The sequence below is a fragment of the Acetobacter pasteurianus genome, from assembly GCF_009914215.2.
Lineage (GTDB): Bacteria > Pseudomonadota > Alphaproteobacteria > Acetobacterales > Acetobacteraceae > Acetobacter > Acetobacter pasteurianus.
Genome location: NZ_CP039846.2, coordinates 1337501 through 1395171 on the forward strand (window position 1 = coordinate 1337501; position 57671 = coordinate 1395171).

Here is a 57671-nt window from a genome sequence, read left to right on the forward strand (position 1 = left end):
GGGTTGGTCTGACCCGTATTGAGCAAAGAGATTTGCTCATGCGTTAAGCATTTCTGGTGTAAGCGTTCAGAAGCGTTTTGAAGAAGTAGACGTACTCGGATGCGTCATGCTTTGGAGCTGTTTGTATCTGCATGAGTAGGTATGGATGGTTTCTGTGCATGGGGTGAGTGAGTATGAGAAGGGCATTCGGTGGATGCCTTGGCACTAGGAGGCGACGAAGGACGTAGCACGCTGCGATAAGCTGTGGGGAGCCGCGAGCAGGCATTGATCCGCAGATTTCCGAATGGGGCAACCCACCCAGCGATGGGTATCGTGATCTGAATACATAGGGTTACGAGGCGAACCCGGGGAACTGAAACATCTCAGTACCTGGAGGAAAAGACATCAATTGAGATTCTGCTAGTAGTGGCGAGCGAACGCGGAACAGGCCAGTCATTTTTGAAGAAGAAGCAGAACAGTCTGGAAAGGCTGACCATAGTGGGTGACAGTCCCGTATGTGTAGTGTCTTTGGAAATGCTTGAGTAGGGCGGGGCACGTGAAACCCTGTCTGAACATGGGGGGACCACCCTCCAAGCCTAAATACTCCCTAGTGACCGATAGCGAACAAGTACCGTGAGGGAAAGGTGAAAAGCACCCCGACGAGGGGAGTGAAAGAGACCTGAAACCGGATGCCTACAAGCAGTCGGAGCCTCTTATGGGGTGACGGCGTACCTTTTGTATAATGGGTCAGCGAGTTTCTGTTTGCAGCGAGCTTAAGCCGTTAGGTGTAGGCGTAGCGAAAGCGAGTCTGAATAGGGCGCATAGTTGCTGGCAGAAGACCCGAAACCGAGTGATCTAGCCATGGCCAGGCTGAAGGTGCGGTAACACGCACTGGAGGGCCGAACCCACGCCTGTTGAAAAAGTCGGGGATGAGCTGTGGCTAGGGGTGAAAGGCCAATCAAACTCGGAGATAGCTGGTTCTCCGCGAAATCTATTGAGGTAGACCGTCAGGTGGTTACCCCGGGGGGTAGAGCACTGGATGGGCTAGGGGGGCCCAAAGCCTTACCAAACCCAACCAAACTCCGAATACCCGGAAGTATAGCCTGGCAGACAGACAGTGGGTGCTAAGGTCCATTGTCGAGAGGGAAACAGCCCAGACCACCAGCTAAGGCCCCCAAATCGTGGCTAAGTGGGAAAGGATGTGGGGATTCCATAACAACCAGGAGGTTGGCTTAGAAGCAGCCATCCTTTAAAGAAAGCGTAATAGCTCACTGGTCTAATAGAAACCCTGCGCCGAAAATGTAACGGGGCTCAAGCCACGTGCCGAAGCTGTGGGTGCATATCTATGATATGCGCGGTAGCGGAGCGTTCCGTAAGTCAGTGAAGGAGACGGGGTGACCCTCTCTGGAGATATCGGAAGTGCGAATGCTGACATGAGTAGCGACAAACAGTGCGAGAAACACTGTCGCCGAAAGTCCAAGGGTTCCTGCGCAAGGTTAATCCACGCAGGGTTAGTCGGCCCCTAAGGCGAGGGCGAGAGCCGTAGTCGATGGGAAACAGGTGAATATTCCTGTACCTGCCAGAAGTGACGAATGCGATATGTTGTCAGGTCTTAACGGATTGATCTGGCTTTTGGAGCATTCCAGGAAATAGCTCTGGCGTATAGACCGTACCCGAAACCGACACAGGTGGACTGGTAGAGAATACCAAGGCGCTTGAGAGAACGATGCTGAAGGAACTAGGCAAATTGCTCGTGTAACTTCGGGATAAGCGAGACCCGTTGGTGGGCAACCATTGGCGGGTGGCACAGACCAGGGGGTAGCGACTGTTTATTAAAAACACAGGACTCTGCGAAGTCGAAAGACGACGTATAGGGTCTGACGCCTGCCCGGTGCCGGAAGGTTAAGAGGAGGTGTGAGAGCACTGAATTGAAGCCCCGGTAAACGGCGGCCGTAACTATAACGGTCCTAAGGTAGCGAAATTCCTTGTCGGGTAAGTTCCGACCTGCACGAATGGCGTAACGACTTCCCCGCTGTCTCCAGCATCGGCTCAGCGAAATTGAATTCCCCGTGAAGATGCGGGGTATCCGCGGTCAGACGGAAAGACCCTATGAACCTTTACTGCAGCTTTACAGTGGCATCAGAGACATTCTGTGTAGGATAGGTGGGAGGCTTTGAAGCAGGGGCGCCAGTTCCTGTGGAGCCATCCTTGAAATACCACCCTGAATTTTTCTGATGTCTAACCGTGGTCAGTTAGCCTGATCCGGGACCCTGTATGGTGGGCAGTTTGACTGGGGCGGTCGCCTCCCAAAGTGTAACGGAGGCGCGCGATGGTGGGCTCAGGCCGGTCGGAAACCGGCTGTTGAGTGCAATGGCATAAGCCCGCCTGACTGCGAGAGTGACAGCTCGAGCAGAGACGAAAGTCGGCCATAGTGATCCGGTGGTCCCGCGTGGAAGGGCCATCGCTCAACGGATAAAAGGTACTCTAGGGATAACAGGCTGATCTCCCCCAAGAGTCCACATCGACGGGGAGGTTTGGCACCTCGATGTCGGCTCATCACATCCTGGGGCTGGAGCAGGTCCCAAGGGTTCGGCTGTTCGCCGATTAAAGTGGTACGTGAGCTGGGTTTAGAACGTCGTGAGACAGTTCGGTCCCTATCTGCCGTGGATGTTGGAGACTTGAGAGGATTTGTCCCTAGTACGAGAGGACCGGGATGAACATACCTCTGGTGCACCGGTTGTCGCGCCAGCGGCACCGCCGGGTAGCTAAGTATGGAAGGGATAACCGCTGAAAGCATCTAAGCGGGAAACCCACCTCAAAACTAGGTCTCCCTGAGGGTCGTGGTAGACCACCACGTTAATAGGCCAGGTGTGAAAGCGCGGTAACGCGTGCAGCTAACTGGTCCTAATCACCCAATAGGCTCACTCTCTTACTGTCCCCTTAAAAGGACAGCCCGTGCACAGAAATCATCCATATATCGCCTACTTCTTCATAACCAACCGTCCTCCACACACCCCTTACAGGGTGGACTGGATGACCTGGTGGCCATGGCGGGGAGAGATCCACCCGATCCCATCCCGAACTCGGCCGTGAAAACCCCCAGCGCCTATGATACTGTGGCTTAAGCCACGGGAAAGTCGGTCGCCGCCAGGTCTTCCAATCCACCCTACCCAAATCTTACCCATACAAATTTCAACACACTTACAACCGCGGGGTGGAGCAGCCCGGTAGCTCGTCAGGCTCATAACCTGAAGGCCGCAGGTTCAAATCCTGCCCCCGCAACCAAGATTTACCAAATAAAATCAAAGATTTAAAAGGTCGGCAAGCGGCCTTTTGGCGTTCTACGACGCAATCGTCAGAATGCGTATATATGCAGTGCAGAACTTATAAGAGCGGAAAATGTGTGTTGGTGTCCGCGGCGGGATTCGAACCCACGGCCCCAGGATTCATACCACTTCAGCTTTCACTGCCGTTGCATTTACATACTACGCAACGTTCGTGGTCTGGACTGTCCCTTTACCGTAAACCTGAGAAACCAGGTTATTAGGTACTGCCCGTCCAGTCTCTACACCTTCCTTACTCTATAAAAGCATAAGGCTTGGCTCGGGATTGGCACAATCTGTTACCCAGATTAAGCGTTCCCCGACTTTGAGCAGATTCACTATAATGTTTCCAATTATAGTGCCCAATTAAATAGGAATCCTGTGCTCTATCCTGCTGAGCTACGCGGACACACGCTTTTCGTATACTGAAAGAGATTGGTAGGAACAAGAGATAAAACGAACAGGCCTATCGTCTCGCCTGCATGGCTGCCCGAGCAGTTAAAGTGGAAACGTACCGCCGGCACAGCAAAGCGTCGGGGCTGCCTGTTTGTTTGCAGGCATATTCCAGTGCCTGTGTTTCTTCCACGGCTTTGGTAAGAGCTGGGAGAGACCATAACTCCAATGCCCTGTTAAAACTTGCTGTGCGTTTAAAAAAAACTGGGGGCCGAAGTGCCTTAACAGCCTCACTTCGGCTAACTCCAGCAGCCATGGCAGCTCTTACACGGCGAAGCCTATGCAGATGCCCTAGAAAAGATCTGGCAATGGCAATAGGGCTTGTATCTTCCGCTAATGCTCTTTCTAGGGCTGTGTCTGCGGCAATGCGGTTGCCTTCTGTTGCAGCAAAAGCCGCATCTTCCAAAGAGACACTCCCAGCATCCCCTATGCTTGCACGCACATCATCTAATGTCAGGTTGCCAGTATCACCGGCATACAAACATAGTTTTTCTATTTCGCTACGCGCTGCAGCACGGTCTGCACCCAGCCGGCTGGTCAACCAATGCAAGGCATCAGAATCAATACGCACATTATGCTCTGCCAGCATGCGCGTAATGGAGGATTCCAGATTACGGCCTTCTTCTGGGTAACAGCCGATACTGGCGCAGTTGGGATGTTTTTCCAGAAAACCACGAAGCTTGGAGCGCGATGAAAGACCCGGTGCTTCCAGTATAACAAGAGTATCACTGTTTTGGGCCAGAAAGGCCTCTAACGGCTTGAGCAGGGCATCGGAAGCATCACGCACACGCACCACACGACGGCCCCCCATAAGGGAAAGCGCCGTGGCTTCTTCCATCAGTTTCTCATGCGTTTCACGGTCAAGAACAGCAACCCGGAAAGGATCATCTGCTGATCCGCCTATTTTAATAACAGCGTCCTGAGCGCGTTCTTTAATAAGCCCTGTATCTTCACCATGCAGAAGCAGGATGCGCCATGCGCCAGGATCAGCCAGAACGCGGGATAGGTTGCGGGCGTCTATCTTCATAAAATAAAAGCCGGCTTAATACTGGCTTGGTCCACCACGCCCAGTTGCCATATCTGGAATCGCATCAGCACCTTCCTGTTCCATAGGCACTTCTTTGTCAGATTCTGGCATGGCTGTTGGAATAGGATAAAAAGCTTTTGGCCCTTGATCACGAGAGACAGCAGGGGCTGCCTGAGTGCGGAACCATGTAGAAACCTGCTGGGTAATTTGTTCACCAAGGGTTTGGGCCACACGCCCCATAGCTGTTTCGTTGTTCAATGTCTGGGCAAAATACTGTTCGTATGTGTTGGTGTAGCCATCCATTGTGGTGGTATCACCCTGCGCCAGCAATTTTGGGTTTTGCTCTACAGTTAGCAATTGCCAGTGGGCATGGCCGGTAATACGCGTGCGCCCGGATGTGTTATCTGAGTGAATGTCGATCGCTTCTGCATTGAAGGATGGCATCACAATCAGTGTGTATTTATGTGGGTCTTCTGGTCCATCTGCAGCCATTTGCTGCTGCAAGGCCAATCGCAACTGTTGGCCTGTACGTTCTGGTATATTGGCAACGTAGATTTCTTTAAGTTCTGAGTTAACATCTACGTTGTTCTTCCCGTTTTCTCCATACAGAGGCTGAAAGCCGCAACCGCTCAGCACAACTGGCAAAGCAACCAGTGGCGCAATTGCCAGTGCAAGACGTGCGGAGCGAAGGAGAAAACGGGAATGAGCCATTAGCCTGCCGTTACAAAGTTAACAATACGATTAGGAACATGCACGCGTTTTACAATGCGTTTGCCTTCCAGAAGCCGCGCCACATTAGGCTCTGCTTCTGCGCGGGCAACAACGGCTGCGGCATCTTCATCTGGTTGCGCTTCAATAGTGCCGCGTAGTTTGCCCATAATCTGCACAGCAATTGTAATATGCGTTGCTGTAAGCAGCTCAGGGTTGGCTTCTGGCCATGCTTGCTGGGCTGCTAAACCAGCAGAAGGCAGAACCAGCGCAAACATTTCTTCAGCAAGGTGCGGCATCATGGGTGCGCAAAGGAGGCACAGTGTCTGCGCAGCTTCGCGGCGTGCAAAGGCCATACCAGGAACCGTTGCAGATTTTTCAGCTTCTGCCAGAGCAGATGTTAGCTCATGAATACGGGCAACGGCCACGTTAATGGCAAAACCTTCCAGAGCTTCCGTTACAGCAGCAATGGTGCGGTGCGTGGTGCGGCGTAGCGTATCAGCCTGACGGTCGATATCAGTAGGGCATTCTGTTCTGGCGGGAACATCCTGCGCAACTGTGCGGATGGTACGGAACAAGCGCTGGCTAAAGCGGGCTGCCCCAGCCACACCAGCTTCTGTCCATTCCATGTCGCGTTCAGGCGGGCTGTCAGAAAGCACAAACCAACGGGCGGTATCGGCACCAAAGCGCTCAATGATGGCAACAGGTGCAACCGTATTCCGCTTGGATTTGGACATTTTTTCCACACGGCCAACGGTTACGGGCTCGGTGGTGCCGCGTTTCACACAGCCATTCGCTGTGCGTTCCACTTCTTCTGGATACAGCCAGTTACCTGCAGAATCCTTATAGCTTTCATGGCTTACCATGCCTTGGGTGAACAGCCCGGCAAAGGGTTCGTCCACATCCAGATGCCCAGTGCGGTGCATGGCGCGGGTGAAGAAACGCGCATACAGCAGATGTAGAATGGCGTGTTCAATACCACCGATATACTGATCGACAGGCAGCCAGCCATCAGCAGCAGCCCTCACCGTGGGCGTAGGTGCATGCGGTGCTGTAAAGCGGGCAAAATACCAGGAGCTATCTACAAACGTGTCAAACGTGTCTGTCTCACGCGTGGCGGGCTTGCCGCATTTTGGGCAAGTCGTGTGCTTCCATGTGGGGTGATGGTCCAGCGGGTTACCGGGTTTATCGAAAGACACGTCATCTGGCAGCTCAACAGGAAGTTGCTCATCCGGCACGGCAACCGGGCCGCAATCTGCGCAATGAATGATGGGGATAGGGCAGCCCCAATAACGCTGGCGGGAAATACCCCAGTCACGCAGGCGCCAGTTAACCACACCTTGCCCGATGCCCAGACCTTCCAGCCGGGAAATGGCTTCTTTCCGCGCTTCTTCGGTAGAAAGACCATCAAGGAAGCCGGAATTGATCATGGTGCCATCACCGGTATAGGCGGTGGTGGTGATAGCAAAATCAGCCTGATCCTTGCCGGCAGGCAACACAACAGGTGTGACTGGCAGGTTGTATTTATGTGCAAAGTCCAGATCACGCTGGTCACCGGCAGGGCAGCCAAACAGCGCGCCTGTGCCGTAATCCATCAGTACAAAATTGGCGATCCAGACCGGAAAGCTTTTATCCATAAACGGATGGTTGACCCGCAGGCCTGTATCAAAACCGCGCTTTTCAGCCGTTTCTACAGCTTCTACGGATGTGCCAAGCCGGCGACATTCCGCCACAAATTCTGCCGCTTGTGGGTTCTGCTGAGCAGCCCATGCAGCCAGCGGGTGATCTGGAGCAATAGCCAGAAAGGACATGCCAAACAGCGTGTCCGGTCGGGTGGTGAACACTTCTACGGCGTTCAGGTTTTCATCAAGCCCGGCGGGCGGCTGATGGAGAGAGAAGCGCAGCTTTGCCCCTTCAGAACGGCCAATCCAGCGTTCCTGCATGGTGCGCACACGTTCTGGCCAGCGGTCTAGCGTTTTAAGCCCGTTCAGCAGGTCTTCAGCAAAGTCAGTGATCTTCAGGAACCACTGTGAAAGCTGCTTTTTCTCAATAGGGGCGCCAGAACGCCACCCCTTACCATCGACCACCTGTTCATTTGCCAGAACAGTCTGATCAATCGGGTCCCAGTTGACCCAGCTTTCACGCCGTTCAACCAGGCCACCTTTTAGAAAATCCAAAAAGAGCTTCTGCTGCTTGCCGTAGTAGTCTGGCAGGCAGGTTGCTATTTCTCTATCCCAGTTCAAAGAAAAGCCCAGACGCTGCAATGTGCCGCGCATGGTGGCAATGTTGTTCAGCGTCCATTCCTTGGGGTGCACGCCACGTTCACGCGCTGCGTTTTCTGCTGGCAGGCCAAACGCATCCCACCCCATGGGGTGCAGCACAGAAAAACCACGAGCGCGCTTATAGCGGGCAATCACATCTCCCAGTGCATAGTTGCGCACATGCCCCATGTGCAACTGCCCAGATGGGTAGGGGAACATTTCCAATACATAGTATTTGGGCTTGTTCGCTGGGGGAACGTCAGGAACGGTGAAAATATCGGCATCTGCCCAGGCTTTCTGCCATTTGGGTTCAACCGTATTAAAATCATAGGACGTGGGCGTGCTGGAAGACTGGGACATGAATATTCTGTGTCTGAGACCTGAATGAAGGGGAATGTGAAAAAGGCGCCGGGATAAAATTAGCTATCCCGGTTGCCATTATCGGCCCGCAGCTTACGTGCGCGGGAGAGAATACGTGCAGCAATATCAGATGCGGTATTGGGGGCAGGTGGGGTATCTACCCATTCTTCCCCTTGCTTGATCTGGCGGAACACGCTCAGGCGCAGGGCATCAGACCGCAGACGCTTGTCCAGAATAAAGGCGGTTACCTTAAAGCGTTCATCATGGGCAGCAGGTGGGGTGTACCAGTCTGTCAGGATAATACCGCCTTCTGCATCTGCGGTAGAAACCGGCAGGAAGGAAAGGGTATCAAGGGTTGCGCGCCACAAATAGGCGTTTACGCCCCCTTTAAGTTCTGCATCACCACCAGATGCTCCGCGGTCTTCGGCCAGCAGATGGTTGCGCGGTGCTGTCAGACCATTGTCTGATCTATCACCAGAAGAGCACGCAGCTAACAGGCCAAGACCTGCACATGCGGTAAGCAAGGTGCTGGCGTGGCGGAACCCGGCAGGCGCATGGCTGGCGGCGGGACGGCAGGGCATGAGACGACGAAGCATGGTGTCGGTACGGCTCCTTCAGCGCTGGGTATCCGTGTTTCCCGGTCGCCTTTGCAAATGTTCAGGTCTGGCTTCGGGGTCAAGTGAGTGTTCTGCTTATCTCATATCCTTTCAGTTCTGTCCCGCCAAGCATTTGCTGGGGAGAGATGTTCAACCGCGCATTGAAAACGGGGGTAAGGCAGGAGAAATCATGCCTCGGACACGTATGCGCGGTTGATGCCGAAGGGATGCAATATAATTCAGCGCGTTACGGCAACGCAGTTCAAACCTTGCTGCTTCAAGGACATACAGATTGTATCTGTCTGGGCAGATGGTAGGCCCGCTAAGCGTGAGCGCCACACGGATTGTCCGCTGCTTTTAAGGGCAATCCGGTCTATGCGATCTTCCGCACCAGCGAGAGCGGGCGTGGCTTGATGTGCGATTTGGATGGCATGCTGCGCTCTCTCCTGCGAGGAAAAAGCACCAATTTGGATAATGGCGCCACCAGAGGGGGTGTTCTGCTGCCATACCATTGCAGGCCCAGAAACGGGTGCGGTGTTGGCGGCCTGATAAGTTGGTGGCGTGTCTGTTACTGGTTGGGTATCAGCGGAAGATGATACCGGAATAGCACTGCCATCGGTGGCGGAAGGCGCTGGTGGTTGTATGTCATCTGTAATAGGCGGTGCAATGCCCGGTGAGGCAATGCTGGCAACCTGTTGAGCCGGCGCAACCGTAGCAGCAGGTGTAACTGTTGGGGCTTGTGTGTCTGCAATGGCAATTGCGCTTGCTGGCGTAATGCTACTAGGCACTGGGTCATTCAGATGCGGGGAAACGGACGCCAGATAAGCTTTGGCATAAGAAGGCAGGGCCGTATGGCGAGAACGGTGGTTTTCCATACACTGCGGCCCGCAGCTATATGCGGCCAGAAAATCGGGAGAACCAAACCTGTCATACAATTGGCGGATATAACCACTGCCTGCCATAATGTTGTCGTGCGGATTATAGGGGTCCGAGCCAAGCTGATAGCGCTTGGCGAGTTCACGGTAAGTATCTGGCTTAATCTGCATAAGCCCCACGGCCCCATGTACAGAGCGTGTGAGATGGCCATGCATGTATTGGTGGCCCCCAGATTCCTGCTGCATCACAGCCCTGATCCATGCCTGAGGGATGGAAAAGCGGGTGGAGGCTTCCTGAATATAAGGCCCCCATTTATCTACGGCAGGGCCCGGTGGATTGTAGCTGGAACGTGGCTGGTTCGCGCAGCCTGCCAGCATGGCAAGGCTGGCAAAAGCCATTAAAAACCGCTTTTTCTGACGCAAAGAGACAGCCAAAGAACAACCCATAAGCAAAGACATACTTAACTTATGGTGCGCTGTGCGCCTTTGTGATGCAATCCTGATTTTATGCGAATGCTGGAGAACTGGTATTTTACGGTGTTTTATGTGTTTTGGCCGCGACTTGGCGTACCAGATCTGGGTTGGTCCGGCGGATCTGCCCTGCCCGTAAAACGCTGGCAGTGGAATAGGCAGGAGAAGCTACCCATTCTTGCAGAAACTGCAGGTCGGAAAGGCTATCTCGTGTTTTATGCCCTGTGGAAATATTTGTGTTCTGGCGTGTCATGTTCAGTGTCGTGTTAGGTTTACGCAACATGGCGCAGATCCTGTGATTATCCTGTATTTGTTGTTTGATTGTCAGACAAAGGCCCGAAAGAATTGGCTTTGCCCAGCTTTTGAAAAACTGGGCTTTGTAAGGCAATAAGATTATGTCAATTTCAAGAACAGAGGTTCAAAATAACTTTTTTATTACAATATAGCTGGGTAATCTTTCTTCGCATTACGAACGTTTTTTATTCTGACTTTTTAAAATATCAGTCCCCAAAGTTTCTAAAGCCTGCCGTAAAGGGCCTTCTTCCATTTCGGGGAGTGTGCAGATCACGCCGGGGTTCTGGGGTTTTCTGCGTTGTGGTCGGGGGCGAACGCCTGCGGCTGGGTCCTGCACAAAGCGCAGGCGGCTCACCAAAGGCTCCCCACACCATGTGTTGATACGTGCAATAAGCATATCCCCCAGATGCTGAAGCTCCATGGCAACAGGACCAGCACATGCAATGGTTAATGTGCCAGCAGAAAGACGGCGCGGGCTTGTAACAGCCGCATGTGCCGGACCTACCACATCTGGCCACTGGCTCATTAACATAGCGCCTGTGGGGGAACGCCGCCGAAAAGCCGGTGCCGTAACGGCTGGCAGCAGTGCAGCAAGGCTGCGTAGGTTTCTGGCGCGTGGCGGAGGGGCCGCTTCCGTTTTTTGAGGGCTGCGGCGTGCGGTGCGGCTTTTAGGTGTTACAGCCTTGCCGCCGTTGGCTTCCTTCTTCATAACTGCCTCCGTGACACATCCATCAGCCCACGCATTGCTTCATTGGTATGACCGACACCGCCGCACTTTGCCGTGGCGTGTTGTTGGCCAGTCTCATCCAGACCCGTATCGGGTATGGCTAAGCGAGATCATGCTACAGCAGACCACTGTTAAAGCGGTTGCCCCATATTATCTACGCTTTACAGAAAAGTTTCCGACAGTGCAGGCCTTGGCAAGTGCTGATCGGGAAGACGTTCTGGCTGCATGGGCTGGGCTGGGCTATTATTCCCGTGCCCGTAATTTGCACGCCTGTGCGCAGGCTGTGGTGGCGCTTGGCGGGTTTCCGCAAGATGTTCAGGGTTTGCGTGCCCTGCCAGGTATAGGCCCTTACACGGCTGCTGCTGTGGCAGCCATTGCCTTTGGGGTGCCTGTGGTGCCTGTGGATGGCAATGTAGAGCGTGTCACGGCACGCTTGTTCGCCATTACAGAACCATTGCCACCAGCCCGTAAAAAATTGGCGCAACTGGCCATAACGTTAAATGCGGACCGTGAAGCGCAGGAACGGCCATCTGACTTTGCACAGGCTTTGTTTGATTTAGGTTCTTCTCTGTGCTCACCGCGTGCACCGGCCTGTGGCCTGTGTCCGTGGCAAGGGGAATGTGCGGGGCATAAACAGGGTATTGCAGCCGAATTACCGCGTAAGCTGCCTAAGGCAGAACGCCCTGTGCGCTACGGCGCAGCCTTTCTTGCCCAAGATGCAGCCGGGCAAATTCTGCTGCGTAAAAGGGCAGAAAAAGGACTTCTGGCCGCCATGACGGAACTGCCCGGCACTGAATGGCGATTAGAAAACTGGAGCGAAGCAGAAATTCTACAAGTGGCGCCTTTTGCAGCAGGCTGGAAGTTGGCGGGGCGTGTTAAGCATGTGTTTACACATTTTACCTTATATCTGGATGTATATGTGGCCCAGATAAAGCATTTTTCCAATCAGGCTGTGAGTGATGGTTTTTTGGTGCCTGTGGAATGTGTGAAAGATACAGCATTACCTTCTGTGATGCAGAAATGCTTTGAAAAAGGTTTAAGCTGTTTGAAAGAAAAGAAGTCATAAACATGGTTTTTCATCATATTCCGCCTCAGCCACAACACGCACAGGCTGCCCCACGAGTTGGTATCCTGTTGGTTAATCTGGGCACCCCGGATGATACAGGCTACCGGGCCGTGCGCCGTTATCTTTCCGAATTTCTGTCTGACCGTCGGGTGATAGAAGGGCCACCAGCACTTTGGCAGCCAATCTTGCAAGGGGTTGTGCTGACAACTCGCCCGCGTAGAAGCGGGAAAGCCTACGCGCGTATCTGGAATACTCATAAAGATGAAAGCCCCTTGCGCACCTATACGCGCCATCAGGCTGATGCACTGAGCGCGCGTTTTGCGGCACAAAATGTGCCTGTTGCGTGGGGTATGCGTTATGGCACGCCGACTATTGCGCAAGCGCTGCACGAATTGCTTGAAAAAGGGTGTGATCGCGTTTTGTGCATGCCGCTTTATCCGCAGTACAGCGCCACAACAACAGCCACTGCAAATGACCAGTTGTTTCGTGCGCTGATGCGTTTGCGTAATCAGCCTGCCATACGCACACTTCCATCATTTCCGGATAACCCGGCTTTTATTAAAGCTATTGCAGATTCTATCCGTCTGGCAGAGGCAGAAGCTGATATTCCTTTCCAGATGATTGTCGCCTCCTTTCACGGTTTGCCAGAAGAATATGTTCGTAAGGGTGATTCCTATCGGGCGGAATGTGAAAGAACTGTTGTGGCCTTACGCAAGGAGTTGGGGCGGGATGAAACAACCCTGCCCATGACATTCCAGTCCCGGTTTGGGCCAACCAAATGGTTGGAACCTTACACGGCACCATTTATTGCCGGTTTGCCGGAAAAAGGTATTACCAGCATTGCCGTTGTAACGCCCTGCTTTATGGCGGATTGTCTGGAAACACTGGATGAAATCGGCAACGAAGTGCGCGAAGAATTCATACAGGCAGGTGGGCAGGAATTTACGCTGGTGCCATGCCTGAATGATACGCCCGCCAGCATTGATTTGCTGGAGGCTTTAGCACATCAGGAACTTGCAGGCTGGCTATAAGGGTTTTGCCATCTAGCTAGGTAGAGCCTGTGTGGGATTCTACCCGGCTAAGGTTTTCGGTGCCTTTACACGTGGCGCGGGTGTTTTGTCTGGAAACAGGCAGGGATTTTGAGCATTGCAGCGCCAGCACTCAGGTTTTCTGGCTTTACAGACATATCTTCCCTGAAGAATCATCCAATGATGGGAAGGCTGTATCATTTCCAGAGGAATACGGGCTTCCAGAGATTTTTCAACAGCTTCTACGGTTTTGCCCCGTCCTAGCCCAGACCTATTAGCCAAACGGAAAACATGCGTATCTACCGGTACGGTAGGTTTGTGGAACGCAACATTCAGCACAACGTTTGCTGTTTTGCGGCCTACACCAGCCAGTTTTTCCAATTCCTCCCGCGTGCCGGGCACTTTACCATGATGGTCTTCTACAAGTTGGCGGGAAAGTTCGACCACATTTTTGGCTTTGTTGCGCCACAGCCCAATGGTGCGAATAAGTTTGCCCACTTCTTCTTCTCCCAGTTCCACCATGGCGGCAGGAGTGGGGGCGGCCTCAAACAAAGCAGGTGTTACGCGGTTGACGGAGGCATCTGTTGCCTGAGCTGAAAGTACTACGGCCACCAGTAGCGTAAAGGGTGTGGTGTAAAGTAGTTCAGTTTGAGCATCTGGCCATGCTTGGGAAAGGTCTGTCAGAAAACTGTATATTTCCTGCGGCGTCATATCTCGTGGCGCAATAGCAGCCGGTCCACTGCTAGGTGTGGCTGGGGCCGTTTTTTTGGCTGCCGTGCGTTTTTTTGCCCGCGACTTATCCATCGGTTTGTCTGAGTTCACGGGGGCTGCTGTGGTGGGTTTTTTGGCCATAGGTGCAGTGTAACGCGTCTGGCTGTATGGCGTCCATGCTCATGCGCATTCCGGATTTGCAGGGCTTTATGTCTCAGGATACACAGCGCATCGGTTTTGTTTTTTCAGGTTTTTATCATGCCACAAGCTTCAGAAAGTCATGTCGAATCCGGGCGTAAGGCATCGCTTTTTGTGGATGTGCTGAAGTTTGTGGTGCGGCGCTGGCTGGCGTTCCCTCTGCCCTTAACCATAACAGCCGGGAGCATTTTGGCTGCTACGGTGGCTGATGTGCTGATGCCTTTGGCTGCGGGGCGTTTGGTAACAGATGTTTCCGCTCCGGCAGCGCAGGCAGGCAAAGTGCATGATGCCCTATGGATGCTTGCCGCCATGGCAGCATGTGGGTTTGGGAATGTGCTGTTAAAGCGGTACGCTTATTTGGGCATTACGCACCTGACCACTCAGGTCATGCAGAAAATAGGTTCCGAAGCTTTTGCGCATGTACAAAAGCTTTCTGCAGAATGGCATACCAATACGTTTGCAGGTTCCACGGTGCGGCGCTTAACGCGCGGTATGTGGGCTGTAGACATGCTGGATGATACGCTGCTTTTAATGCTGATACCCGAAGCGTGCCTGCTAGTGCTGACAACTCTGGTGCTGGGGTGGCATTGGCCGTTTATGGGGGCCATTCTGGGCGTGCTTTCTATTTTATTTATTGTGCTTTCCTGCACATTAACGCTGCGTTATGTGGCGCCTTCTGCGCGTGCTGCCAATGCGTGGGATAGCCGTATGGGTGCTGCTCTGGCAGACGCCATAACCTGCAATACGGTTGTAAAAGCTTTTGGTGCAGAACAGCGTGAAGAAAGCCGACTACAGGCACTTATTTCCCAATGGCGCAAGGCCACCATTTATACATGGACCAAAGGTACAGACAGCGCAAACATTCAGGCAACTGTTGTTATGTGTATGCGCCTTATTCTGGCTGGTGCTGCTGTTTGGTTGTGGTGGAAGGGGCGTGCTGGCCCTGGTGATGTAGCCTATGTGCTGACCATGACCTTTTTGGTGCAGGGATACCTGCGCGATATTGGGCAGCAGGTTTCCGTCGTGCAGAGATCTGTCAATGAAATGGAAGAATTACTGGCGTTGTGGAGAACGCCTGCGGCGGTAGCAGATCCTAGCAATCCAGTGCCTTTGCAAGTGAGTGCAGGGGAAATCCGTTTTGAACATGTCTTGTTTAAATATCCGGGGCAGGAGCGGGCGCTTTTTACAGATCTTTCCGTTACAATTGCCGCCGGTAGTCGGGTGGGGTTGGTAGGGCCTTCTGGTTCAGGGAAATCAAGTTTCATTAAACTGCTACAGCGCTTTTATGTGCCGCAGTCAGGTAGAATTTTGATTGATGGCACAGATATTGCACGCGTGCGTCAGTCTGATTTGCGGGCAAAAATTGCCTTAGTGCCGCAGGAAGCTGTGCTGTTTCATCGGAGTCTGGCAGAAAATATTGCTTATGGCAGGCCAGATGCCACGCCAGAGCAAATTGCGCAGGCGGCCCAATTAGCCAATGCCGCTGGTTTTATTGATAGGCTCCCCGAAGGATACCAAACGCTAGTGGGTGAGCGAGGGGTCAAACTTTCGGGAGGGGAGCGTCAGCGCATTGCCATTGCGCGCGCCTTTTTGGCTGATGCCCCCATACTGGTGTTGGATGAAGCTACTGCCAGTCTGGATTCCGAATCCGAAGCATTGGTGCAGGAAGCAATGGAGCGCCTGATGACAGGTCGTACCGTTCTGGTGGTTGCACACCGCCTTGCCACTGTTGTCGGGCTGGATCGGATTCTGGTTTTTGAACACGGCCAGATTGTAGAAGATGGCGCACATACAACGCTGATTCAGCAACAAAACGGGCTGTACCGCCGGTTGTATGATTTGCAGACCCTTTAACGCGGCCTTGGCGCGGAAGAAGGCTGGGAAATACGTAAATTATGGAATTGGGGGAGATTTCTATCTCTGGCGGAGGGGAAGGGATTCGAACCCTCGATACGACTTGACATCGTATAACGGTTTAGCAAACCGCCGCCTTCAGCCACTCGGCCACCCCTCCGCCGAAGAGTGCGAACATACACGACGTTTGCACCGCTGCTTTTAGGGGGTTCAACGCGTTCCGTCAAACCCCCTAAAAACTTATTTTTTCAAATTGTGGATTTTAGCCGTCTAGCTGAGCCTTGAGGGCCGAATTTACCAGAGCAGGGTTTGCCTTGCCTTTGGTTTCCTTCATGACCTGTCCCACAAAGAATCCGAACAGCTTGTCTTTGCCGCCACGGTATTCTGCCACCTTATCCGCATGTTTTTCCAAAATGGCGGCAATGGCGGCATCAATCACACCTGTGTCGGTGACCTGCCGCAGGCCTTTGCGTTCCACAATGGCATCCGGGCTATCACCGGTTTCCACCATGTCTTCAAACACTTCCTTGGCAATCTTACCGTTGATGGTGCCATCAGCAATCAGATCAAGCATTTTACCCAAGGAGACCGCGCTGACAGGGCTGGTTTCAATGGTGTTGCTGGTGCGGTTCAGGGCTGCAAACAGATCACCAATTACCCAGCTTGCCGCCAGCTTGCCATCGCGCCCTTTGGCTACGGTTTCATAAAAATCAGCCACAGCCTGTTCTGCAACCAGCACACCAGCATCGTAAGATGGAATGCCGTAGTCTTTCTGGAAGCGTGCACGCTTTGCGTCCGGCAGTTCTGGCAGCTTGGATTTCAGTTCATCCACCCATGCTTGTTCTACCACCAGCGGCAGCAGGTCAGGATCTGGGAAGTAGCGGTAATCATGCGCATCTTCCTTGGAACGCATGGTACGGGTTTCGCCGCGGCCTGGATCAAACAGGCGTGTTTCCTGATCAACTTCCCCACCGTTTTCCCAGATTTCAATCTGGCGTGTGGCTTCCACTTCAATGGCCTGCATAACAAAGCGGATGGAGTTGACGTTCTTGATCTCGCAACGGGTGCGGAAGGGTTCGCCCGCTTTGCGCACAGAAACGTTTACGTCTGCACGCATGGAGCCTTCTTCCATGTTGCCATCACACGTGCCCAGATAGCGCAGAATCTGGCGCAGCTTACGCAGGTAGGCCCCGGCTTCTTCTGGTTCGCGAATATCGGGTTCGCTCACAATTTCCATCAGGGCCACACCGGCGCGGTTCAGGTCCACAAAGGATTTTGTGGGGTCCTGATCATGCAGCAGCTTACCGGCGTCCTGTTCCAGATGCAGGCGGGTAATGCCAATCTGGCGTGTTTCGCCGTTCTGAAGCTCAATTTCGATAGAACCCTTGCCGATGATCGGGTGCTCGAACTGGCTGATCTGGTAACCCTGCGGCAGGTCGGCGTAAAAGTAGTTTTTACGGTCAAACCGGCTGAACAGGTTGATCTGGGCATTCAGCCCCAACCCGGTGCGGATGGCCTGCGCCACGCATTCCTTGTTGATAACAGGCAGCATACCGGGGAAGGCCGCATCAACAAGGCTGACCTGTGTGTTCGGGTCACCCCCAAATTTTGTGGAAGCACCGGAAAACAGCTTGGACTGACTGATAACCTGTGCATGCACTTCCAGCCCCACCACAATTTCCCACGGGCCGGTTTTACCTTCAATTACGTAGCTCATGCGCCTGCTCCCGCATGTACGGACGGAAGGTGCGTAAAGCCTGCCGCCGCTTCTAACGCGCCGCCAATGGACAGCACGGTTTCTTCATCAAAATGCTTGCCAATGACCTGCAGCCCCAGCGGCAGGCCATTACCGTTCAGCCCAACCGGAACGGAAAGGGCAGGCACGCCGGCCATGCTGGCGGGCACGGTAAAGATATCGTTCAGATACATCTGCACCGGGTCATCCATGTTTTCACCCTGCGCAAAGGCAGCAGATGGCGCGGTGGGGGTTAGCAGCACATCTACATTTTCAAACGCCTGTTCAAAATCGCGCTTGATAAGGGTGCGGACTTTCTGGGCTTTCAGATAGTAAGCATCGTAATAGCCTGCAGAAAGCACGTAGGTGCCCATCAGAATACGGTTGCGCACTTCTGCACCAAACCCTGCGGCACGTGTGGCTTCATATACACCATCCAGCGTAGGCGCATCCTTGCGGATGCCAAAGCGGATGCCATCATAACGCGCCAGGTTGGAGGAGCATTCAGCCGGAGCAATAATGTAATAGGTGGTCAGGCCGTATTTGGTGTGCGGGAGAGAAACATCCACAATCTCGCAACCGGCTTCTTTCAGCCACGCAATGCCTTGTTCCCACATAGCCACAACTTCTGCTGGCAGGTTGGGGGAGCGATATTCTGTGGGAATACCCACGCGCAGGCCTTTTACGCTTTTACCAACAGCTTTGCTGAAAGCAGGCACTGGGCGGTTTGAGCAGGTGCTGTCTTTTTCATCAAAGCCAGCCATGGCTTCCAGCATCAGTCCGGCATCTGCCACGCTGCGCGTCATGGGGCCAGCCTGATCGAGCGAGCTTGCGAAGGCAATGGTGCCCCAGCGGCTGCAACGGCCATAGGTGGGCTTTAGCCCCACAATACCGCAATACGCGGCAGGCTGGCGGATGGAACCACCGGTATCCGTGCCTGTGGCAGCAAGGCCCAAGCCAGCAGCAACAGCGGCGGAAGACCCACCGGAAGATCCACCCGGCACCAGTGTGGCGGAGGGATCATCCTTACGCTTCCACGGGCTTGCCACCGGTCCGAAAGCCGATGTGATGTTGGCAGAGCCCATGGCAAATTCATCAAGGTTGGTTTTGCCAAGGAAAACCGCACCAGCTTTCAGCAGGTTGGCTGTTACTGTGCTTTCATAAGGCGGCACAAAGTTTTCCAGCATCTTGCTGGCGGCCGTGGTGCGCACGCCCTTGGTGCAGAACAGATCTTTCACACCAATGGGCAGGCCATCCATAAGGCCTGCAGTGCCTGCGGCGTAACGCGCATCTGCCGCATCTGCCGCAGCCAGAACTGTTTCTTCTGGCAGCACGGTAATATAGGCATTCAGCACCGGGTTCAGGCGAGCAATGGCGTCCATCTGGGCTTTGGCCAGTTCCCGTGCAGAAAATTTGCGGGCGGCAAGCCCTTCACGCGCTTGGGTGAGCGTCAGTCCGGTCAGCATTATTCCACCACCTTGGGTACTGTGTAGAAGGGGCCAGATGTTTCTGGCGCACAGGCCAGCAGGGCATCACGGCAGTTGCCGTCTGTTACCTTATCTTCCCGCTGGCGCAGGGTTTCGGTTTCTGTCCCCACCATGGGGGGAACGCCTTCCACATCCACTTCGGCAAGCTGGTCAATCCAGCCCAGAATACCGTTCAGCTTCTGGCGTGTGGCTTCAAGCTCATGCTCTTCCAGCCCGATACGGGCCAGTTTGGCAATGCGGCGGGTGGTCGCAAGGTCTAGCGACATGAAAGCGGACCCCTCTTTTCTTGATCTCAATAGGAAGAAAGCACCTAGCATAATCGCGCGAAAGGCAACATACCGTCCGTATGACACTGCTTAGCCTGACAGACCTTGTTGCAACCCTGCCCAGACACGCACGCCTGCTGGGGATAGACCCCGGCAAAAAGCAGGTGGGGCTGGCGCTTTCCGATGTTTCGCGCATGGTGGCCTCACCATTCCAAACAGTAAAGCGCGGTAAGCTGGGGCAAATGGCCAATTTTATTCGTGATCTTGCCAAAGAACACGAAATTGGCGGCATGGTTGTGGGGATCCCTCTTTCTTTGGATGGGTCCTTTGGCCCCGCAGCGCAGGCTAGCCATGATTGGGCGCTTGCGCTTTCGGAACAGACAGGTTTGCCCGTGTGCCAGTGGGATGAGCGCCTTTCCTCATCCGCTGTGAATCGTATGCTTATTGATGAGGCCGATCTCTCCCGCGCGCGTCGGGCGGAAATGGTGGATCGGCTGGCTGCAGCATACATCTTGCAGGCCGCGCTGGACTCTCTGCCACGTTAAACGTGTTTGGCGGTATTGCCACGGATGTGGCGTACATTTGCCATAAAGCCTTTGAATACTTACCTTTAACGATAAGGTTTTCACTTAAGAGGATGTATCTCGTGTCTCATAATTCTTTTCGGATGGCCGCTACAACTCTGCTGGGTGCTGCCATGTTTGCTCTAAGTCTGCCTTGCGCCCATGCTGAAGAAGGCGTGTTGGGCCGCGCATGGGATAACACCCGTGAAGGCACCGAGCACGCGTGGAACAAGACCAAGGAAGGCACGAACAAGGCTTGGGAAAAGACAAGCAACGGCACAGAAAAAGTGTGGGACAAGACCAAGGACGGTTCTCGCAAGACTTGGGACAAGACCACCGAAGGCAGTGAAAAGGCGTGGGATAAGACCAAGGAAGGCACCCACAACGCTTGGGATAAAACCCGCGAAGGCACTGAAAAAACCTGGGACAAAACTAAGGAAGGCTCCCACAAGGTTTGGAACAAGACCAGCGATGGCACCGAAAAGGCTTGGGATAAAACCAAGGACGGTTCTCGCAAGGCTTGGGACAAAACAAGTGAAGGCACTGAGCACGCTTGGAACAAGACCAAGGAAGGCACAGAAAATGCCGCGCATGATGTTGGCCGCTGGGGCCAGAACACGTTTTCTGATGACAAAAAATAACGCTGTATAACGACGGCTAAAAAAGCCCGCTCTACCTTTAATGGTAGGCGGGCTTTTTTGTTGTTTGCATAGGAAACAGGAGGGGCTGGAATATTTAATGTTTGATATGTGCAGCTTTGCGCATTTTTAAATTGTGCAAAGCGTGAAGTAATTTGCGAAAAGAATTTTGTATTTGCAGCCAATACGCGCCAAATGCTGTCATTCTGGCCTCCTGTTTTTCTTGATCGTTATTTTTAAGACTAAGCAGGAATGATGGCCTGACTATGACGGTATACTTGATGAAATGAATTCTGATTTTAAAAATATATGACAAGGCAAAGAAAAAGGCGGCCCCAGAAAAGGCCGCCTTTTTACTGATGACTGCAGAAAAATGCAGATCAGGCTTTTGCTTCTTCCAGCAGAATCTGTTCGATGATGTCCAAGCCTTCATCAACCAGTTCATCAGATGCAGTCAGCGGTGTCAGGATACGGATTGTAGCGCCCTGCACACCACAGGCCAACAGGATCAGGCCTTTTTCACAGGCACGGGCACACAGTTTGGAACCAAAGCCCTTGCGCTGTTCCACACCTTCATGGCGTTCCAGAATATCAAAGGCAACCATTGCGCCTAGCCCACGTGGCATGCTGACAGGCAGCATATCTGTGCGCTTGTGCCAGCCTGCAATGCGGGCTTTCAGGCGTTCGCCCATGCTGTTGGCGCGGTCCAGCAGCTTTTCTTCTTCAATAATATCCAACACAGCCAGCCCAGCAGCACAGCCCAGCGGAGCACCAGCATATGTGCCACCCAAGCCACCCGGAGGCACGGAATCCATCAGTTCCGCACGGCCAATGACGCCAGAAAGTGGGAAGCCACCTGCCAGAGATTTGGCAATGCACACCAGATCCGGTTCTACGCCAGAATGTTCAATACCAAACAGCTTGCCAGTACGGGCAAAGCCGCTCTGCACTTCATCGGCAATCAGTTTAATGCCGTGTTGGTCGCAAATCGCGCGCAGGTGTTTGAGCAGTGCAGTAGGGGCAACGCGGAAGCCGCCTTCACCCTGCACAGGCTCAATAATAATGGCGGCCACATTGTTGGGGGAGATATCAGCAGCAAACAGGAAGTTCAGCATCTTCAGGCTGTCTTCCACCGTGATGTCATGACCATCGGGGAAGGGGATGTGGTAAACTTCGCCAGGCAGGGTGCCGAAAGGTGCCTTGTAAGGCAGAACCTTACCCGTAAGTGCAGAAGCCAGCAGCGTGCGACCGTGGAACCCACCACAGAAAGCAATCACGCCATTACGGCCAGTTGCGGCACGCGCAATTTTTACGGCGTTTTCTGTAGCTTCCCCACCCGTGGTGAAGAAAATGGTTTTGGCATCGCCAGAAAACGGTGCGCGGGCGTTCAGCTTTTCAGCCAGTTCAATATAGGGCTCGTAAGCAGAAACCTGAAAAGCTGTGTGGGTAAAACGGTCTAGCTGCTTTTTAACAGCGTCCATTACTTTTGGGTGGCGATGGCCAACGTTCAGAACGGCAATGCCGCCGGCAAAATCAACATAGCGTTTGCCTTCCACATCCCAGATTTCGGCATTTTCTGCGCGGTCTGCAAAAACAGGGGTGGAGGTGGCAACACCGCGCGGCACAGCATTGGTGCGGCGGTTCAGAAGGTCTTTATTCGTGGCCATTAATACGGGCTCCCGGGAACTATGTTGCGGGCAAAGTTGTTTCTGTTCCGTAAAATGTTTCGCACGGCAGGGGGAGGAGATTTTTTGTTGCCTCTATGGTGATAAAAAGTCACCATCTATTTGGCGCGTACATATTTGGTGTGCCTATGCCTGCCAGCATTAAGGCAGGGTGGATGTGTTCTGGGTTTCCAGTTCTACTTGTTCCAAAAGCCAGTTTCGGAACGTGATGAGGGATTTTTTCTCCCATGTGGCGGTGGAAGCCCGCAGCAGATAAGCCCCCAAGGCCACTTCTCGCAAAGGGGTTTGCGTAGGCTGCACGCGCACCAGATGGCCTGTTTCAAGATCATTTCCCAGCAGGAAAATATTGCCCAGGGCGATGCCTTCTCCAGCGCGCGCAGCAGCCAATGTAATATGGGCCTGCCACAGGCGCGTTGCGGCTGGCAGTTTTGTGCAGGCAACATTTTGTGCATGAAACCAAAGTTTCCATTCGGCTTCATCTTCTTCCTGCAACAAGGGCGCGCGCAGCAAATCTGCCGTTGTGCGGGGTTGGCCGCCCAGTTCTGTCAGGCAGATGGGGGCCGCTACCGGAAACACATCCGGCCGTGCAATAATCATGCTGCGCGTATTGCGTGGCTCGGCTAACGGAGCATCATCCCGTACATAGCCGATATGGGCATGATTATCTGTTTCCACGCCAGTAACATGAAACGCCGTATTGGCATCTACCGGGCGCAGCATGATTTCCAGTTGAGGGTGTGCACGCCGAAAAGTGGAAAGCCGCGGCAGCAGCCAATGATAAGCAAATCCATGCGCACAGGTAATGGTAAGGGGCGGCGTATGGTTGCGAATATCTGCTGTAGCTGTCGCCAGTTCTTCCAATAATGGGGTGATGCGGGAATAATAGGTATGCCCTGCAAGTGTAAGGGTTCCCGTTTCCTTATCTCGCAAAGGGGTGCCTAGAATATTTTCCAGATCCCGAATGTGGCGGCTGATGGCGGCGTGATCTACGCGCAACTCTGCTGCTGCCCGTCTGATACCGCCCGTGCGTGCAAATGCCGTAAAGGCATTGAGCATGGCTAGAGGTGGAATGCGGTATCGTTGGTCCATAAGTCGCCAGTCAGGGAAAAGTCTGGAGAAACAGGTGGGTTAAAATGAGAGTTCTGGCAAGAGTGATGCACGTATATTCAGCCAAAGATTGAAATATAAGGCCAAAATAAGGTAAGGGTTACGCCACCTTACAACGGTCCCGCGCAAGCGGGTTTGAAAGGGAATGCCGGAGGCTCCAGTACCAGGAACCCAGTCGGCAACTGCCCTCGCAACTGTAGGCGGAGAGCGTATTACTCCTTGGCCGTATAAAGCGGCAGCCACTGGTGGCAACATCGGGAAGGCTGAGTAACGTGCCATGACCCGCAAGTCAGGAGACCTGCCGTTGTTGTCTTGTTTAACCGCCGGGCGAGGGAGCCGGAGGTGGATAATGTACTATGTTTACTCCGCCACTTTTGGCAGGTTTTTCTCGTAATCCCTTTGGTTGTTTTACCTTCATGCTGCGCGGTGAAGTGTAACAATGCCTTTCCCTACAAACAGAATTTGGAAGAGATTTCCGTATTCTCTGCATTGTTTGCTTCTGGCCGGAGGGGTGTTGGGCAACTTGCCCATCCTAGCGCATGGTGAAGAGACGCAGGTTGAGCAGGACCGTCGTCGTTTAGGCAATTCAGGGCCGTTGATTGAACAGATTGACCCGGCCACGGTGCGGGATTCCCAGCGTGCGGCAGAGGCAGCGGCTTCCGAGAAAAAAGGCGATGACACGCCAGACATGAGTGACCACCTGCTGGGCAACATGTGGGGCGCGCGGGATTGGATGGCCAGACACGGCATCAGCTTTGACATTCAGGAAGTGGATGAACTGTGGGGCAATGCCACAGGGGGCACGGCCTCGGGGGCTGATGGCGCCAGCGGGTCGGGCACCGGCCCCGCCTATGATGGTGTGACCATGCCCACCCTGACGGTCGATCTGGAAAAGCTGATCGGCCTGAAGGGCGGCACATTCAATGTCAGCGCCCTGCAGTTGCGCGGGCGCTCCATCTCGCAGGATCATCTGGCCAACTTCAACCCTGTCAGCGGGTTCGAGGCCGATCGTTCCACACGCCTGTTTGAGCTGTGGTATCAGCAGTCCTTTTTGGACGGCAAGCTGGACGTCAAGATCGGGCAGCAGGATCTGGATACCGAGTTCCTGATCAGTGATTACGGGGCTTTGTATCTGAACTCCAACTTCGGCTGGCCCATGGCGCCATCGGTCAACCTGTATGCCGGTGGGCCATCCTGGCCGCTGTCTTCTCCGGCCATTCGCATCCGGTATCGTCCCTCAGACAAGTTCACCTTCATGTTTGCCGCAGCGGATGACAACCCGCCGGGCAATCGCAACAACTCCTTTGGCATCCAGAACGGCGGCAACAGTGCAGATCCCACCAATCAGAATACTCATGATGAAGATGGCGCCAACTTCAACATGGGCACCGGTGCGCTGCTGATTACCGAACTGCAATATGCCCTCAACCCCCAACCCGATGACATGTCGCATGTCACTCAGGACCCCGGTCTGCCGGGTATCTACAAGCTGGGTGGCTATTACGATACGGCCAAATTCCCTGATTACCGCTACAACAATCAGGGCAAGGCTTTAGGGAGTGCGGCGGACACTACGGGCATTCCGCGGTGGGATCGGGGTAACTGGATGGTCTATGGCATTATTGACCAGATGATCTGGCGGCCCTCGCTCCAGTCCCCTCAATCTGTAGGTGTTTTTGCGCGTGCCACAGGCAATGGGGGAGATCGCAACATGATCAGCTTTGCTATTGATGCGGGCATCAACCTCAAGGCGCCCTTCAAGGGGCGTGACAATGACACGGTGGGTCTGGGCTGGGGCATTGGCCGGGCCTCTTCTGGCCAGCGGCGGTATGACCGTAACTCCGGTGCACCTGTGCAGGGCAATGAGAACCATCTGGAACTCACCTATCAGGCACAAGTGATGCCGTGGTGGGTCATGCAGCCGGACTTCCAGTATGTCTGGCATCCCTCTGGCGGTGTGACTGACTGGACAGGTAATCGTCTCGTCGGGAACGAAGCCATCTTCGGCCTCCATTCCAATATCACTTTCTAGGGACGGGGAGAGCAGCAGGCGTGTTCGGAATACTCTTGCTGTCAGGCTTTGTCATTCTATGATGAGGGCTGACCAAACCATGACGTTCTGTTTCAAACTCTTTTGTGCCTGCTCCGGTAGGCTTTATTAAAAAGGATACAACATCATGAACACATCCGTTCATACAGCTATGCCGGTTGCGGCAGCGGGCCAGAGCATTCCGGTTCGTGCCATTTTGCCTTGGGCTGTTTTCGGCCTGATTGTTTCTGCACTGCTGCTCTACTTTGTGGGTGCAGAGCAGGGTGCCACTTCCCTGATTTCCGGACACGCCGTGCATGAGTTTGTGCATGATGGCCGCCATCTGCTTGGTTTCCCCTGCCACTAAGGCATTAGAAGAAAGTTTTACTCATGGTTGGTCGTCTTTTAGCCCGCGGCATGGTCGCGGGCATTCTGGCTGCATTGCTTTCTTTTGTATTTGCAAAGATTTTTGGTGAACCGCAGGTGGCTTTGGCCATTGCGTTTGAAGCAGCGCAGGATGCTGCAGCTGGTGCCGCGCCAGAACCTGAAATGGTAAGCCGTGGTGTGCAGGCATCTTGGGGGCTGCTTACTGCGGTGCTGATGTACGGTGCTGCATATGGCGGTATTTTTGCAATTGTTTTTGCATTTGCTTACCAACGCCTTGCAGCATTAAGCCCGCGTTCTATGGCATTGTTGCTTTCTGGTATTGGGTTTTTAACATTTGTGCTGATACCAGATCTAAAATATCCACCAAACCCACCCGCAGTAGGTCAGGAAGAAACCATTGCTTTGCGGACGGAAATGTATTTTGCAATGGTTGGTCTTTCCATTGCAATTTCCATGATTTCTCTGTCGGTGGGGCGGGCGCTTTCTAACGTGATAGGATGTTGGAACGCGACTGTATGCAGCATTGTGCTCGGGCTTGTGCTTGTTGCCGCGGTGCAGTTTGGTTTGCCAGATATCAATGAAGTGCCAGACAATTTTCCTGCTGTAGTGCTATGGCGTTTTCGAGAAGCATCTATAGGTATGCAAATTGTTTTGTGGTCTGTTTTGGGGCTGGTTTTTGGTGCTCTGGCAGAAAAATGCCTACCATCACCCAATGGTGCCATGCGGAAGACTGCTTGATTTTTTGGTTGTTGGTATAAGTAGGATTTATGGAAAATTTATTTTCCGTAAATCCTACTAAAATAAATCTTTTCAAAGATTTTATGTGCGTAATGCACATTTATAAAAAAGCATTTCCTGACATTGTATTGTTCTGTGTTTTTAGAACATCAATTTGCAGGAAATGCTTTTTTATATCTCTCTCCTAGAAAGTGATATTGGAGTGGAGGCCGAAGATGGCTTCGTTCCCGACGAGACGGTTACCTGTCCAGTCAGTCACACCGCCAGAGGGATGCCAGACATACTGGAAGTCCGGCTGCATGACCCACCACGGCATCACTTGTGCCTGATAGGTGAGTTCCAGATGGTTCTCATTGCCCTGCACAGGTGCACCGGAGTTACGGTCATACCGCCGCTGGCCAGAAGAGGCCCGGCCAATGCCCCAGCCCAGACCCACCGTGTCATTGTCACGCCCCTTGAAGGGCGCCTTGAGGTTGATGCCCGCATCAATAGCAAAGCTGATCATGTTGCGATCTCCCCCATTGCCTGTGGCACGCGCAAAAACACCTACAGATTGAGGGGACTGGAGCGAGGGCCGCCAGATCATCTGGTCAATAATGCCATAGACCATCCAGTTACCCCGATCCCACCGCGGAATGCCCGTAGTGTCCGCCGCACTCCCTAAAGCCTTGCCCTGATTGTTGTAGCGGTAATCAGGGAATTTGGCCGTATCGTAATAGCCACCCAGCTTGTAGATACCCGGCAGACCGGGGTCCTGAGTGACATGCGACATGTCATCGGGTTGGGGGTTGAGGGCATATTGCAGTTCGGTAATCAGCAGCGCACCGGTGCCCATGTTGAAGTTGGCGCCATCTTCATCATGAGTATTCTGATTGGTGGGATCTGCACTGTTGCCGCCGTTCTGGATGCCAAAGGAGTTGTTGCGATTGCCCGGCGGGTTGTCATCCGCTGCGGCAAACATGAAGGTGAACTTGTCTGACGGACGATACCGGATGCGAATGGCCGGAGAAGACAGCGGCCAGGACGGGCCACCGGCATACAGGTTGACCGATGGCGCCATGGGCCAGCCGAAGTTGGAGTTCAGATACAAAGCCCCGTAATCACTGATCAGGAACTCGGTATCCAGATCCTGCTGCCCGATCTTGACGTCCAGCTTGCCGTCCAAAAAGGACTGCTGATACCACAGCTCGAACAGGCGTGTGGAACGGTCGGCCTCGAACCCGCTGACAGGGTTGAAGTTGGCCAGATGATCCTGCGAGATGGAGCGCCCGCGCAGCTGCAGGGCGCTGACATTGAATGTGCCGCCCTTCAGGCCGATCAGCTTTTCCAGATCGACCGTCAGGGTGGGCATGGTCACACCATCATAGGCGGGGCCGGTGCCCGAGCCACTGGCGCCATCCGCCCCCGAGGCCGTGCCCCCTGTGGCATTGCCCCACAGTTCATCCACTTCCTGAATGTCAAAGCTGATGCCGTGTCTGGCCATCCAATCCCGCGCGCCCCACATGTTGCCAAGCAGGTGGTCACTCATGTCTGGCGTGTCATCGCCTTTTTTCTCAGAAGCCGCGGCCTCTGCCGCACGCTGGGAATCCCGCACCGTGGCCGGATCAATCTGTTCAATCAATGGCCCTGAATTGCCTAAACGACGACGATCCTGCTCAACCTGCGTCTCTTCACCATGCGCTAGGGCGGGAGCAGTTAGAATTGTCGCGTAAAGACAAAAAAACTTTAGAAATTTTCTATTATTTTTACGGTATTTTTGCATGGTTGTAAGGTGCTCTGACAATTGGCGCGGATGATCTGCATTCAGCAATGGATAATCATTCTCAATTAGAGCGTGTAAAAAATGCAATTAGAATACTGTCTTCATGAGCGCGGGTCTGGAATGTAAAAAAAGAGAGGGTAGATCCCTCTCTTTTAAAAAAGTATTATTATTTCTGTGGATAATCAAAAGTGAATGATTCTGTAAAGGGTTGCCAGAAGCCGGGTGTGCCGGTTTCTTTATCTGTATGATGCATGAATCCGTTAGCTTCTGGTGAGCTGTAGCTGAACACAACAGTGTAGCTACCGGGACCATCCATTTTAACATTGTTTGCGTAATGCGGGCCGTCTTTTGCTGTCATGGGGTGCAGCGTGCCCTGATTTTTCCAATCAGATCCCTTTTTGGTCAGGGTGTAATCTACCTTCAGGTAGGGAACCCACGCACCATCGGGAAAGCCCCATTGGTTATCTGCTGTGGCATGCACATCAGTTTCCAGATGGATGGTATCTTTACCCATCGCCATGTCGGACGTCATGGGCACCATGTTAATATCAAGCAGGTAATTTGCTGCTATTTCCATGTCATGTGCATGTACGGGGCCACCCACTGGGTATTCACGTGCTGCAGCGGGAAGTGCGATGGCAAGGGTAAGCACCGATGCTGCGGAAAGAATAGAAAGATAGGATTTCATGTGTCTGCACCTCAAGTTTTTGTAAGGCACAGTGGCAGAAATTTTCTGCGCACCTGTGACTGATTATGAAGCGCTGGATTGAGGACGGGTGCGAACAAAGCGTTCAACAACAACCAGTCCGACAAGTGTCAGCACCCATACAAGCAGCTGAATGCCCATTGGTCTGTCTGTGTATCCAATCAGAACTTTGGCCGTACGCCCAAGCATACTGCCATCAGACAGCAGCCAGGATGTATCCCAGATATCGTAACCCATGGCGGGGATCAGATCATCATTCGCCAGGATCGCGGCGGCCTGACTGGCCATGCCAGCAGCCAGAAAGGAGACCAGAACATTCGTGACTGCAAAAAGATGTTTCAGAGGAATGATAATCAAGCCTCTGTAAAGTGCCCATGAAAGTGCGGCTCCGCCTAGTACGCCCAGGAGGCCGCCCGTAAGCATGGACATAAAACCGGTATGTGCAGATACGGCAATACCATACAGGAACAGCACAACTTCCATGCCTTCGCGCAGAACAGCGACTGCAACAACAGTTGCTAAAGCAAAAAGGGAGCGGCTTCCTTCTGATACTTCATTGCCAACACTACGCATTTCCTGAGCGAGTTCACGGCCATGGCTGGCCATCCAAATAACGTGCCAGGAAAGCATAAGAACTGCGATGCACAGAATAACAGCAGAAAAGATATCCTGCCCGTTTCCTGAAAAAGCCTGAGAGAGTTCCCCCGCAAACATGGCCACAATTGCTGCACCCACAACACCTGCGCCAATGCCGCCGGAAACCCACCATCCGCGCCCCGGAATGCCCCGTGTAGCTGCCAGCACAATGCCAACAATCAACCCGGCTTCCATAACCTCGCGAAAGACAATAATCAGGCTTCCAAGCATAATTTACTTCTTTTCTTCTGCTGTAACGGTGCCCTTGGCCTCGTCTGGATGGTAATCATCAAAAAAGGTATAAGTCCCAGGGTGTAGAGGCCCGGCATGAACTTTGATTGTTCCTTGTGGAACAACAATTTTTTCAAATTTCATATCGTAGCTTTCGAACTCATCAGTTGTCGTGTCCTGATTGTTGAGTTCGATCATGAATCGCTCACCAGCGGGAACAGTGATATGATCAGGCTCGAAATGATGATCTTTGACAGTAAGCTGAAAAACTGTTTGAGAATGGGCCTGCTGAGGGAAACATATCCATGCACCTGCTAACAGAGGAATGGCTGCTACAAGCAGTTTCATTGTATGATACTCCATCAGTCATGCCGTTTGGATTAGTGCGAATCATTGTCAAAGTCAATCACACCAGATAACCCGCGAGCCTAACGCTTATGTCATCTCATCCCTTGGCGTTCCTGCGCCTGCCCAACTCCTTGCTTATGGCGTTAGATAGTCGGGCTTATCATTTCTGGTTCCAGCCAGTGCATTACCTTGCGAGAATTGTGCATATTCTTACAATGGCAGCGTTTTTTGGTCTGGAATTTCTGTTTATTCTTGCCGTTATTCAAAATCTGGATCGGCCAACAGTGGTGCGCATTTCACGGTTTATGGTGAAGCCGCTGCATATCAGTTATGCCTTGGCGATGATCTCTGGTTTCGCTTTGTTCTTTTATGATCCAATGCATATTGGCAATCGGGCGTACCTTTCTCCTAAGCTTATCGCACTGGTGGTGGCGGGTGTTCTGGCGTGGTTTGGGCACAAATCTATTTACTGGCCGGTTATGGCCGGGCGGGATAATGAGCTGCCAAAATGGACAAAGGCGTTTTGCGTGGCATCCTGTGTGGTATGGACCGCTGTTATTGTGTTTTCTTGCCTGAATAGTGAAGGCGTGCCGAAAGTTTATTTAAGACATTATTTCTAATAAGCGTGATTTTTGACGGCGTAAAAAAAAGCCCCGGCCTATTTGTCCGGGGCTTTTTTGTTGTCAGCTTGATAGTTTATTCCGCAGGTACGTAAACTTTGCCGCCTGCTTGTCGGAATTCTTCGGTTTTCTGTTCCATGCCAGCAATGCGTATGGCGTCTTCTTTCAAATCCTGACTGATACGCATTGAACAGAATTTAGGGCCGCACATTGAGCAGAAGTGCGCGCTTTTATGTGCTTCACGCGGCATGGTTTCATCGTGATACGCGCAGGCTGTATCGGGGTCCAAAGAAAGGTTGAACTGATCTTCCCACCTAAAGGAGAAGCGTGCGCGGCTTAGGGCGTCATCCCGATATTTTGCAGATGGGTGGCCTTTTGCAAGGTCAGCAGCATGTGCTGCAATGCGGTAGGTAATCACACCGGTTTTTACGTCATTCCGGTCTGGTAAGCCCAGATGTTCCTTGGGTGTGACGTAGCAGAGCATGGAAGTGCCAAACCATCCGATCATGGCTGCTCCAATGGCGGATGTAATGTGGTCATACCCCGGTGCAATGTCTGTGGTCAGCGGGCCAAGCGTGTAGAAGGGGGCCTCCTTACATTCTTTAAGCTGCTTATCCATGTTGGCCTTGATCTTGTGCATAGGCACATGGCCCGGCCCTTCGATCATAACCTGGCAGCCTTTTGCCCAGGCAATTTCGGTCAATTCACCCAAGGTTTCCAGTTCGGCAAACTGTGCGGCATCGTTGGCATCGGCAATACTGCCGGGGCGCAGACCATCCCCCAAAGAGAAGGAAACATCATAGGCGCGCATGATGTCGCAGATGTCTTCAAAATGTTCGTACAGAAAGCTTTCACGGTGGCCATTCAGGCACCAGCTTGCCATGATGGAACCACCGCGTGAAACAATGCCCGTCACGCGGTTGGCTGTGAGTGGCACATGCTGCAACCGCACGCCTGCATGAATGGTAAAGTAGTCCACTCCCTGTTCTGCTTGTTCGATCAGAGTATCACGGAACACTTCCCAGCTTAGTTTGCTGACATCTCCGCCTACTTTTTCCAAAGCCTGATACAGGGGCACTGTGCCGATAGGTGTGGGGGCGTTTCGTAAAATCCAGTCACGGATATTGTGAATGTTCCGGCCTGTGGAAAGATCCATCACGGTATCCGCACCCCAACGGATGGACCATACAAGTTTTTCAACTTCTTCTGCGGCAGATGAGGTAATGGCCGAATTGCCGATATTGGCGTTAATTTTCACAAGAAAATTACGCCCGATAATAACAGGTTCCAGCTCAGGGTGGTTGATATTTGCCGGAATAATGGCGCGGCCACGGGCAATTTCCTGACGGACAAATTCCGGCGTGATGAATTCTGGAATACTGGCGCCAAAGGATTCACCATCTTCCAGGCATTGGGCCGCATCATCTGCAGCTTTCTGGCGGCCCAGGTTTTCGCGGTGGGCCACGTAAATCATTTCGTCTGTAATAATGCCAGCCTTGGCGAATTCATACTGCGTAACAGGCTGGCCTTCTCGCCCTTTAAGCACGGTATGCGGTGCAGGGCAGGGGGCTACAAGGTAGTTGCCTTCTGCATTGCCATTGTCTTCTGGCTTAATGTCGCGTGGTTTGATGTGCTCAAAGCCACGTGAAGCCAGCCACGGTGCCCGAATTTTTGGCAGCCCTTTGTTAACGTCAATTTCTACGGTGCTGTCTGTGTAGGGGCCGGACGTATCATACACACGCACAGGTGGTTCGTTTGCGGAAGGTTCCAGCATGATTTCGCGGAAAGGCACGCGCATATCGGGTCGATCTGCGGGGCTGGAATAGACTTTGCATGAGCCACGGATGGCACCGGTTGTAACATGCCCCGGAGCGGGTGCAGCCGTATTGGCGGGTTTAGGGTTGCCTCCTGTAATGGGAGGGGCCGCATTTTGTTTGGAATCAACTGAAGACATGACGTCATCGTCTCCTCTGCCGAGGAGGACAGGTCTGAAAAAGACTCCGCTTGTATGGCGGCTAGGTTCGGAAAGAACATATCTGTCTTTTCAGGCACCAGTCCCTCCGCCGGTATAAGCCGGATCAGGTTCCCCACCAAAACATCATGTTCTGGCGGCAGGGTCGCCACGGTGCCCGAACGAATCGTGCAAAAAGTGGCCTCTCAGTTCCTTACCGGAACCCCCCTTGGTATCGGACAGCAGATAGCCTTAAGCGCGATTATGTCAAGAAAAATCAAAGGGAAACGAAAAACGTATGCGTGCGTTTTATGGGGGTAAAATGCATAAGGCATAAAAGCCTATTTGTGACATAATAAATAAAATTATGTCAGCTATGCAATAATTTTCTGATTATGGCATAATCACGACATGAAATCTGAAAAGAAACGAGCTCAAGAAGCTATACAAAATCTCGAAATTTCTCCGTATGCCAAGCACGTGTTGTGGATTGCAGCATTTGTTTCTGCCATTTGCGGCGGTCTTTACGGCTACGATACCGGTATTATTTCTGGTGCCCTTCTTCTTATTACAAAAGATTTCCATCTGACTTCTGGTCAGGAGGAAATTGTTACATCAGCTATTCTGGTGGGCGCCGTTATTGGTGCCATGGGCATTGCCAACCTATCAGAACGCTTTGGCCGCCGTGTTTCGGTTATGGTTGTTACCGCAGTTTTTGTAATTGGCGCATTAGCATGTTCCTATGCACCTAACCTTACCAGCCTGATTATTGCCCGTGTGTTTTTGGGCTGTGCGGTAGGTGGTGCCACGCAGGTGGTGCCAACATATATTTCGGAACTGGCTCCAGCCAGTAAGCGCGGCAATCTGGTAACGCTGTTTAACGTGGCAATTGGGATTGGTATTTTTCTGGCCAACCTGGTTGGCTTTACCATGCGTGAAAAATGGGGATGGCGCCCCATGATTTCTGTGGCTGCCATTCCTGCGGCCTTTGTTTTTATCAGCATGTTTTTTCTGCCCAAAAGCCCACGCTGGACTGCTGAAAATGAAGGGCTGGAATCTGCGGTGGAACAGCTCGGACGTGTGCGTTCCTCCCGTAAGGTCATTCAGCGTGAGATCAATGAGATCCATGCTAATGTTGTGAATCTGGATGAGGATGAGCGCGGCTGGAAAGGTTTAAAGCTGCCTTGGGTGCGCCCTGCGGTGATAGCTGCTTTGGGTATTGCTTTCTTCACCCAAGCCGGTGGGTTGGAGATGATGATCTACTATACCCCCACCTTTTTGTCTGACGCAGGGTTTGGAAGTTCATCAGCACTACTGACCAGCTTGGGGATCGCGCTTGTTTATCTGATCATGACCCTGCTTGGTTGCCTGTTTGTAGATAAAATTGGCCGTCGGCGTTTGGTGCTGATTATGGGGCCGGGTTCGGTTGTCAGCCTTATTGGCTTGGGCATTGTTTTTGCCATGCACCCGGCTCAGGGTAGCGTAGGAAGTTGGCTGATTGTGGCCTTCCTGCTGCTGTTTATGCTGTTTAACTCGGGCGGTATTCAGGTTGTAGGTTGGCTTCTGGGTGCTGAGCTGTTCCCGCTGCCTATGCGTGCTGCGGCAACCAGCATTCATGCGGCCATGCTGTGGGGAGCAGACCTTCTGGTAACATCCACGGCTTTGACATTGGTGCAGACAGTTTCTCTGGGTGGCACCATGTGGATTTATGCAGCTGTTAACCTTGCTTCTGTCTTGTTTGTTTTCTTCTGTGTGCCGGAAACAGCTGGTGCAACATTGGAGGACATTGAAACAGCTTTGCGCCGTGGCGAATTCCGCCCACGGGTGGGGCAAGACCCGCGCATTCGTTCCTATGATGAGGAAGAAGAGGAGGCTGTTGGGGTTACGCCCGCTGCCTAATTGCTGATCTTGCGCTTTCTACGCATAAAAAACCCGGCAACATCTGGAAGGATGTGCCGGGTTTTTTGTAGCTGTCAGAAAAGAGCCAAACCGCAGTTTAGTGTGGCTTGGCTGTAAACTGTTCCAACCAATGAATGGTGTATTCACCTTTCTGGAATTCAGGATCTTCCAGAATGCGACGGTGCAGCGGAATAACGGTTTTAATGCCTTCCACCACAAATTCATCCAAAGCACGCTGCATACGGGCAATAGCTTGTTCACGCGTGGGGGCGTGCACAATCAGCTTGGCAATCATGCTGTCGTAAAAAGGTGGCACGCGGTAGCCAGTGTAAAGGGCGCTATCTACGCGCACACCCAAGCCGCCGGGTGGGTGGTAAACAGCAACCGTGCCAGGGCAGGGGGTAAAGCTGTCTGGGTCTTCCGCATTGATACGGCATTCAATGGCGTGGCCAGAAAATGAAATATCTTTTTGCGTATAGCCAAGCTGCTCACCAGCGGCCAAGCGAATCTGCTCACGCACCAAGTCTACATCACAAACCATTTCGGTAACTGGATGTTCCACCTGAAGGCGCGTGTTCATTTCGATGAAGCAGAACTGACCATCCTGATACAGAAATTCCAGCGTGCCCGCATTACGATAGCCCATTTTAGAGAGAGCCTGCGTGGCTGTCTGGCCAATGGCATCACGCTGCTCTGCTGTAAGGGCCGGAGAGCCGGCTTCTTCCAGAAGCTTCTGATGACGGCGCTGGAGAGAGCAGTCGCGTTCGCCAAAATGAACCACGTTGCCGTAATTGTCCCCCAGTATCTGGAGTTCAATATGGCGCGGCCGGTCCATGTATTTTTCCAGATAAACGGCATCGTTGCCAAAAGCAGCGCGTGCTTCGGCGCGGGCCATTTTCCAGGCGTCTTCCAGATCACCAGCCGTTTGGGCGACCTTCATGCCACGGCCACCACCGCCAGCCGCAGCCTTGATCAGCACGGGATAGCCGACTTTATCGGCAACTTCGCGGGCTTCTTCCAGGCTTGTCAGCTCACCATCAGAACCGGGCACCAAAGGCACGCCCAGCATCTGCATGGTGGTTTTGGCGGTAATCTTATCCCCCATCATGCGGATATGTTCCGCCGTTGGGCCAATAAAGGTCAGGCCATGCGCTTCCACTGTTTCGGCAAAATCTGCATTTTCTGAAAGAAAACCATAGCCGGGATGAATGGCTTCCGCCCCTGTAATGGTGGCTGCAGAAAGAATTGCAGCCACATTCAGGTAGGAATCGCGTGAGGCTGGCGGCCCGATGCAAACAGCTTCATCTGCCAGCCGAACGTGCATGGCGTCTTCATCCGCAGTGGAATGTACCGCTACGGTCTTGATCCCTAGCTCCCGGCAGGCGCGCAGGATACGAAGGGCAATTTCGCCTCGGTTGGCGATAAGGATCTTGGAAAACATTACTCAATAATAGCAAGCGGCTGGCCGTATTCCACCGGGTCGCCCGAAGCCACCAGCAGGGCCTTGAGCGTACCACCTTTGGGGGCCTTGATCTGGTTGAAGGTTTTCATGGCTTCAATCAGCATCAGGGTCTGGCCGGCGGTTACAATCTGGCCTTCACTTGCAAAAGGAGGGGAGGACGGATCTGGCGTCAGGTAAGCCACACCCACCATTGGGCTGTTTACAGCGCCCGGATGGCGGGAGAGATCTGCCGGAGCGGCAGGTGCTGCGGCTTCAGCCGGGGCTGCGGCGGGTGCCGGTGCCGGAGCAGCAACAGCCTGAGGCGCTGCGGCCACAGCCTGCACAGGGGCAGGCATGCGGGCAACGCGAATGCGGCTGTCCTTTTCCGATACTTCAATTTCAGTCAGGCCTGTTTCGGCCAGAATTTCAGCCAGAGCCCGAATGGCCTCCGCATCCACGAGCAATCCGCTCATCAGTCATCCTCATTCAGAATAAGATCGGTCATTGCCTGCAATGCCAGAGAATACCCCGCCACGCCTAGCCCACAGATAACGCCTGTAGCAGCGCGAGAGACATAGGAATGATGGCGGAATGGCTCGCGGCGGTGAATGTTGGAGATATGAACCTCAATCACAGGCAAGTCTGTTGTCAGCAGGGCATCCAGCAGCGCGATAGACGTATGTGTATAGCCAGCCGGGTTGATAATAATGCCCTTTGCCCGCTTGCGGCAGTCCTGCACCCAGGAAATCAGCTCACCTTCAATGTTGGTCTGGCGGAAATCTATGGCCAGGCCCAGCTTTTCAGCTGTTTGCAGGCAAAGTTGTTCCACGTCGTCCAGCGTTGCCCGCCCGTATATTTCGGGTTGGCGCTGGCCGAGCATATTCAGGTTGGGGCCGTTGAGCACAGCAATAAGAGGTCTTTCCATAACAGGAAGGGGCCGTAGCACGATGCCGCCTCGTATCCAAGAGAAGAGGCAGGTTGGGAGACAGGAAAATGCACTCTAGCAAAAATACGTGCAGCGGAGTTACGCGCTTTAAGGCCATATTTTTGTCATGATAAGCGTGTTGAACATAAGTGACTATAAATCTGTATTGCACTCTGAAGGTCGAAAAAGATTGCTTTTACAGTGTGAACACGGTCTTCTGGCGAACAGAACGATGTCAGAAAATGGAGTAAACAGGCGGATGTCAGCCCTGCGCCGGGCACTTCTTGGAAGTGTGTTTGTTATGTCTTCTCTTTTGTCGGCTTCAGCTGTTCAGGCAGCAGAGGCTGGGCAAGGTGGCACGGCGTGGGCAGATTCTGTCCGCCGTGCATTGGCTGGGCGTAGCGCACAGACAGTCGCCACTGCGGATTCTGATACCAATCAGGCCCACCGCATTTTCCAGAAAGGTGTTGCCAGCTGGTATGGGGGGCGCTTCCATAACCGACGCACATCTTCGGGGGAGCGGTTTGACAAGGGCAGCCTGACAGCCGCGCACCCTACGGCACCTTTGGGCAGCAAGCTCCGCGTTGTTTCAGAAGATACAGGCCGCTCTGTGGTGGTCACAATCAATGATCGTGGGCCTTACAGCCGTGGGCGCATTATTGATGTGTCCAAAGCCGCAGCTGCGGAACTGGGAATGTTGAACAGTGGTATTGCCCATGTGCGGGTAGAGCCCGCTCCGGTTGAAGTGGCATCTGCGCCAGATGAAGGTGGTTTGGCGAATAGTAGCCTTTCCTTGCAGGATACTGCGCCGCATACAGCGCGTCCTCTTCATAGGGCGCGTCATCGCCGTTAAAACGAGTGCGGCAGGCTTTTACAAAAAGCATTGTAGAGAATTAAAAAAGGGTATCCCGATCGGGATACCCTTTTTTGATAAGTTCTGGATTCTGGCGGGTCAGACTTCCAGAGGCTGCCGTGTAATGCCGCGCGCGTAACTTTCCATCTCGGCATTCAATTCCGCACCCATCAGCACGACCCATGCAGTCACAAAAAACCACATCATGATGGCGATGAAGGCACCTAATGGCCCATAGGTGGCGCTGTAGCTGGCAATATGTGCCACGTAGTAGGAAAAGCCGAGTGAGGCCGCAATCCATGTTAATGTGGAACATACGGCTCCGGGCAGAACCCAGCGCCATTGGGTAGAAATGTGCCGGTTTGGACCAAATCTGTACAGCGCGGAAAGTGCCAGGGTTTCAAACGTAAACATCACCACCGGGCCGCTCCACCGAGCCATGAATTCAATGGAACCGGGAGGGGTGGGAATATGCAGCAATGCTGGCAGATTAAGCAGCAGGGGCATGGCCACCATAAGAGCCAAGGTGAGCACCGCACCTAGAATACCGCAAAGGGTAAGGGCAAAGGCTGTAATCTGAAATATAAAGAAATTACGATTTTCACGCGTATTGTAGGCAATGTTCAGGGCCGCAATAATGGAGCGCGTTGCCGCCGAGGCAGACCACAAAGCCACGCTAACCGAAATAATCAGGTTGAATGTGAGTGAGGAGGGTGGTTCTGCCACAAGTGTTTGCACCCGATCATACAGCAGATTGAACGCATTAGGGGGCAACAGGCTGCGCAAGACTTCCATCTGTGGCGCCACGGTCTGCACATCAAAAGCCAACCCGTAAATGGAGATCAGGGAGCTGATGGCGGGGAACAGGGAGAGCGTGGTATAAAATGCGCAGCCAGCGGCCACCAATGTAGTAGGGCCGGAAATAAGGCTTTTGACGGTGCGCTGCAAAATGATTTTCCAATCTTTCCGCCCTAGTTCAGAAGGGCGAGAAAAATTGGGCTGCACATTTTCATGAATCGTGTGGGAGTGGGAATCCGGGTGCACAGATGGGCGCGTATCGGGCTGACAGATAACCTGCATCGGGATTGGAGCGTCCTTCGTTAAGGTAAGAGGCACCTTCTGCGGCACCAGCGATAAACTTGTAGCAGCACACCAAAACAATAACGGCATGGTGTGCGGTAAAGCGGCATGCTTTCTTGCAGGAACAAACAGTTAACACTGCATGCTTTTGCCAAAAACGGGCATAAATGCCGTGTATAAAGCTTGCCTTGTCTTATCGGGCATAATGGCCCAGTGCCATGTTTTTTTGTTTTTTGAATGTTTTTGACTTGCACTTGTTGCGCTTTGGCCTCATATGCACGCCCCTACGCAGCAACGCACGTGCCACTGGCCCTCTGAGGTTACGCAACGACGTCAAGCGTTCTGGCAATCGGGATGTTTCGTGCATCTGCCTTTGGTCGCTGGTCCGTTAGACCGTTTCGCAACGTCCTTCTCCGCGCTGTTCAGGCGGGGGAGCCTGATCTGGGGGAGTGGGGATATGAATCCCAAAATCACCCGTTTTCTCGCCGAGCAAAAGCCGGCAACGCCTTGCCTTGTTCTTGATGTGGATGCCGTGGCAGACCGCTATCATGCTTTGGGTAAAGCTTTACCGCAGGCTCGCATTTACTATGCCGTTAAAGCCAACCCGGCGCAGCCTATTCTGCGGCGGTTGGTTGAGCTTGGCTCCTGCTTTGATGCCGCTTCGTGGGAAGAAGTTTCCCTGTGCTTGCAGGCAGGCGCCAGCCCGGATGCCATTTCCTTTGGCAATACGGTCAAAAAAGTTTCCGCTATCCGTGCTGCTTATGAGGCCGGTGTGCGGATGTTTGTTTTTGACTGCCGGGAAGAGCTGGAAAAACTGGCCGCTCATGCACCGGGAAGCCGCGTTTACTGCCGCCTTCTGGTAGATAATTACGGGGCGGAATGGCCGCTTTCCCGCAAGTTCGGCACCACAGTGGAATCCGCCAAGGAACTGATGCTGGCCGCCAGAGAGCTGGGGCTGGACCCATATGGTCTTTCCTTTCATGTGGGCAGCCAGCAGCTTTCTGCGGAAGCCTATGAAGTTGCCATTGCCCGTGCAGCGGCCCTGTTTACAGATTTAAGTGCCGCCGGTCTGGATTTGCGCATGGTCAATCTGGGGGGCGGTTTCCCTATCCGCTATCGGGATGATGTGCCGGAGATTGATCATTTCACCACGGCCATTTTCCGCGCCATGACAGAGCACTTTGGCAATGCGTTGCCAGAAATGCTGGTGGAACCCGGTCGCTTTATTGTGGGTGAAGCTGGTGTGGTGCGCTCGGAAGTTGTGCTTGTCAGTGCGCGTGGGCGCAAGGATGGGCTGCGCTGGGTGTATCTGGATATCGGGCGGTTCGGTGGCTTGGCGGAAACGGAAAACGAATCCATCCGCTACGCGATTCGTACCAGCCGTGATGGATCTCCCACAGGGCGTGTGGCGTTGGCCGGGCCAACCTGTGATGGTGCGGATATTATGTATGAGAAAACGCACTACGAACTACCGTTGGATCTGGCTGCGGGAGAGCAGGTCGATCTGCTGGGAGCTGGTGCTTATGTCTCCACTTACTGTGCTACGGGGTTCAACGGTTTTGCGCCATTAACCGAGCACTATATCTGATCCGATGTGAGGGCAGGCCAGCCTTGTGTTTGCCTGCCTTTGCTTTCGTGCTTTCTCGCTCAACAATCAGAACGCAAACAAGGCCATTATGGATGGCGTTCGGAAAGGGAGAAATCATGAAGAAAACGGGTATGCTGTTGGGCGCTCTACTGGCAGCAACAACGGCTGTTGCGCCAGCATGGGCACAACAGCAGGCAGCATCTACGGCCGCAGTGCCTGCAACAAATGCTGCAACAGCGGCAGCAACGCAGGATTTCGGCCGTCTTTCAGATGATGGTAACACAGCGTTTGAAGAACTGATGCTGGCACGCCGCGCCATTTTTGATGGTGATCTCAAAGGGGCTAAAACCCTGATTACAAGCGCACAGCAGGCGCTAGATCGGGCGCGGGCTGACAACACAGCTTTCCAGAAAGCAGAAGCTGAACTGATGCCGGTGAAAACCAAACAGGCTCAGACAGCCAAAAAAGGCACGGGCAGCACCACGCCAGTGGCTTGGTTGCCGATTGATGGCGAACTGGTTCTGGATGAAACAGTTGAACCTACCACGGAAAAAAGCGCTGCTGTTGCCGCAGCAAACCGCCATCTGCGCGCAGGAGATCCGGACCGCGCTTCTGAAGTGCTGAAAGTTTCTGGCGTAGATGCAGATTACGTGATTGCTGCAGTGCCGTTGGAACAGACACGGCAGGACGTAAATCGTGCCGCTGAGTTCATCAAGAATGATCCGTACAAGGCCAGTGAAGCTCTGCGTGATGCAGAAAATTCAGTGCGCTATGCCTCTGTTGATATTCAGGCTGTAAGCCATCAGCAGGCTGCGTCTGGCAATACATCTAAGTAAGTTTGCCAAATATGCTGCTGTTATGGTCCGTTCAGGTGGCCATAACAGCAGATGTATTATTCTGCCGCAGCTCTCAGGCCTGCACCAGCCGCCAGAGGGCAGAGTGGTAAAGCGCCAGCAACAAATGCTGCCAGAAGTTCTAAATCTGGCTGCCAGGGCAGGCCGGTGGATGCGGCATCAATAGCCGCAGCCCCAAAAATCAGCGCAGGAGTTGCAAGTGGCAGCGTAAGCAGTGGCAGGAGAACACCACCACGCCGCGCCCCCAGCACAATAGATGCGCCCATTCCCCCAATAAGAGACAGCACAACAGACCCGAGGAAAAGCCCGGTTAAAAGCACAGGCAGGGCAGAGGCAGGCAGGCCCAGCATGGTTGCCAATGGCACAGCCGCCAGAAGCAAAGGGATGCCGGTGGTGAGCCAATGTGCAGTTATTTTGGCCAAGGCCACCAGAGAAGCCGGAACGCCCAGAAGCAGAAGCTGGTCCAGAGATCCATCTTCAAGCTCCGCACCAAACAGCCGGTCTAATGGGAGCAGAGCTGCCAGTAAGGCGCAGACCCAGATAATGCCCGGTGCCATATGGCGCAGCAATTCTGGAGATGGGCCAAGCGCAAGCGGGAACAGGGTGGCTGTAACAATAAAAAAGAGAATGGCCCCCATTGTGTCTGCCCCATGCCGGAGGGCAAGGCGGAGGTCACGCCCAACAATGGCCCAGAACAGCCCGATCATGCGTCATCTTCCTGCTGGTAAAAGGGAGAGGCGGACGAATCGCTCGCGCCCGGCAATGTAAGAGGCTGCACATTTTCTAGCGGCAGGGGCACATGCGTGGTGGCAATAACCAACCCGCCTTGTTGTCTGTGTGCCGTAAGAGCTTGCCCTAAAAGGGTAATGGCATTGGCATCCAGGCCAAGACTGGGTTCATCCAGCAGCCATAAAGGCGCATTGGCCAGCAGAATGCGGGCGAGCGCCGTACGCCGTTTCTGCCCGGCAGAAAGCAGGCGCGCTGGTAGATTGGCAAGCGGCTGCAAATCCATGGCCTCAAGGGCTGCTTGCATATTGCCTTGGCCCGCACGTGCGAACAGGGCGAGGTTTTCTGTTACGGTCAACCCCGGCTTGAGCGCATCCTGATGCCCCAGATAAGCCACCTTGCTGGCATGAGCTGCGCGATCAGCAAAAACCGATTCGCCATGCCAGAGTAACTGGCCGGAATCGGGTTTGCGCAGGCCTGCCAAAACGCGCAGCAAAGTGGACTTTCCTGCGCCGTTGGGGCCGGTCAACAACATGGCGGCTCCGGCTTCCATCTGAAAGCTGACACCATCCAGCACCAGCCTTTCCCCACGGAAAACGCAAAGATCCTCGGCATAAAGTGCCGGAAATGCACCAGTTTCAGGCCCGATTGGGGCAGATTGCCCGGCAGGGAAAGGACTGTCGGCGATAACACTTCTCCTTATTGTTACCGTGCAAGGCCGCAAAAGCCGGGGTCCTCGCGTTCTCGTGGTCGCTCCCCGGCTTGTGCCTTTTCCAACTGCCGGTATGTTCTAGGCCCAACGGGATATCAAGCCGGTTGCCCGGCAGATCAGGCAGGCACTCGGCGCCGAATGGCATATTTACGGTGTCCTGAACGCATCACCAGCCATCGGCTGTGATCGGGGAGAGAGCGATTATGAAAACGGTTGGGCACGATAAGCTAAAGACAGGCCGCACCCTTGAGGTTGACGGCAAGACCTACCATTATTTTTCCATTCCCGAAGCGGCAAAAACCATTGGCGACGTAAGCCGCCTGCCGGTTTCGCTGAAGGTTCTTCTGGAAAACATTCTGCGGTTTGAAGATGGGCGTTCCTACAATGTGGAAGACGCCAAGGCCATTGCAGGCTGGTTGCCAAAGGGCAGCAGCAGCAAGGAAGTGCCTTTCAAGCCTTCACGCATTCTGATGCAGGACTTCACCGGCGTGCCGGGTGTGGTGGATCTTGCAGCTATGCGCGACGGGATTGTGAGCCTGAAGGGTGACCCGCAGAAGGTGAACCCGATGGTTCCGGTCAACCTTGTGATCGACCATTCCGTGATGGTGGACTATGCAGGCACAAAAGATGCGCTGCAGGAAAACATTACGCTGGAATTTGAGCGCAACGCAGAACGTTATGCCTTCCTGCGCTGGGGCCAGGAAGCTTTTGAAAACTTCTCTGTTGTGCCGCCTGATACGGGCATCTGCCATCAGGTGAACCTGGAATACATTGCCCAGGTGGCATGGACCGCTAATGTTGGTGGCAAGGAATACGTTTACCCGGATTCCCTGTACGGCACAGACAGCCACACCACCATGATTAACGGTCTGGGCGTTCTGGGCTGGGGTGTTGGTGGTATTGAGGCGGAAGCCGCAATGCTGGGCCAGCCGATTGCCATGCTGATCCCCGATGTGATCGGCTTTAAGCTGACAGGCAAGCTGCCAGAAGGCGCAACAGCTACCGATCTGGTGCTGACAGTTACCCAGATGCTGCGCAAAAAAGGCGTGGTTGGTAAGTTTGTTGAATTCTTTGGCCCGGCACTGGACCATCTGCCAGTTGCAGACCGTTCAACCATTGCCAACATGGCTCCGGAATATGGTGCAACTTGCGGGTTCTTCCCGGTTGATGCCCTTACGCTGGACTTCCTGCGTCAGACCGGTCGTGATGAACACCGTATCAAGCTGGTTGAAGAATACCTGCGTGCACAGGGTATGTTCCGCACGCACGAAACACCTGAGCCCGTGTTTACGGATATTCTGGAGCTGGATCTCAGCACCGTTGTGCCGTCTCTGGCAGGCCCCAAGCGTCCGCAGGACCGTGTGGAACTGAAAAGCGCCAAAACAGCGTTTGAAAAAGAACTCACCAGCTCTTTGGGTGTGGCCGCAAACGATGCCGATAAAAAGGTGCCGGTTGCCGGAACCAACTATGATCTGGGGCAGGGCGATATTGTTATTGCCGCTATTACCTCTTGCACCAACACATCCAACCCGGCTGTGCTAATTGCGGCTGGTCTGGTTGCCCGCAAGGCACGTGCTCTGGGCTTGAAGCCTAAACCATGGGTGAAAACCTCTCTGGCTCCGGGGTCTCAGGTTGTTACGGATTATCTGAACCGTTCAGGTCTGACGACTGATCTGGATGCCATGGGCTTCAACACCGTTGGCTATGGTTGCACCACCTGTATTGGTAACTCCGGCCCGCTGCCTTCCCACATTGTAGATGCGATTGAAAACAACGACCTGGTTGCTGTTTCTGTCCTGTCTGGCAATCGTAACTTTGAAGGCCGTATTTCCCCCAACGTTCGGGCGAACTATCTGGCAAGCCCGCCGCTGGTGGTTGCATATTCCCTTCTGGGTACTATGCGGCAGGATATTACAACGGAACAGCTGGGCACATCCAAGGATGGTAAGCCGGTTTATCTGAAGGATATCTGGCCTTCCAACAAGGAAATTGCAGACCTTATTGCTTCCGCCATCAGCCGTGACGAGTTTATTAGCCGTTACAAAGATGTGTCTAAGGGCACGAAGGAATGGCAGGGCCTGAAAGTTGCTACGGGTTCTGAAACCTATAAGTGGGATCCGAAGTCCACCTACGTGCAGGATCCGCCTTACTTCAAGCACATGGAAGTTGAGCCCAAAGCTCCGGGCAATATCGAAGGTGCGCGTATTCTGGCCCTGTTGGGTGATAATATCACGACTGACCACATCTCTCCGGCTGGCTCCATTAAGAAGGATTCACCGGCTGGTCGTTACCTGATGGAACACGGGGTTGAACCGAAAGACTTCAACTCTTACGGCTCCCGTCGTGGGAATGACCGCGTGATGGTTCGTGGTACTTTTGCCAATATCCGTATCAAAAACGAAATGTTGCCGGGTACGGAAGGTGGGTATTCCAAGCACTTCCCAGATGGGAAGGAAGGCGCCATTTACGATGTGGCCATGGAATACAAAAAGGAACACACCCCGCTGGTGGTGATCGGTGGCAAGGAATACGGCATGGGGTCTTCCCGTGACTGGGCCGCAAAAGGCACCCTGCTGCTGGGCGTAAAGGCTGTTATCGCTGAAAGCTTTGAGCGTATCCACCGTTCCAACCTTGTGGGCATGGGCGTTCTGCCGCTGGTGTTCAAGGATGGCACAACCCGCAAGACCCTTGGTCTGAAGGGTGATGAGGTGATCAGCATCAAGGGTGTTGATAAACTTTCGCCGCGCATGGATGTAATTATGACAATTACAAGAAATGACGGCTCCACGCAGGAAGTACCACTGCTTTGCCGTGTCGATACCCTAGAAGAAGTCGAGTATTATAGGCATGGTGGCATTCTTCAGTACGTCTTGCGAGGGATGACGAAAGCTGCCTGAGAACCAATTCGTTCAAGGTGAACGTCAAGATGCCGACCCGGTACGCACCGGGTCGGCGTTTTCTGTGGAAGACCCAGTCGTTTTGAGTGCGGAACATCTGCACAAAAGTTTCGGCGAGGGGGATGTCCTGTGTGGTGTATCCATGCAGGTGCGAAAGGGTGAGCTGGTTTCTATTATCGGCCCATCCGGTTGCGGAAAATCCACTTTTTTACGGTGTTTGAATTTTCTGGAAATTCCCGATAGCGGCAAGATTACCGCCATGGGGGTGACCATAGAGCGCAAAGATGCCGTCTGGCGCCGCGCTGATGAGCATATGGCACACCGCTTGCGCACTCATGTGGGTATGGTGTTCCAGAGCTTTAATCTTTTTCCCCATCTTACAGTTCTGGACAACGTTCTGCTGGCCCCTCGAGTGGTGAAGGGTGAGGGCGGAGAAGTGGAGCGTGCCGAGGCTATGGCTCTGCTGGAAAAAGTAGGGTTGGCGCGTGTTGCACAGCGTTACCCCGTTTCGCTTTCTGGTGGGCAGCAGCAGCGCGCCGCCATTGCGCGCGCCTTGGCCATGCGGCCAGAAATTATGCTGTATGACGAACCCACATCAGCACTTGATCCGATAGTTGCAGAAGAAGTGCTGGGGGTTATGCGCACCCTTGATGATGAAGGGATGACGCAGATTATCGTCACCCACGATATGCGTTTTGCCCAAGTGGCATCGGATACCATTGTCTACATGGATGGCGGCCATATTGTTGAATCCGGCCCGCCGGAGGTTCTGTGTGTGAACCCGGCCCATGAACAGACACGCCGCTTTTTGAGGACACTTCTGTGAAACAGAACGCACAGTATTGCCCGCCCCGCTTTTGGGGTTTGTTTCTGCGCTGTGTCTGTATGCTGCTGGCCGTAAGCTGGTTGGGTGCTGGCGCGCATGTGGCACACGCACAGGAAGAAAAGCCGATCCGTTGGGCTGCGGATGCTTCATCGGATGTGCCCTATACGTTTCATGATCTGAAAGATCAGGACAAGCTGACCGGGTTTGAATACGACCTGATGCAGGAACTGGGCAAGCACATGGGTACGTCGCTTCAGTTCGTGCAGAATGACTGGGATGGCCTTATTCCCGGCTTGCAGCGCGGCCTGTACGAGATGGTCATCTGTGGCATCGAGATGACAGATGAACATGCTGAAGGCATTGATTTTTCAGACCCGTATTACATCACATCAGAACGCATTGTGGTGCGGCGTAATGGCCCGCAACTGAAAACCCTTGCGGATCTGAACGGCCATGCCATTGGCACCATCAAAGATACGCAGGCTGAACGTATTCTTACCGAGAATGCCAAGGTTCAGCTTCGGACGTATGATGAAGAAACCGATGCGTTCATGGATCTGGCAAACGGACGCACGGATGCCATTCTGATTGATGGCCCCATTGCCAAATATTACGGTGATACCAACCCAGCCCTGCAGGTGGTGGGTGAACCCATTGGCCGTGTTGAATATGGCATTGCTTTTGCCAAAGGGCAGAATGCCGCCCTGCGCACAAAAGTAAATGCAGCACTGGCAACCATGCAGCATGATGGCACGCTTCATCGTGTTTTGCTGCGGTGGGACCTGTGGACGCCAGAAATGGCGCAGCTCACCAATGATCACACCACGTTAAACGTTACACCAGCGGCGTGGAACGCATATGTAGCGGAGCTGGAAGGTAAGGGCGGCTGGCGCATTAAGCTGGAACGCTATATCGGCTTTCTGCCGCAACTGGCAAAAGCCGCATGGCTGACTTTGCTGGTTTCCCTGTGTGCAATGGTGCTGGCTGTTGGTGCAGGTTTGGCTCTGGCGCTTCTGCGTTTGTATGGCCCTACACCGCTGCGGTGGGCGGCGACCACATATGTGGAAGTGGTGCGTGGCACCCCATTGCTGATTCAGGTTCTGTTCATTTTCTACGGCCTGCCTGAATTTGGCATCAGTCTTACCCCCTTTCTGGCCGGTGTTGTCAGCTTGGGTATGAACTATGCGGCATACGAGGCCGAAAACTATCGTGCCGGTCTGCAATCTGTTGCGCATGGGCAGATGGAAGCCGCATTGGCCCTGAACATGACGCACGCTCAGGCACTGCGTTATGTTGTGGTGCCGCAGGCTTTCCGTCTGGTTATGCCTGTCATGACGAACGATTTTATCTCGTTGTTGAAAGATTCGTCACTGGTCAGCGTGATTACGCTGACAGAATTGACCCAGACTTATATCCGTCTGTCCTCTTCCTATTTCGATTATTTTGGAACGGGGCTGATGGTTGGTGCGGCTTATCTGCTGCTAGGGCTGCCTTTTGTGCGTTTGGCACGTATGGCAGAAAAAAAGTTGGCACAGCCGCATATGCGGCGCCGGTAAAACCTGTTTGGGATATCTGTTCCGTCTTGCGAGACAAATGCAAGTGCATCTGTCACATGGCGGAACAGAGCCTGACGGATGTTGTGCGACCAGCCAGCTTGTTCCAAAATTGTCGATAAATCAGGAATACGCGCAACATTAGATACACTTCTTGCTGGTAAGGAGTTGTAATGTAATGTGCGCGTGTTCGCAGGGACAGTGCTGGACTTCAATGGATCTTCTTTCCGCGCTTCACAGCTTTGTTCGCGTTGCGGCTACAGGCTCGTTTTCTGCCGTCTCGCGTGAGACAGGTGTTAGTCAGCCTACAATTTCCCGCCATATTGCGTTGTTAGAGGCGCATTACGGCACAACGCTGTTTGCGCGCACCACACGCAGCCTTACCATGACAGAAGATGGCAGAAGCCTTCTTCCGCATGCTTATGAAGTGCTGGAAATTCTGGAAACCGCAGAAACAGTGCTGGGCCGCCGCCGGGCTTCTGTTTCTGGCTTGGTGCGTCTGGGCGTAACCACAGCTTTCGGTCTGTGCTTGACTCGGCGGATCGGGGAGTTGCTGGAACGGCACCCTGATCTGGCTATTGAAGTGGTTATGCGCGATGCGTTTGGTGATCTGGTAGAAGAAGGGCTGGATCTGGCTGTGCGCGTAGGGGATATAGCCGAGGGTTCTCTTATCGCCCGTAAGTTGGGTGTTGTGCGCAAATGGTTGGTGGCTGCACCATCTTGTCTCAACCGTTGTGGCACGCCCACGCACCCGCGTGATCTGCCGGAATACCCGGGAGTCGTCTATAATTACGGTTCCAGCAGGCTGGACTGGAATTTTGAACGGGATGGCGAAGAAAGCGTTATTGCCCCTTCTGCTGTTTTCCGTGCCAATAGCAGTGAAGCTGTGCTGTATGCGGTGGAATCTGGGTTAGGCATCGGCTTGCTACCAGAGTTTCAGGTGCGTGAGGCTGTTGCCAGTGGTCGGCTTACGCGCCTGTTTGCAGACTGGAACATTCCTTCTCTGCCGTTCTATGCCGTGCATACTGGCCCACGTACGCTACCTTTGCGTACCCGGACAGTTCTGGATTTCTTGATAGAAGTTTCCGCAGATCTTCTGCGTGAAGGTAAACTTCACCAAGCTATTTAATAGCTTCCGATACCTTACAGAAAGCGTTCTAACGGTTGCTCAACCGTGGAACGCAGGATCTGCCGATACAGTGGTGGGCAGCGCAGTATCGGGAAGCTTGCTATCAAACCCTTGGCGCAGGTAAGGGCCCCATCCGCGTAGCCATGCGTTGGTGCGGTGGACAAAATCTGACACTGCAGACGAATCGGACATACCTGCGCGGGACCAGTTTTCTGGTGCACCCGGTACGGTTTTGCTGCCCGCTTCTGCCGGGCTTGTCAGCATGTGAATACTCATGAAATCCACACCTGGGCCGGATTTGCTTTTTTCAATCCGGTTCCATCCCGCGTCTACCAAAACTGGTGGCAGATCAAAGCCCATGCCTGTTAGGCGTTGCACTGCTGGGGGAATAAACATGGGGCTGCCCAGCAAGGCCTGTAATGCAGGGTTAGATGTCAGGAAAACGTTGTTCACAACCCGAATAGGGGATGTCATCCAACATTCTGTATGTGTGCCATCCTGCGGCAAGGCTTCGGACATAAAGTTGAAGTTGCTGTGGCATTCATCCTGCACAAGCTGTGTATCTGTAATGGGTAGGGATTGCGTGGTGGCCTGTGCAACCAAGAGGCCCGTGACAATGCCTTGTTCGGAACGCACATAAAGGGATGTCAGAATTTCCCCATGTGCAACATCATCCTGATAATTCAAAAGCGGGTGCCACTTGCCAGCAGGCAAAGGGAGCTGGCGGCCAGCAAAGGATAATGTGCCTTCAAATTGTGCATCCATAGGGGGTGCAGAAACGGTGCGCCGATCTTCATCCGGCCGCAACGCATCTTCTGACGAATCGGCAGATGATGCACCGCTAGGCAGCATATGGCTGATTTTGGAGGTAAGCTTTGCATAGGCTGGTAGGCGTGATGTCAGCCAAGGGGCCGGAAACATCACGGAAAACACACTGCATGCGCCAGCGGTAAACAGCGCGACACGCCAAACAGGAGCGCGTTGCCACAATCGGGTAAAAGCAGACATGCAGAACAGCCTTGTGCCGGAAGAATAAACAGTAAGGGGCCGCTTATGGGATCAGGCGCGCGTGAATGCTATCGCCTTCATCCGTGCGGTTATCCGCCACTTTTGCAACCACTGCGCCATCATCTTCCTTCACCAACCGCACCATATTGGCACCCTGCTGGCGGGCCACAATCAGGGATTCGCTGATCATATCTTCAATGGAGCGCACCAGATCACGGGCAGATGCTGCATCACCCATACGGCTCTGGCGGCGCATCACATCCATCAGCAGGGTGGCATCAATCCCGCCGGTTTCTACTTTCAGGCCGTAGCTTTCAATCATGGTTTCAATTTCCAGCGCGGCCACGCGGGCAATATCCAGCCCCTGTAGCGGACGGAAGACGAAAATCCGATCCAACCGGTTCAGAACTTCCGGGGCAAATCCGGCCTGACGCAGGGCTTCTACCGATTCGGCACGCATACGATCCGGGTCATCATGCAGGCGGTCTGCAATTTCTGTGAGCGCATCCGTGGCGATGTTAGATGTCAGCACAAAAATGGCGCGCACGGTAGAAATCTGCTGCCCGGTAGAGGCTTCGGTAATGTGTCCGTCATTCCAGGCTGTCAGAAACTTTTTGAACACATCAGGATGTGCTTTTTCAATTTCGTCCAGCAATACAACGGCATCGGGCTTTTCCTTCAGGCCGCCAGTCAGCTTCCCGTAAGTATCTGAACCCACATAACCTTTGGGAGAGCCAAACAGCTGGGTTGCAGCGTGGGGGCTGCTCATCTGAGTCATGTCAAAATGCAGCAGGGGGCGTTCAAGCTGGCGGGCAAGCTGCTTGGCCAGATAGGTTTTGCCTGTGCCCGGGGGGCCAGCCAGCAGAAAAATGCCTACTGGTTTACCGCGCACCTGCAAGGCGAGGCGGCGGCGCAACTGCACAGCCACATCCTCACATACCTGATCCTGCCCAATAACGCGGGCGCGCAGGTTGGCTGCCAGTTCTTCCGCATCAATGGTGGTTTCACGCTGCTCGCGCGCCATCATTTCTTCCAGTGCGGCGCGGTTGGTCAGTCTGGCAAGAACGTCCATGATGAATCCCCGTCGGCGTAAAAGCCCTTTGCGCGCCAGCTTTTCGGCGCGTGTTTCAAACAGCAGCCCTGCTACTGTAAGTATAATGCCACTTACGGCTAAAATCGGCCATGCTGGAGCGCACCACTGCAAAACATGCGTAATGGAATGCAGGGAAAGATGCAGGCTGAGGGCAATCTGAATACTGGCAAGCACCAGAAAGATGACCATCATCAACGGCATCAGCCGGTTTAGGGCGGGTAACAGTCCCTTCATTGCGCAATCACCGTTAGTGGCAAAGTATCCCCTTTATACATAATCGGCAGTGTTTGTGGGCCAAATACCGTAATGGCACCGCTACCAATACCCGCAGGCCCAGGGTCTGATGCTGGTATGATATCAACATTGCCACTTATCGTAATGGGTAGAATGACGGTTTGCGGAGTAGGGGACAAATGCACAGTTTGGTGCCATGCTCCGCAAATAAGCGTAATGGTGCCACCAGCGCCTGTGGCATCGTAAACAGGCATGGCTACCAAACGAATGTCCCGCCGCTTTATGCCTGCCAGAATATCCGCCTGTTCCTGATCCGTGTAATTGGATTTGGCTAAGGTTTGGGCCGCTTTTTGCGAGGCAATCAGCGTGAGGGGAATCCCCATTCGGTTCGCGCTGTTATCATGGTCTTGCGTATTGTTTTCTGCAGCAGGCGTGGCGGTATTTCCATGCCCGCCCCCCATAAAATGCACGCCAGCTCCGGCCATGATCACGCATGTTGCCAGCCCTATAAGAGCCATACGCACGCCAGAGGGTTTATCTGCAGCCTGAGGTTGCGGCTGTGGCTTCCACGCGGGTTCTGGCTCTTTGTGCATCTTGGAAGGTCAGCCCTTGCAGTGTGGAGGATGGCAAATATGTCGCAATAGAGTTAATAAAAGCATGTCCGGCGTGCCCTGCAATGTGCAATTTGCATCCAGCCTGTAAAATTGTTTTTTATAAAGGGTAAAGATTTGCATGGCGGGCAGCAGCTTTATTCTGCCCTTGCGGTTTCACTCTGCATACCTTACATAAAGAGCCATCCTTCTCAATTTGTTTTACGTTTCGGGGGGTGGCCTTGACGGCCGCCTTTTTTGCATTGGATACAGACCTTTCTACTCACTCTGGCCTAGAAGCCCGCGTTGCTGCGCTGATAGCCCCTGCCGTTGAGGATATGGGTTATGAGATCGTGCGTGTTGCTGTGCTGGGGCGTGAGCGTCCGACCGTGCAGATCATGGCGGACCGCAAAGATGGCTCCCTGATCAATGTGGAAGATTGTGAACGGATCAGCCACGCGGTAGGTGCCGTGCTGGATGTTGAAGACCCCATTCCCGGGGCGTGGACGCTGGAAGTTTCCTCTGCCGGGATAGATCGGCCCCTTACCCGTGCGAAGGACTGGAACCGCTTTGCCGGGCACCAGGCCAAGGCAGAAGTTTTGCTGCCGGTAAATGGGCGCCGCCGCTTTTCCGGCACGGTTCTGGGGTCTGATGGAACTGTTGCGCGGATGCGTCTGGATGATGGCACAGAAGTTGCCTTGCCGCTGGAAGAACTTCGGCGTGCACGGTTGGTGCTGACAGATGCTCTGATTGAAGCTAGTGCCCGTATGGTGCAATCTGCGCCCGGCACTGATCCCGCCCAGAAGAATGACGACGATTCTTCCGGGCCCAAGGTGCATTGATAAAGCTGCCTGTTTTGGAGAGCTGAGAGTATGGATACCTCTGTTTCCCGTCCTGAACTTTTGCTGGTTGCAGACGCTGTCTCGCGCGAGAAAGGTATCGAGCGTGAAGAAGTGCTGGAAGCCATGGAACAGGCGATCCAGAAAGCCGGACGCGCCAAATATGGGCACGAAAAGGACATTCGTGCCACCATCGACCGCAAGACAGGCGATGTACGCCTGTCCCGCTGGACGGAAGTGGTGGACGAAGTGGAAAATGAAGATACGCAGATTGCGCTCTCCATTGCCCGCAAGTTTCGGCCTGAAATTCAGGCAGGCGAATACCTGATCGATCCGCTGCCCCCGATTGATTTTGGTCGTATTGCCGCGCAAACCGCCAAGCAGGTGATTGTGCAGCGCGTGCGTGAATACGAACGCAAGCGCCAGTATAACGAATTCAAGGATCGCGTAGGCGAAATCGTAAACGGTACCGTCAAACGGACCGAATACGGTAATCTGCTGGTTGAAATTGGTTCAGCAGAAGCACTGCTTCGGCGTGATGAGCTGATTCCGCGTGAAACGTTCCGTAACTCAGACCGCGTGCGTGCCTACATTTACGATGTGCGTGATGAGCCGCGTGGCCCGCAGATTTTCCTTTCCCGCACGCATCCGGCCTTTTTGGCCAAGCTGTTTGCGCAGGAAGTGCCGGAAATTTACGATGGCATTATTGAAATTAAAGCCGTTGCGCGTGACCCGGGTTCTCGCGCCAAAATGGCCGTGATTTCTCGTGATGCTTCTATTGATCCTGTTGGGGCTTGCGTAGGTATGCGCGGTTCCCGTGTGCAGGCCGTTGTGGCCGAACTGCAGGGTGAAAAGATCGATATCATCCCATGGAGCCCACAGGCCGCTACTTTTGTGGTGAATGCGCTAGCACCTGCTGAAGTCAGCAAGGTGGTGATGGACGAAGAAGCCGGCCGCGTAGAAGTGGTTGTGCCGGATGAACAGCTTTCTCTGGCTATTGGCCGCCGTGGGCAGAATGTCCGTCTGGCGAGCCAGTTGACGCGTTGGGATATTGATATCCTGACAGAGGCAGAAGAATCCGAACGCCGTCAGGAAGAGTTCCGTCGTCGGACTGCGCTGTTTGTTGAAGCGCTGGATGTGGATGATGTGATCGCAGGTCTGCTGGTCACAGAAGGTTTCCACTCCATCGAAGAACTGGCTTTTGCAGATCCGGATGAGCTGATCGGCATTGAAGGTTTTGACGAGTCGGTGGTTCAGGAGCTGGTTCAGCGCGCAGAATCTTACCTCGTTCAGCAGGAACAAAAGCTGGATGATCGGCGGAAAGAGCTGGGTGTTGTGGACGATATTGCCGATATGGGCGTGTTTACAAACCAGATGCTTGTGACATTGGGTGAAAAAGGTGTAAAAACCTTAGACGACCTTGCAGATCTGGCCGGTGATGAACTGGTTGAGATCTTGGGCACCGATGCCATTGAGGAAGATGCTGCCAATGAAATTATCATGGCCGCACGTGCTCATTGGTTTGAGGATGAAAATCAGCAGCCTTCCGATACCAAGGAAGGTGAGGCCAACGCCTGAGGCCTGATATAAAGTGGGTGGTGATTTCTTGCCAGAAACAGAAGAGAAAGGCAGCCTTCGGAGGTGCGCGGTAACGCGCGAAGAAGGCGAACCTTCTTTAATGATCCGGTTTGTGATTTCACCATCTGGTGAAGTGGTGCCTGATCTGGATGCACGTCTGCCGGGGCGGGGAATATGGTTGAGCCCCCGCCGGGATGTGATAGAACAGGCGCGTGCTCGGGGCGTTTTTTCACGCGCCGCACGCCAGCAGGTTAAAGTGCCGGAAGATATAGTGGCTCGTGTAGAAGCGGGGCTGCTCCGGCGGATGAGTGAACTTGTAGGGCTGGCTCGTAGAGCTGGTCAGGCTACAAGTGGATTTATGAAGGTGCGGGAATGGCTGGTGCAGCGTAAAGCTGCCATTGTTGTTCATGCGCTGGATGGAAGCAGGGAAGAGCGGGAGAGGCTGGTTTCCGGCCAACGCGATATTCCTGTTGTTGAGGCGTTGTCATCTGAAGATCTGGCAAAGATTTTTGGGCGGGAGCGAGTGGTGAACGTAGCGCTTTCAGCCGGTGGGCTGGCACAGCGCTTACGTTGTGAGAATAAGCGTTTTACGGGGGTTGCTGAAGGCGGCCCTCGCATGCCCCGGACCTTTCCGGCGCATGGGTGTGAACAGGCGGGTCAATGAGCGAAGGCAAGGATCAGGATCAGGGTAAGGGGCGTTTGTCCCTTCGGCCGGCAGGGCGTTCGGAGGTCGGACGGACGGTTGATGCCGGATCCGTGCGGCAGAGTTTCAGTCATGGCCGCTCCAAGGTTGTGCAGGTTGAAGTGCGCAAAAAACGTGGTGCTGGGCCGGGTGGCTCTGGTGGACGTGCCGGTGGAGCGCGTGGTGGCGGTCGTACGCTAACAGCCGCTGAACTGGCCATGCGTCAGCGTGTGCTGGCGGAACAGAAAAAAGCAGCGGAAGAAGCCGCCCGGCGTGAAGCCGAGCAGCGTGAAGCTGAAAAAATTCGTATTCTTTCGGCTGCTGAAGAAGCACGCCGTAAGGAAGAGGAAGATAAGCGCGCAGCTGAAGAAGCCGAAGCTGCAAAGGCTGCTGCTGAAGAGGATGAGCGCAAATCGCGCATTGAATCCATTCAGCCTATCGCCGTGAAAGAGCCAGTTGTTTCTGCTGTGCCCATTCCGGGTGAAGTAACGCTGGCTCCGCCGGTTGGGCGTCTGCGTCCGTTGGCTGAACGTGCGATTATGCCAGCCAAGCCGCTGAAGCCTGTTCCTTCACGCTCTCAGCCTGCTGAAGCCAAGGAAAAAGAACCAGCAGCAGCGCAAACGCTGCGTCTGCGTAGTGGCCGCGATATGGAAAGTGACGATGCGCCGCGCCGTGGTGCATCTCGCAAGGCACCTCCTGGCAACCATCGCAAAAGCGGTGGCGGGCGTAAGTCCGATGTTGGTGGTGGTCGCCGTGCAGGCCGTATTGACGTGCAGGCCGCGATTGAAGGTGATGACGACAAGACGCGTTCACTCGCATCTGTCCGTCGCCAGCGCGAACGCGAACGCCGTCAGGCTGAGCTGGAACGTCTGCGTTCCGATCAGGTGAAGGTCGTACGTGATGTGATTCTGCCGGAAAACATTACCGTGCAGGAACTGGCCAACCGTATGGCAGCCCGTCAGGGTGAAGTTATCAAAGCGCTGATGAAAATGGGCGTGATGGCAACTGTTACCCAGACCATTGATGCTGATACGGCTGAACTGATTGTTGAAGAATTCGGCCACCGCGTACGCCGCGTTTCTGAAGCAGACGTTGAATTGGGGATTGAAGGTGTGGAAGACGCACCCGAAGCTCTGCGTCCGCGTCCGCCAGTTGTGACAATCATGGGTCACGTTGACCACGGTAAGACATCCCTGCTCGATGCTCTGCGCACAACAGACGTTGCGGGTGGAGAAGCAGGCGGTATTACCCAGCATATCGGCGCTTATCAGGTTACTCTGCCTTCTGGTTCCAAGATCACATTCCTGGATACCCCGGGCCATGAAGCCTTTACGGCCATGCGTGCTCGCGGTGCATCCATTACGGACGTGGTGGTGCTGGTTGTGGCGGCTGATGATGGTGTTATGCCTCAGACGGTTGAAGCCATTAAACACGCCAAGGCTGCAAACGTGCCGATGATTGTTGCTATCAACAAGATCGACAAGCCGGGTGCTAAACCTGATCGGGTGCGTCAGGAACTTCTGAGCCACGAAATTGTGGTGGAATCCATGGGCGGTGACGTTCAGGATATCGAAGTTTCCGCGCTTAAGCGTATTGGTCTGGACAAGCTGGAAGAAGCTATTCTTCTGCAGGCAGAAATTCTGGAACTGAAAGCAAACCCGGATCGGGCTGCCGAAGGTGCCGTTATTGAAAGCCGTCTGGATCGTGGCCGCGGTTCTGTTGCTTCTGTGCTGGTGCAAAAAGGCACGCTGCATAAGGGCGATATCGTGGTTGCTGGCACCGAATGGGGCCGGGTACGTGCTCTGCTGGATGATCGTGGCCGTCAGGTTACGGATGCAGGGCCTTCCATGCCGGTTGAAGTGCTGGGTCTTTCTGGTGTGCCATCTGCCGGTGCTCCGTTCGTGGTGGTTGAAAACGAAAACCGCGCCCGTGAGATTTCCGAGTTCCGTCAGCGTAAGCTGAAAGAACATCAGGTGGCTGGTCAGGTTGCTGCTCGTGGTACGTTGGATCAGATGCTGGCTCGTATTCAGGCGGGTGATCAGAAAGAAGTTTCTGTTCTGATCAAGGCAGACGTTCAGGGTTCTGCGGAAGCTATCCAGACAACCGTGCTCAAGCTGGCAAATGAAGAAGTGGGCGTTCGCGTTCTCAATGCTTCTGTTGGTCAGATCACGGAAAGCGATGTGCAGCTTGGCAAGGCATCGGATGCAGTGATTATTGCATTCAATGTGCGTGCTACAGCGCAGGCACGTCAGTTGGCGCAGCGTGAAGGTGTTGATATCCGCTACTATTCCATCATCTATCAGGTTGCTGATGATGTGGAACAGCTTGTGCGCGGTAAGCAGGC

General features: G+C 53.7%; 49 protein-coding genes, 2 tRNA genes, 2 rRNA genes and 1 riboswitch (2 of these 54 running past the window's edge). Of the genes, 25 read left to right on the top strand and 28 right to left on the bottom strand.

What is annotated here, in order from left to right:
• From FCN51_RS19720 to FCN51_RS19735, 4 genes are all read left to right on the top strand, one after another.
• On the top strand, positions 1–47 hold the 3' end of the coding sequence (locus FCN51_RS19720) for a hypothetical protein (protein WP_160256661.1). The gene continues 148 nt to the left of window position 1, outside the view; 47 of the gene's 195 nt are visible here — the last part of the coding sequence; the start codon falls outside the window, past its left edge; its stop codon occupies positions 45–47.
• Between the two features lie 118 nt (positions 48–165).
• A 23S ribosomal RNA gene (locus tag FCN51_RS19725) occupies positions 166–2908 on the top strand.
• A gap of 108 nt (positions 2909–3016) precedes the next feature.
• Positions 3017–3132, top strand: a 5S ribosomal RNA gene (gene rrf, locus FCN51_RS19730).
• A 55-nt stretch (positions 3133–3187) separates the two neighbouring features.
• A tRNA-Met gene (locus FCN51_RS19735) sits at positions 3188–3264 on the top strand.
• A gap of 504 nt (positions 3265–3768) precedes the next feature.
• Here FCN51_RS19735 and holA read toward each other — a convergent pair.
• The 7 genes from holA to FCN51_RS19770 form a co-directional block, all read right to left on the bottom strand.
• Entirely contained in the window at positions 3769–4782 is a 1014-nt protein-coding gene (gene holA, locus FCN51_RS19740; RefSeq protein ID WP_064776303.1) for a DNA polymerase III subunit delta, read from the bottom strand.
• A gap of 15 nt (positions 4783–4797) precedes the next feature.
• Positions 4798–5493, bottom strand: a complete 696-nt coding sequence (locus FCN51_RS19745) for an LPS assembly lipoprotein LptE (protein WP_003626238.1) — start codon at positions 5491–5493, stop codon at positions 4798–4800.
• Positions 5493–8111 (bottom strand): leucine--tRNA ligase, encoded by a 2619-nt coding sequence (gene leuS, locus FCN51_RS19750; protein ID WP_160256662.1) that lies wholly within the window; start codon positions 8109–8111, stop codon positions 5493–5495. The genes FCN51_RS19745 and leuS overlap by 1 nt, the downstream gene beginning before the upstream one ends.
• Before the next feature lie 59 nt (positions 8112–8170).
• Positions 8171–8707, bottom strand: a complete 537-nt coding sequence (locus FCN51_RS19755; RefSeq protein ID WP_014457565.1) for a DUF3576 domain-containing protein — start codon at positions 8705–8707, stop codon at positions 8171–8173.
• 239 nt (positions 8708–8946) lie between these two features.
• Positions 8947–10041: a transglycosylase SLT domain-containing protein gene (locus FCN51_RS19760; RefSeq protein ID WP_160256663.1), complete on the bottom strand. Its 1095-nt coding sequence runs from the start codon at positions 10039–10041 to the stop codon at positions 8947–8949.
• 73 nt (positions 10042–10114) lie between these two features.
• Positions 10115–10336, bottom strand: coding sequence for a hypothetical protein (locus FCN51_RS19765; RefSeq protein ID WP_160256664.1), 222 nt, complete (start codon positions 10334–10336; stop codon positions 10115–10117).
• Positions 10337–10519: 183 nt separating this feature from the next.
• Positions 10520–11056: a DUF721 domain-containing protein gene (locus tag FCN51_RS19770; RefSeq protein WP_160256665.1), complete on the bottom strand. Its 537-nt coding sequence runs from the start codon at positions 11054–11056 to the stop codon at positions 10520–10522.
• A 10-nt stretch (positions 11057–11066) separates the two neighbouring features.
• Between FCN51_RS19770 and mutY the strand changes: the two genes are divergently transcribed.
• On the top strand, positions 11067–12140 hold the full coding sequence (gene mutY, locus FCN51_RS19775; protein ID WP_160256666.1) for an A/G-specific adenine glycosylase: 1074 nt from the start codon (positions 11067–11069) through the stop codon (positions 12138–12140).
• 2 nt (positions 12141–12142) lie between these two features.
• The gene (hemH, locus tag FCN51_RS19780) at positions 12143–13171 is read left to right on the top strand and encodes a ferrochelatase (protein WP_160256667.1); all 1029 of its coding nucleotides are present in this window, start codon (positions 12143–12145) and stop codon (positions 13169–13171) included.
• A 39-nt stretch (positions 13172–13210) separates the two neighbouring features.
• Here hemH and nth read toward each other — a convergent pair whose 3' ends face one another.
• Positions 13211–14020, bottom strand: a complete 810-nt coding sequence (gene nth / locus FCN51_RS19785; RefSeq protein WP_160256668.1) for an endonuclease III — start codon at positions 14018–14020, stop codon at positions 13211–13213.
• 117 nt (positions 14021–14137) lie between these two features.
• On the opposite strand from nth, the gene FCN51_RS19790 reads away from it, so the two are divergent.
• Positions 14138–15931: an ABC transporter ATP-binding protein gene (locus FCN51_RS19790; RefSeq protein ID WP_160256669.1), complete on the top strand. Its 1794-nt coding sequence runs from the start codon at positions 14138–14140 to the stop codon at positions 15929–15931.
• A gap of 67 nt (positions 15932–15998) precedes the next feature.
• On the opposite strand, the gene FCN51_RS19795 is transcribed toward FCN51_RS19790, so the two are convergent.
• From FCN51_RS19795 to gatC, 4 genes are all read right to left on the bottom strand, one after another.
• A tRNA-Ser gene (locus FCN51_RS19795) sits at positions 15999–16091 on the bottom strand.
• 102 nt (positions 16092–16193) lie between these two features.
• Positions 16194–17648 carry an Asp-tRNA(Asn)/Glu-tRNA(Gln) amidotransferase subunit GatB gene (gene gatB, locus FCN51_RS19800; RefSeq protein ID WP_160256670.1) on the bottom strand — a complete coding sequence of 485 codons (1455 nt, stop codon included), beginning with the start codon at positions 17646–17648 and terminating at the stop codon, positions 16194–16196.
• Positions 17645–19132, bottom strand: coding sequence for an Asp-tRNA(Asn)/Glu-tRNA(Gln) amidotransferase subunit GatA (gene gatA / locus FCN51_RS19805; RefSeq protein ID WP_014457560.1), 1488 nt, complete (start codon positions 19130–19132; stop codon positions 17645–17647). The genes gatB and gatA overlap by 4 nt, the downstream gene beginning before the upstream one ends.
• Positions 19132–19419 carry an Asp-tRNA(Asn)/Glu-tRNA(Gln) amidotransferase subunit GatC gene (gene gatC / locus FCN51_RS19810; RefSeq protein ID WP_003626251.1) on the bottom strand — a complete coding sequence of 96 codons (288 nt, stop codon included), beginning with the start codon at positions 19417–19419 and terminating at the stop codon, positions 19132–19134. The genes gatA and gatC overlap by 1 nt, the downstream gene beginning before the upstream one ends.
• A gap of 80 nt (positions 19420–19499) precedes the next feature.
• On the opposite strand from gatC, the gene ruvX reads away from it, so the two are divergent.
• Both ruvX and FCN51_RS19820 read left to right on the top strand, forming a co-directional pair.
• Positions 19500–19964 (top strand): Holliday junction resolvase RuvX, encoded by a 465-nt coding sequence (ruvX, locus tag FCN51_RS19815; RefSeq protein ID WP_160256671.1) that lies wholly within the window; start codon positions 19500–19502, stop codon positions 19962–19964.
• A 2-nt stretch (positions 19965–19966) separates the two neighbouring features.
• Positions 19967–20623, top strand: a complete 657-nt coding sequence (locus FCN51_RS19820; protein ID WP_160256672.1) for an endoglucanase — start codon at positions 19967–19969, stop codon at positions 20621–20623.
• 377 nt (positions 20624–21000) lie between these two features.
• On the opposite strand, the gene gabT is transcribed toward FCN51_RS19820, so the two are convergent.
• Positions 21001–22287: a 4-aminobutyrate--2-oxoglutarate transaminase gene (gene gabT, locus FCN51_RS19825; RefSeq protein ID WP_064776305.1), complete on the bottom strand. Its 1287-nt coding sequence runs from the start codon at positions 22285–22287 to the stop codon at positions 21001–21003.
• A gap of 159 nt (positions 22288–22446) precedes the next feature.
• A complete protein-coding gene (locus tag FCN51_RS19830) occupies positions 22447–23394 on the bottom strand; it encodes a LysR substrate-binding domain-containing protein (RefSeq protein WP_014457557.1) in 948 nt (315 codons plus the stop codon).
• Positions 23395–23511: 117 nt separating this feature from the next.
• A riboswitch (cobalamin riboswitch) is annotated at positions 23512–23732 on the top strand.
• 119 nt (positions 23733–23851) lie between these two features.
• Here FCN51_RS19830 and FCN51_RS19835 point away from each other — a divergent pair.
• From FCN51_RS19835 to FCN51_RS19845, 3 genes are all read left to right on the top strand, one after another.
• Positions 23852–25444 (top strand): carbohydrate porin, encoded by a 1593-nt coding sequence (locus tag FCN51_RS19835; protein ID WP_160256673.1) that lies wholly within the window; start codon positions 23852–23854, stop codon positions 25442–25444.
• Positions 25445–25589: 145 nt separating this feature from the next.
• Entirely contained in the window at positions 25590–25808 is a 219-nt protein-coding gene (locus FCN51_RS19840) for a CbtB domain-containing protein (protein ID WP_124296184.1), read from the top strand.
• Positions 25809–25831: 23 nt separating this feature from the next.
• Positions 25832–26566 carry a CbtA family protein gene (locus tag FCN51_RS19845; RefSeq protein ID WP_160256674.1) on the top strand — a complete coding sequence of 245 codons (735 nt, stop codon included), beginning with the start codon at positions 25832–25834 and terminating at the stop codon, positions 26564–26566.
• A 184-nt stretch (positions 26567–26750) separates the two neighbouring features.
• On the opposite strand, the gene FCN51_RS19850 is transcribed toward FCN51_RS19845, so the two are convergent.
• The 4 genes from FCN51_RS19850 to FCN51_RS19865 all read right to left on the bottom strand — a co-directional run bounded on the left by FCN51_RS19850 (position 26751) and on the right by FCN51_RS19865 (position 30264).
• The gene (locus FCN51_RS19850) at positions 26751–28328 is read right to left on the bottom strand and encodes a carbohydrate porin (RefSeq protein WP_160257167.1); all 1578 of its coding nucleotides are present in this window, start codon (positions 28326–28328) and stop codon (positions 26751–26753) included.
• A 166-nt stretch (positions 28329–28494) separates the two neighbouring features.
• Positions 28495–29046, bottom strand: a complete 552-nt coding sequence (locus FCN51_RS19855; RefSeq protein ID WP_014457554.1) for an iron transporter — start codon at positions 29044–29046, stop codon at positions 28495–28497.
• Between the two features lie 33 nt (positions 29047–29079).
• On the bottom strand, positions 29080–29901 hold the full coding sequence (locus FCN51_RS19860; RefSeq protein ID WP_003626831.1) for an FTR1 family iron permease: 822 nt from the start codon (positions 29899–29901) through the stop codon (positions 29080–29082).
• A gap of 3 nt (positions 29902–29904) precedes the next feature.
• A complete protein-coding gene (locus FCN51_RS19865) occupies positions 29905–30264 on the bottom strand; it encodes a cupredoxin domain-containing protein (protein ID WP_014457553.1) in 360 nt (119 codons plus the stop codon).
• Positions 30265–30338: 74 nt separating this feature from the next.
• Here FCN51_RS19865 and FCN51_RS19870 point away from each other — a divergent pair, with 74 nt between their 5' ends.
• Complete coding sequence (locus FCN51_RS19870) at positions 30339–30869, top strand: hypothetical protein (RefSeq protein ID WP_003626835.1); 531 nt, start codon at positions 30339–30341, stop codon at positions 30867–30869.
• Between the two features lie 76 nt (positions 30870–30945).
• Here FCN51_RS19870 and thiC read toward each other — a convergent pair whose 3' ends face one another.
• On the bottom strand, positions 30946–32823 hold the full coding sequence (gene thiC / locus FCN51_RS19875; protein WP_160256675.1) for a phosphomethylpyrimidine synthase ThiC: 1878 nt from the start codon (positions 32821–32823) through the stop codon (positions 30946–30948).
• Between the two features lie 408 nt (positions 32824–33231).
• On the opposite strand from thiC, the gene FCN51_RS19880 reads away from it, so the two are divergent.
• Positions 33232–34719 (top strand): sugar porter family MFS transporter, encoded by a 1488-nt coding sequence (locus FCN51_RS19880; RefSeq protein WP_003626840.1) that lies wholly within the window; start codon positions 33232–33234, stop codon positions 34717–34719.
• Between the two features lie 97 nt (positions 34720–34816).
• Here FCN51_RS19880 and accC read toward each other — a convergent pair whose 3' ends face one another.
• Genes accC through aroQ form a run of 3 tightly spaced genes read right to left on the bottom strand, consistent with a single transcriptional unit; the run spans position 34817 to position 37085 of the window.
• Positions 34817–36160 (bottom strand): acetyl-CoA carboxylase biotin carboxylase subunit, encoded by a 1344-nt coding sequence (gene accC / locus FCN51_RS19885; protein ID WP_003626842.1) that lies wholly within the window; start codon positions 36158–36160, stop codon positions 34817–34819.
• Positions 36160–36633 (bottom strand): acetyl-CoA carboxylase biotin carboxyl carrier protein, encoded by a 474-nt coding sequence (gene accB / locus FCN51_RS19890; protein ID WP_014457552.1) that lies wholly within the window; start codon positions 36631–36633, stop codon positions 36160–36162. Before accB ends, accC begins: the two co-directional genes overlap by 1 nt.
• Positions 36633–37085: a type II 3-dehydroquinate dehydratase gene (aroQ, locus tag FCN51_RS19895; RefSeq protein ID WP_003629504.1), complete on the bottom strand. Its 453-nt coding sequence runs from the start codon at positions 37083–37085 to the stop codon at positions 36633–36635. Before aroQ ends, accB begins: the two co-directional genes overlap by 1 nt.
• A 136-nt stretch (positions 37086–37221) precedes the next feature.
• On the opposite strand from aroQ, the gene FCN51_RS19900 reads away from it, so the two are divergent.
• On the top strand, positions 37222–37938 hold the full coding sequence (locus FCN51_RS19900; protein WP_014457550.1) for a septal ring lytic transglycosylase RlpA family protein: 717 nt from the start codon (positions 37222–37224) through the stop codon (positions 37936–37938).
• A gap of 99 nt (positions 37939–38037) precedes the next feature.
• Here FCN51_RS19900 and FCN51_RS19905 read toward each other — a convergent pair whose 3' ends face one another.
• Positions 38038–39108, bottom strand: coding sequence for a YihY/virulence factor BrkB family protein (locus FCN51_RS19905; protein ID WP_014457549.1), 1071 nt, complete (start codon positions 39106–39108; stop codon positions 38038–38040).
• A 184-nt stretch (positions 39109–39292) separates the two neighbouring features.
• Here FCN51_RS19905 and FCN51_RS19910 point away from each other — a divergent pair, with 184 nt between their 5' ends.
• Complete coding sequence (locus FCN51_RS19910) at positions 39293–40606, top strand: type III PLP-dependent enzyme (RefSeq protein WP_173402434.1); 1314 nt, start codon at positions 39293–39295, stop codon at positions 40604–40606.
• 47 nt (positions 40607–40653) lie between these two features.
• On the top strand, positions 40654–41442 hold the full coding sequence (locus FCN51_RS19915; protein ID WP_173402456.1) for a YfdX family protein: 789 nt from the start codon (positions 40654–40656) through the stop codon (positions 41440–41442).
• Between the two features lie 56 nt (positions 41443–41498).
• Here FCN51_RS19915 and ccmB read toward each other — a convergent pair whose 3' ends face one another.
• Both ccmB and ccmA read right to left on the bottom strand, forming a co-directional pair.
• Complete coding sequence (ccmB, locus tag FCN51_RS19920) at positions 41499–42167, bottom strand: heme exporter protein CcmB (protein WP_003624591.1); 669 nt, start codon at positions 42165–42167, stop codon at positions 41499–41501.
• Entirely contained in the window at positions 42164–42910 is a 747-nt protein-coding gene (gene ccmA / locus FCN51_RS19925) for a heme ABC exporter ATP-binding protein CcmA (protein WP_160256676.1), read from the bottom strand. Before ccmA ends, ccmB begins: the two co-directional genes overlap by 4 nt.
• A 191-nt stretch (positions 42911–43101) precedes the next feature.
• Between ccmA and acnA the strand changes: the two genes are divergently transcribed.
• The 4 genes from acnA (at position 43102) to FCN51_RS19945 (ending at position 49303) form a co-directional block, all read left to right on the top strand.
• Positions 43102–45795, top strand: coding sequence for an aconitate hydratase AcnA (gene acnA / locus FCN51_RS19930; protein WP_160256677.1), 2694 nt, complete (start codon positions 43102–43104; stop codon positions 45793–45795).
• A 64-nt stretch (positions 45796–45859) separates the two neighbouring features.
• Positions 45860–46621 (top strand): amino acid ABC transporter ATP-binding protein, encoded by a 762-nt coding sequence (locus FCN51_RS19935; RefSeq protein ID WP_128106096.1) that lies wholly within the window; start codon positions 45860–45862, stop codon positions 46619–46621.
• Entirely contained in the window at positions 46618–48177 is a 1560-nt protein-coding gene (locus FCN51_RS19940; protein WP_020944467.1) for an ABC transporter substrate-binding protein/permease, read from the top strand. Before FCN51_RS19935 ends, FCN51_RS19940 begins: the two co-directional genes overlap by 4 nt.
• Positions 48178–48388: 211 nt before the next feature.
• Positions 48389–49303 (top strand): LysR family transcriptional regulator, encoded by a 915-nt coding sequence (locus FCN51_RS19945; protein WP_003624596.1) that lies wholly within the window; start codon positions 48389–48391, stop codon positions 49301–49303.
• Positions 49304–49342: 39 nt separating this feature from the next.
• Here the strand turns inward: FCN51_RS19945 and FCN51_RS19950 are convergent, their stop codons facing one another.
• The 3 genes from FCN51_RS19950 to FCN51_RS19960 are packed head-to-tail and all read right to left on the bottom strand — an operon-like array spanning position 49343 to position 52231.
• A complete protein-coding gene (locus FCN51_RS19950) occupies positions 49343–50311 on the bottom strand; it encodes a hypothetical protein (RefSeq protein ID WP_160256678.1) in 969 nt (322 codons plus the stop codon).
• Positions 50312–50354: 43 nt separating this feature from the next.
• Positions 50355–51638, bottom strand: a complete 1284-nt coding sequence (locus FCN51_RS19955) for an AAA family ATPase (protein WP_160256679.1) — start codon at positions 51636–51638, stop codon at positions 50355–50357.
• Positions 51635–52231, bottom strand: coding sequence for a hypothetical protein (locus tag FCN51_RS19960; RefSeq protein WP_003624599.1), 597 nt, complete (start codon positions 52229–52231; stop codon positions 51635–51637). The genes FCN51_RS19955 and FCN51_RS19960 overlap by 4 nt, the downstream gene beginning before the upstream one ends.
• Positions 52232–52464: 233 nt before the next feature.
• On the opposite strand from FCN51_RS19960, the gene rimP reads away from it, so the two are divergent.
• The 4 genes in view from rimP to infB are tightly spaced (at most 30 nt apart) and all read left to right on the top strand, a layout consistent with a single transcriptional unit that may run on beyond the window.
• Complete coding sequence (gene rimP, locus FCN51_RS19965) at positions 52465–53070, top strand: ribosome maturation factor RimP (protein ID WP_003624600.1); 606 nt, start codon at positions 52465–52467, stop codon at positions 53068–53070.
• 30 nt (positions 53071–53100) lie between these two features.
• Positions 53101–54645, top strand: a complete 1545-nt coding sequence (nusA, locus tag FCN51_RS19970) for a transcription termination factor NusA (RefSeq protein WP_003624601.1) — start codon at positions 53101–53103, stop codon at positions 54643–54645.
• A 13-nt stretch (positions 54646–54658) separates the two neighbouring features.
• A complete protein-coding gene (locus FCN51_RS19975; RefSeq protein WP_003624602.1) occupies positions 54659–55309 on the top strand; it encodes an RNA-binding protein in 651 nt (216 codons plus the stop codon).
• Positions 55306–57671: the 5' portion of a translation initiation factor IF-2 gene (infB, locus tag FCN51_RS19980; protein WP_003624603.1), read on the top strand. Its footprint extends 304 nt past the window's final position; only the first 2366 of its 2670 coding nucleotides appear in the window; it begins with the start codon at positions 55306–55308; its stop codon lies beyond the right edge, outside the window. Before FCN51_RS19975 ends, infB begins: the two co-directional genes overlap by 4 nt.

What these genes read in the sequence shown, in the direction of transcription:
- holA (WP_064776303.1), bottom strand. Translation starts at nt 4,782, where the DNA reads ATGAAGATAGACGCCCGCAACCTATCCCGCGTTCTGGCTGATCCTGGC.
- FCN51_RS19745 (WP_003626238.1), bottom strand. Translation starts at nt 5,493, where the DNA reads ATGGCTCATTCCCGTTTTCTCCTTCGCTCCGCACGTCTTGCACTGGCA.
- leuS (WP_160256662.1), bottom strand. Translation starts at nt 8,111, where the DNA reads ATGTCCCAGTCTTCCAGCACGCCCACGTCCTATGATTTTAATACGGTT.
- FCN51_RS19755 (WP_014457565.1), bottom strand. Translation starts at nt 8,707, where the DNA reads ATGCTTCGTCGTCTCATGCCCTGCCGTCCCGCCGCCAGCCATGCGCCT.
- FCN51_RS19760 (WP_160256663.1), bottom strand. Translation starts at nt 10,041, where the DNA reads ATGTCTTTGCTTATGGGTTGTTCTTTGGCTGTCTCTTTGCGTCAGAAA.
- FCN51_RS19765 (WP_160256664.1), bottom strand. Translation starts at nt 10,336, where the DNA reads ATGTTGCGTAAACCTAACACGACACTGAACATGACACGCCAGAACACA.
- FCN51_RS19770 (WP_160256665.1), bottom strand. Translation starts at nt 11,056, where the DNA reads ATGAAGAAGGAAGCCAACGGCGGCAAGGCTGTAACACCTAAAAGCCGC.
- hemH (WP_160256667.1), top strand. Translation starts at nt 12,143, where the DNA reads ATGGTTTTTCATCATATTCCGCCTCAGCCACAACACGCACAGGCTGCC.
- nth (WP_160256668.1), bottom strand. Translation starts at nt 14,020, where the DNA reads ATGGCCAAAAAACCCACCACAGCAGCCCCCGTGAACTCAGACAAACCG.
- FCN51_RS19790 (WP_160256669.1), top strand. Translation starts at nt 14,138, where the DNA reads ATGCCACAAGCTTCAGAAAGTCATGTCGAATCCGGGCGTAAGGCATCG.
- gatB (WP_160256670.1), bottom strand. Translation starts at nt 17,648, where the DNA reads ATGAGCTACGTAATTGAAGGTAAAACCGGCCCGTGGGAAATTGTGGTG.
- gatA (WP_014457560.1), bottom strand. Translation starts at nt 19,132, where the DNA reads ATGCTGACCGGACTGACGCTCACCCAAGCGCGTGAAGGGCTTGCCGCC.
- gatC (WP_003626251.1), bottom strand. Translation starts at nt 19,419, where the DNA reads ATGTCGCTAGACCTTGCGACCACCCGCCGCATTGCCAAACTGGCCCGT.
- ruvX (WP_160256671.1), top strand. Translation starts at nt 19,500, where the DNA reads ATGACACTGCTTAGCCTGACAGACCTTGTTGCAACCCTGCCCAGACAC.
- gabT (WP_064776305.1), bottom strand. Translation starts at nt 22,287, where the DNA reads ATGGCCACGAATAAAGACCTTCTGAACCGCCGCACCAATGCTGTGCCG.
- FCN51_RS19830 (WP_014457557.1), bottom strand. Translation starts at nt 23,394, where the DNA reads ATGGACCAACGATACCGCATTCCACCTCTAGCCATGCTCAATGCCTTT.
- FCN51_RS19835 (WP_160256673.1), top strand. Translation starts at nt 23,852, where the DNA reads ATGCCTTTCCCTACAAACAGAATTTGGAAGAGATTTCCGTATTCTCTG.
- FCN51_RS19840 (WP_124296184.1), top strand. Translation starts at nt 25,590, where the DNA reads ATGAACACATCCGTTCATACAGCTATGCCGGTTGCGGCAGCGGGCCAG.
- FCN51_RS19845 (WP_160256674.1), top strand. Translation starts at nt 25,832, where the DNA reads ATGGTTGGTCGTCTTTTAGCCCGCGGCATGGTCGCGGGCATTCTGGCT.
- FCN51_RS19850 (WP_160257167.1), bottom strand. Translation starts at nt 28,328, where the DNA reads ATGCAAAAATACCGTAAAAATAATAGAAAATTTCTAAAGTTTTTTTGT.
- FCN51_RS19860 (WP_003626831.1), bottom strand. Translation starts at nt 29,901, where the DNA reads ATGCTTGGAAGCCTGATTATTGTCTTTCGCGAGGTTATGGAAGCCGGG.
- FCN51_RS19865 (WP_014457553.1), bottom strand. Translation starts at nt 30,264, where the DNA reads ATGGAGTATCATACAATGAAACTGCTTGTAGCAGCCATTCCTCTGTTA.
- FCN51_RS19870 (WP_003626835.1), top strand. Translation starts at nt 30,339, where the DNA reads ATGTCATCTCATCCCTTGGCGTTCCTGCGCCTGCCCAACTCCTTGCTT.
- thiC (WP_160256675.1), bottom strand. Translation starts at nt 32,823, where the DNA reads ATGTCTTCAGTTGATTCCAAACAAAATGCGGCCCCTCCCATTACAGGA.
- FCN51_RS19880 (WP_003626840.1), top strand. Translation starts at nt 33,232, where the DNA reads ATGAAATCTGAAAAGAAACGAGCTCAAGAAGCTATACAAAATCTCGAA.
- accC (WP_003626842.1), bottom strand. Translation starts at nt 36,160, where the DNA reads ATGTTTTCCAAGATCCTTATCGCCAACCGAGGCGAAATTGCCCTTCGT.
- accB (WP_014457552.1), bottom strand. Translation starts at nt 36,633, where the DNA reads ATGAGCGGATTGCTCGTGGATGCGGAGGCCATTCGGGCTCTGGCTGAA.
- aroQ (WP_003629504.1), bottom strand. Translation starts at nt 37,085, where the DNA reads ATGGAAAGACCTCTTATTGCTGTGCTCAACGGCCCCAACCTGAATATG.
- FCN51_RS19905 (WP_014457549.1), bottom strand. Translation starts at nt 39,108, where the DNA reads ATGCCGTTATTGTTTTGGTGTGCTGCTACAAGTTTATCGCTGGTGCCG.
- FCN51_RS19910 (WP_173402434.1), top strand. Translation starts at nt 39,293, where the DNA reads ATGCACGCCCCTACGCAGCAACGCACGTGCCACTGGCCCTCTGAGGTT.
- ccmB (WP_003624591.1), bottom strand. Translation starts at nt 42,167, where the DNA reads ATGATCGGGCTGTTCTGGGCCATTGTTGGGCGTGACCTCCGCCTTGCC.
- acnA (WP_160256677.1), top strand. Translation starts at nt 43,102, where the DNA reads ATGAAAACGGTTGGGCACGATAAGCTAAAGACAGGCCGCACCCTTGAG.
- FCN51_RS19945 (WP_003624596.1), top strand. Translation starts at nt 48,389, where the DNA reads ATGGATCTTCTTTCCGCGCTTCACAGCTTTGTTCGCGTTGCGGCTACA.
- FCN51_RS19950 (WP_160256678.1), bottom strand. Translation starts at nt 50,311, where the DNA reads ATGTCTGCTTTTACCCGATTGTGGCAACGCGCTCCTGTTTGGCGTGTC.
- FCN51_RS19955 (WP_160256679.1), bottom strand. Translation starts at nt 51,638, where the DNA reads ATGAAGGGACTGTTACCCGCCCTAAACCGGCTGATGCCGTTGATGATG.
- FCN51_RS19960 (WP_003624599.1), bottom strand. Translation starts at nt 52,231, where the DNA reads ATGCACAAAGAGCCAGAACCCGCGTGGAAGCCACAGCCGCAACCTCAG.
- nusA (WP_003624601.1), top strand. Translation starts at nt 53,101, where the DNA reads ATGGATACCTCTGTTTCCCGTCCTGAACTTTTGCTGGTTGCAGACGCT.